Here is a 55,628-nt window from a genome sequence, read left to right on the forward strand (position 1 = left end):
CCCCGCGAGATAGGCCGTGAGCGGCGCGAAGACCGTGCTCGCGAGCCCGCCCGCGAGCGTGAGCACCGTGAGCGCCCGCACCCGCCGCAGCCCGTACCAGGCCGTGATGGCGGCGAACGCCCGGCCCGCAGGAGGCCGAGCCGGTGCCGTTGAGGGCCGCGTCGAGGTTGACGAAGAGGCGGTCGCGCTCGACGAGCTCGTGCGGGTGCTGCGCGGCATCCAAGTCCTCGCTCGTCCACGGCCGCACGGTGAACGCGAAGTGCGGGGCGCCGTGGAAGGCGAGCGCGGTGCCGTCGGCGCTCGCGAGGCGGGCCCAGCGGACGTCGATGCGGGAGCCGTTCTCCTGCGGCATCGCGTACGGCGTCTGCATCCCGGCCGCGGTGGCTTCGTAGCGGCCGATCCGGGCGGCGGTGCGGGTGTCCGCATAGGCTTCGCCGGGGCCGCCGCCGAACCAGGTGACGGCGTCGAACGCCTTCGGCACGGCCATACGCAGGCCGAGGCGCGGGAGCACGAAGTCCTCCCACTCCCCCAGCGGGTTCGCGGACACGGTGAGCCACAGGATCCCGGCCGCGGGGTCGTACGCCCACTCGTAGCCGGCGTCCATAGTGCGCGCGGCCCCGGCGGCGCCGACCCTGGTGGCGACCTTGAGGGTCGCCCCGGCGTCGACGTCGAGGACCTTGTGCTCCAAGCGGTCGAGTGCCGCGTTGCGGTCGCGCCAGCGGTCCGCCTGCGATGGGCCGCCCCAGGCGATGCGGTCGTTGTCGAACGGCGCGCGCCACAGGTCCAATTGCGGCCCTTCGACTTCGACGCCGCCGATGGCGCGCAGGCGGCCGAGCGCGTCGAATTCCGCGCTGCCGAGGCGGTGGCCGCCGTCGGCCGCGACAGGGCCTTCGAAGGCAGCGCCTTCGAGCGGGCCGGTCGCGGTTGCGGGGCCGTCGACGGTCTGGCCCCAGGCGATCTCGTGGCCGGCCGGGGCCCAGGGCTGGTCCTCGGCGAGGAGAGCGTGCACGCTGATCGAACGCTCGCCGTCCACTGTGGCCTCTGCGAGCTTGTCCGGCCAGGTGATCCGCACGGCTTCGCCGGCCGCGATCACAGGCACGTCCAGGTCGCCGTCCGCGACGGGCAGGCCGTCGTCCTCGAGCCGCCAGGTGAAGCGCAGGTGCGCGGTGTCCGCGAAGTCGTAGCCGTTGGCAACGGTGACGGTGCGCCGGTCCGGCTGGATCGCGATTCTGACCGGCTCGATCACCTTCTTGTACTCGATCAGGCCAGGGGACGGGGTGCGGTCGGAGAAGACCAGGCCGTCGGTGATGAAGTTCGAGTCGTGGAGCGTCTCGCCGAAGTCGCCGCCGTACGCGAACCATTCGCGGCCGTCGTCGGTGCGGCGCCTGACGCCCTGGTCGATCCACTCCCAGATGAAGCCGCCCGCGATGCGCTCGTGGCGTTCAAAGATCATTTGGTAGTCGGCGAGGCCGCCGGGGCCGTTGCCCATGGCGTGCGCGTATTCGCAGAGGATGAAGGGGAGGCCGCGGCGGTGCTCGTCGTTCGCGGGGTCCTTGGTCTGCTCCTCCTTGCGCTGCCCGATGAGCTCGAGGTCGTCGTGCGACACGTACATCATGCTGTAGATGTCGGTGTACGGCGAGTCGTAGTCGCCTTCGTAGTGGACAAGGCGGTCGGGGTCGCGGTGCCGCGCCCACTCGGCCATGGCCCGCAGGTTCTCGCCGACGCCGCACTCGTTGCCGAGGGACCACATGAGGATCGAGGCGTGGTTCTTGTCGCGCTCGACCATGCGGGCGATGCGGTCGAGGCAGGCCTCGCGCCACTGCGGGTCGTCGGTCGGGTTGCCCTTCCAGCCGTACGGGCCGAAGCCGTGCGTCTCGAGGTCGCACTCGTCGATGACCCACATGCCGAGTTCGTCGCAGAGGTCGAGGAAGCGGCGGTCGGGCGCGTAGTGGCTGGTGCGCACCGCGTTCACGTTGTGCTGCTTCATGAGTTCGAGGTCGCGGCGCATGGTCTCGACAGTGAGGGTGCGGCCGGTGTCGGGGTCCCATTCGTGGCGGTTGACGCCGCGCAGCAGGATCGGTCGGCCGTTGACCTTGAGGACGCCGTCTTCGACGGTCACGGTGCGGAACCCGACGCGGAGGCTCACGCGCTCGGTGTCGGTGGCGACGACCGCGTCGTACAGGCGCGGGGTCTCGGCGGTCCACGGCTCGACCGGGACGCGCACGGTCTCGCCGACGGCGATGTCGATGCCGAGTTCGGGGATGCTCACGCGGCCCGCCGTACCGGCCTCGATGCGCAAGGCGCCCATGCCGGTCGCGTGGTCGTAGCCGGCGTGGGCGAACACGTCGTCGAGTCCGCCCTCGGGGCGGTGCACGAGGGCCACGGGCCGGAAGATCCCGGAGATCCGCCAGGTGTCCTGGTCCTCCAGATAGGACCCGGCGGACCACTGGTGGACGCGCACGGCCACGGTGTTCTCGCCCGGGACGAGGTGGGCGGTGGCGTCGAACTCGGTCGGGAGGCGCGAGCCCTTGCCGTCGCCGAGGCGGACCCCGTTGACCCACACCGCGAACGCGGAGTCGACACCTTCAAAGCGCAGCAGGGTGCGCCCGGTCTCGGGCCACTCGGCGGGGAGGGTGAAGGTGCGGCGGTACTCGCCGGTGGGGTTCGCGTCGGGGACCCGGGGCGGGTCGACGGGGAACGGGTAGTGGATGTTCGTGTACTGCGGCTTGCCGTAAGGCGCCGCACCGTCCAGGTCATGCATCTGCCAGATCGACGGGACGGCGAGCAGGTCCCAGGCGTCCGCGTCGAAATCGGGGGCCTCGAAGCCCTCAGTGGTGTCGCGGAGGCCGGCGGCCAGGTTGAAGCGCCACTCGCCGTCGAGGCCGAGCGCGGCGGCGTCGGAGGCGAGCGCCGCGCGGGGGCCGCAGCGGCCGCTCCCGGGGCTCAGGTCCTCGACGTAGGTGTGCTGGGTGCGGCTCATGGCCAGGGTTTCCTCTCTCTGTTTCCTTGGTGCGACCGGCGTCCGGGTTTCCTAAGCGATTGGCGCAGCGGCCGCAAGGCGGTGGGCCGCCTCCGTTGTCTCGACCCTGGAGGCGGCCCACCGGTTGGGGGAATGAAGGTCTACTTCGAGGCGTCCCACGCCTCCTGATAGATCTCGACGTAGCGTTCGGCGCCGAGGTCGGTCAGGTTCTGCTGGAACTCGGCCCAGTCCTCGTCGCTCTCGACGTCCCGCACGCCGGTGGCGAACTCGGCCGCCGCCTGGACGACGAAGTTCTCCACGTTGGTCTGGACGGTCGCGAGCTCCGTCGCGGTCTCGCCGGTCACGCCGACCTCCCAGTACGGGAACAGCTCGTCGGACTCGTGGCCCTCATAGTTCTTGGTGGCCTCGAACAGACGACGCTCGTAGCCTTCCGGCGTGTAGACGTCCGTCGCGGTGACCTGGCCGTTGCGGAACTCCGCGTCGCTGAAGAACTGCGCGATCGGGCCCCAGGAGTTGTTCAGGCCTTCGCCTTCGGGAAGCGTGAGGACCTTGAAGTTCGGCTCCATGGTCTCGTCGAGGGCCACGTCGCCCGCCTCGGGGCGGGACCAGTTGACGCCCTCGACCCCGAACTCGCCCTGCAGGTGTCCGTCGTAGGAGACCATGAAGTCCAGGATCTCCATGAGCTTCTTCTGCTTGGCCTCGCTGGAACGGTTGGTGATGACGAAGGTCGCGCCCGGCGCGGCCCCGGCGCCGCCGCCGCTGTACGTCGCGTCGCTGCCGTTCGGGCCGGTCAGCGGCGGGACCGCGTCGTACTGGCCGTAGCGCCCGTCCTCGTGGTCGTTCGTGACGAACCAGGGGTGCATGACGGCGACCGATCCGAGGATCACGCCTTCAGCGCTGTTGCCCTTGGCGTTGAGCGCCTCGCCGTTCTGCGTGAAGGCGCCTTCGTCGATCAGGCCGTCCTCGTAGAGGGAGGCGACGTAGGCGATAGCGTCGCGCCACTGGTCCTTGGTGGGCTGCAGGACGACTTTGTCGCCGTCGACGCCGAGCGTCGCCGGTGTGGTGCCCTCCGCGTTCGCGTACATCTCCGCGGTGTACACGTACGGGTTCATGAGGTACGAGAGCAGGCTGCTGCCACCGGCCGCGGAGAGGGGGATCTCGTCGGCCTTGCCGTTTCCGTTGGGGTCCTGCGTCTTGAACGCCTCGAGGACCGTGCGCAGCTCCTCGGGCGTGGTCGGCTGCTCGAGTCCGAGGATGTCAAGCCACGCGGAGTTCATCCACAGTTTCGAGGGGTACGAGCAGTGGTAGCAGTCGTTCCAGGCGGGGATGCCCCAGATCTTGCCGTCCGGGGAGGTCGCCAGCTCCTTGAAGCCGGGCTCCTTCTCGAACGCGGCGGTCAGGTTCGGGGTGTCCTCGCCGATCAGGTCGTCGAGCGGGAGGATCACACCCTGGCCGCCGAGCTTCACGAGCTCGTCGCTGGAGAACTGGTCGACCCAGGGAATGAGCATGTACGCGTCGGGGTAGTCGCCGCTGGCGAGGGAGATCTGCCGCTTCTCCCCGGCCGCGGTGCCGTCCCAGGTCGTGGTCTCGAACTGGAGGTCGACGTCGAACTTCTCCTCGATCACCTTCGTGAAGGCGTTCGTGTCCAGGTCGGCGTCTTCGCCTTGCGGGGCGAAGATGGTGATCACGTCGTCCGGGGTGGTCTTCGGATCCGAGGAGCACGCGGCGAATGCACTGGCCGCAACGGCCAGTGCCGCTCCGGCCGCGGCCGCTCGGGCGAATCGGTTGGTGGTCATCGTTGACTGCCTTTCGATGAGGAGTTGATGGGCGGTGCGAGGGGTTCGCCGACGGCCGGATACGGCGAAGTCTGTGATCGGACGGTCGGTCAGCCCTTGACGGAGCCGAGCATCACGCCCTTGGTGAAGTGCCGCGCAACGAACGGGTATACGAGCAGCACGGGCACTGTGGACACGACGATGAGGGAGAACTTCATGAGGTCGGCCATCTGCTCGGCCGCCATCTGGTCGGCGAGGTTGGTGCCGCCGGTGTTGTTGACGATCAGGATGTTCCGCAGCACGAGCTGCAAGGGGTACAGCTCCTCGCTGCGCAGGTAGATCAGCGCAGAGAAATAGGAGTTCCACTGTCCGATGCCGTACATCAGGGCGATGACCGCGAGCAGCGGCTTCGACAGCGGCAGCACGACCGACCACAGGAAGCGAAGGTCCGAGGCGCCGTCGAGCTGCGCCGCCTCATAGAGCTCCCCCGGGATCGAGGAGCGGAAGAAGGTCATCGCGATGAGCACCTGCCACGCCGCGATCGCAGTCGGCAGGATCAGCGCCCACCTCGTGTCGAGCAGGCCGAGTGACCGCACCACCATGTAGGTCGGGATGAGGCCGCCGGAGAACAGCATCGTGAAGAGGACCCCACCGATGAGGACCTTGCGGCCCACCAACTCTGAACGCGAGAGCGGGTAGGCGATCATCACCGTCAGCGTGACGCTGACGATCGTGCCGACCACGGCGTAGAACACCGAGTTGCCGAAGCCGGTGAGGATCGCGTCGCTGGTCAGCACCGCCTGGTAGCCGATGAGCGTGAAGTCGACCGGCCACAGGAACACCCGCCCGCCCGACACCGCCGCGGGGCTGGAGAACGAGCTGGCCACGATGTTGATCAGCGGCACGAGCACGATGAGCAGGAACGTCGAGAGCAGGATGTAGACGCCGACCATGAAGATCCGGTCCACAGGAGTGTCCTGCACCTGGGTCGAGCGGCGGCGCACGGGCTTGCGGCGCTCGCCTCCCGGGGTGGTGTCGAGTGCGAGCGGGGTCGCGGTCTTGAGGGTCATTGCATGCGCTCCTTTCACCAGAGCCCGTTGCCGGTCACCCGTTTGGACACGGTGTTGACCAGCAGGAGGAGGACGAGGTTGATGACGGAGTTGAACAGCCCCACCGCCGTCGCGAGACTGAAGTCCGCATTGAGCAGACCCATCTTGTACGTGTACGTCGCGATGATCTCCGACGTGGAAAGATTCAGCGGATTCTGCAGCAGGAACGCCTTCTCGAACCCGATCGCCATCACACTGCCGACACTGAGGACCATCACCACGACCACGGTGGGGGCGATGCCCGGCAGGTCGACGTGCCAGATCTTCCGCAACCGGCTCGCACCGTCAAGACGTGCCGCCTCATACAGGCTCGGGTCGATGCCGGCCAGCGCGGCCATGTAGATGATCGCGGAGTAGCCGGCGGTCTGCCAGATGTCGGACCACACGTACACGCTGCGGAACGCGTCGGGGTCGGCGAGCAGGTTCGAGTCCATGCCGAAGAAGCCGAGGGCGTCGGACATGAACCCGATCCGGGGCGAGAAGATCAGGATGAGCATCGAGACGACGATGACCGTCGAGATGAAATGCGGTGCGTACGTGACCATCTGGACGGTGCGCTTGAAGAACCGCGCGCGGACCTCGTTGAGCGCCAAGGCGAGGATGATCGGGATCGGGAACCCGGCCAGGAAGCCGTAGAGGCTCAGCATCAGCGTGTTGCGGATGAGATCGAGCGCGACCGGGTTGGCGAAGAACCGCTCGAAGTGGTCGAACCCGGCCCAGGGACTGCCCCAGATCCCGTCGACCACGTTGTAGTCCTTGAACGCGATCACGTTGTTCGCCATCGGGATGTACTGGAAGACGACGAAGTAGGCCACCGGCAGCACCAGCAGCAGATAGAGCTGCCAGTGCCGGCGGAGGTTCCGCTTGCGGGTCCTGCGGCGGCGTTCGCGGTCGGTCACCGCGACCGGCGCCTGCACCGCCGCGCTCACCGCTCGGCCCCTGTCGATCCGTGCGCCATATGGCGGCGTTCCCCGTAGGTGTTGCTCACGCCCGCTCCTTTGCGATCCGCCGTTGTGAATGTTCACGGTAAATTGGAGCGCTCGATCGAGTCAACACTTGACGCGAGAAAAGATCAGATCTTTATGTCGATCGCGAGAGGCGACGGTGAATTCTCGTCGATCTTCATCCGCTTTTGCCCGATAGGTTTCACTATCACCCGGTGATTAGTCGGATCTCTACGCGACCTGCGGTTTCATCGTTCAGTCCGGTCGCGCCTGTTCCCTACGGCGCGTGAGGAACGCGATCTCGGCGGTGTTCTCGGCGAGGCGGATCGCCTCGTCGTAGGCCTCGCAGGCGCCTGTGGCCCAACCGAGTCGCTGCAGCAGCGCCGCCCGGGCGGCGTGGAACGCGTGGTAGCCCGCGAGGTCGGGCTCGAGCGCGTCGACGAGGGCGAGCCCGGCCTCCGCGCCGTCGCGCTCCCCCACCGCGATCGCGCGGTTGAGCCGCGTGATCGGCGAGGCGTCGAGCCGCAGGAGCTGGTCGTAGAGGGCCACGACCTGGGTCCAGTCGCTCGCGTCGCCGTCGGTGTGCACGGCGTTGATCGCGGCGAGCAGCTGGTAGCGGCCGGGGGCCTCGCCCGAGGCCAGGCGTTCGCGAACGAGCGCGTGCCCTTCGGCGATCAAGGCGGTGTTCCAGAGGCCGCGGTCCTGTTCGGGGAGTGGGACGAGTTCGCCGGCGGACGAGACGCGGGCGGCGCGGCGGGCATCGGTGAGCAGCATGAGGGCGAGCATCCCCGCGACCTCGCCGTCGTCGGGCAGGAGTTCGCGGAGCAGCCGCGCGAGCCGGATCGCCTCGCCCGTCAGCTCCTCGCGCACGGGCGCCGTGTCGGGCCCGGACGCGAAGTATCCCTCGTTGAAGATCAGGTAGAGGACCGCGAGCACGCCTGAGACGCGGCGCGGCAGGTCCTCTGCGGCGGGCACGCGGTAGGGGATGCGGGCGGCGGCGATCTTCGCTTTGGCGCGGGTGATGCGGGCGCCCATCGTGGTGTCCTGCACCAGGAACGCGCGGGCGATCTCGGGGACGGCGAGGCCGCCGACCATCCGCAGGGTGAGCGCGACACGGGCCTCGACCGAGAGCGCGGGGTGGCAGCAGGTGAAGACGAGGCGCAGCCGGTCGTCGTCGATCGGGCCGCGGGGTTCGGGTTCGGCGGCGTACACGCGCTGGGCCTCCTGGTGCTTGCCGTCGCGTTTGCCCTCGCGCCGGATCTGGTCGATCGCCTTGCGGTTCGCCGTCGTGGTGAGCCAGGCGCCGGGGTTGGGCGGGACGCCCTCGGCGGGCCAGTGCTCGGCGGCGGCCGCGAAGGCCTCCGCGGCTGCGTCCTCGGCGGTCCCGAGGTTCCCGAACCGCTTGGCGAGCACCGCCACCACCCGCGCCCACTCCTCGCGGTGGGCGCGGGTCAGGGCCTCCTGCGCGTCGGTCATGCCTCGGTGTGGACCGGTCGCACCTCGAGCCTGCGGTTGCAGGCCTTGGAGCCTTCGGCCATGAGCGCGAGGGCCACGTCGAGGTCGGTGGCCTCGATGATCCAGAAGCCGGCGGCGAACTCCTTGGTCTCGACGAAGGGGCCGTCGGTGAGGACGGGCTCGTCGCCCCGGCCGTCGATCACGGTGGAGGCGGACGGGTGGGCGAGGCCCGCGGCGAAGACCCAGTGGCCGCCTTCGCGGAGCTTGTCGTTGAACTCGTCGATCGCGGCGGCCTCTTCGGCGGTGCCGGAGTCGGCGCGGCTGTCGATGACGTTGACCAGGTACTGCATGATCGGATTCTCCCTCTTCAGACGTCGTCGCGGCGGCGGGGCCCGACACCGTCGGGGATCTCGCCGTGCACTTGCGGACGGTAGACGAGCTTGTGGGTGCGGCCGTCGAGCACCGTGGACTCGAGGAGTTCGAGGTCGAGCTCCACGCCGCCGTGGAACAGGCCCGCCTGTCCGGCGCGGCCGGAGACGGCCGGGAACATCATGACCTCGATCCGGTCGACGAGCCCGGCGGCGAGCAGGGCGCGGTTGAGCGCGATGCTGCCGTGCGACCGCATCGGCACGTCCGTGGTGCGCTTCAGCCGCTCGATCGCGGTCACGGCGTCCTCGTCGATGAGCGTGGAGTTCTCCCAGCCCAGCGGTTCCTCGAGCGTGCTGGAGAAGACGATCTTCGGCAGCGCGTCGAGACTGCGGTAGTAGGGCTCGTCGAAGACCTTCACGAACTCCCGGAACTGCCGGAAGGTCGTGGCTCCGAAGACGAGCACCTGCTCCTGCTCGAACGTCCGCACCCGGTCCGCGATGAGCTCGGGCCCCTCCTTGCCCCAGTAGCCCGGCCAGCCCTCGGCCATCCCGTAGCCGTCGATGCTGCAGAAGAAGTCGACGGTCAGCGTGGTGCTCATGATCCTGCTCTTTTCCTTCACGCCGCCCCCGTCGGGCGGCCTCACTCCCTCTACGAACCGCCCCGCCCCGTTTCGACAACCCGCCCGGAACTTTTTCCGGCGCCCTGGTAGGGGTCTTCGGCACACTCGCGGCTTCGGGCCGTTTTTGCGGCAGTTGTCCTGTGGCCGTGCTGGTAGCCGCCCACCCCGGTCCTCCAAAGTGGGCTGCTCGCCTCTACAGTCTTGCTACCCACCACGCAGAGAGAGCGCACATGACAGACACCACCCAACCCGCGGTGAACCGCCGGCGGTTCATGCACCTCGCCGGCGGCGCCGCCGCCCTCGCCGCGACCGGGAGCGCCGTCGCGTTCGCCGGCTCCCCGGCGGGCACTGCGGGCGAGTCGCTGGAGACGATCCCCCTCGCCTCGCACCAGCCGGCCAAGCCCGCGTTCGAGCCGCTCCCGCCCCTCCCCGACCAGCTCGCCGGGGGCAGCGTCGAGCCGCCGACCGGGACGATCCCCGCGCCGCGCAGCGCGCCGGAGCTGTTCGCCCTCGAGGACGCGCCGACCACCCTGCCGTTCGAGTTCAACCGGAACGGCTACGTCGCCTCCGCGGACCTGCCCGAGGAACTGAAGCCCTGGCGGGACCGGCCTATGAAGTGGGAGAACGTCACTCCCGACAACGAGCACACCTACCTCGACGACGCGGGCGTCATCCAGTACCGGCCGTCGATCGACGAGCCGGGCTACGACCAGCCCGTCACCCAGATCCAGTTCGGCCTCAGCTGCGTCACCAGCTACCGGACCGAGACGGACCCCGCCCGCAAGGAGCTGTACCTGACGCGGGCGAAGGCGCAGGCCGGGCGGTTGATCGAGACGCACGTGGAGACCCGCGGCGCCTGGTACTTCCCGTACCCGTTCGACTTCACCCACACCACGCACAGCGGCGTCTCCTACCAGGCGCCCTGGTACTCCGGGATGGCCCAGGGCGAGGCGATCAGCCTCTTCATCCAGCTCTCGGAGCTCGACGGGATCACCGACGAGGAGCGCACGCTGTACCTCGCGGCGGCCGACGGCGCGTTCGCGTCCCTGCTGCTCGGCGACGACGGCACGCCCTGGGTGGTCAACCGCAACAGCGCCGGCTACCTGTGGATCCAGGAGTACCCGGGCGCGACCCCGGGCACGGGCGACTACACGTACAACGGCATGGTCTTCGCCATGTTCGGCCTGTGGGACTACATCCAGGCCACCGGGAACGAGCTGGCGGCGGCCCTCTACGACGGCGCGTGCACGACCATCGACCGGTACTTCCCGCTGCTGCGCAACCTGCGCTGGATCTCGTTCTACTGCCAGACGCACCGCATCCCGACCTCGTCGTACCACCAGCACCACATCAACCTGCTGCGCCAGCTGCACTGGCAGACGGCCGGACCGCGCTTCTCCCACATGGCCGACCAGCTCACGGACGACTTCCCTTACCCGTCCGTGCCGACCGGGTCGAACATCGCGTTCGCCGCCGGCACCCACACCCTGTACCGGTTCGACACCGACGCGGACGGGGACTTCGTGGAGTCCAAGGGCGACGCGGAGCTCGAGAGCAAGAGCGTGACGTTCTCCCGCGCCACCCAGGCCCCCGCGAACAAGCGCCGCCGCATCAAGGACCGCGGGATCTACTACCGGATCAACGCGGGCGCCTACACGGGCTGGTGGGTCGGCGAGTACTACCCGAAGGCCTACCTCGTGGGCGAGTACCTGCCGAACATCTGCTATCCGGGCCGCACGCTGACGTTCCCGGCGGCCACCCAGGTCACCTGCTGGCTGCTCGGCACCGACGGGCGCTTCAGCGGCAGTCGCGACGTGAGCTTCACGAACGCGTCGAACGCCCCGTTCGACCGGCGCTCGGTCGTCAACGGCCGCCCGATGTACCGCATCTCGGGCGGCTTCCTGACCGGATACTGGGTCTGGGCCGGCGACATCACCGTCGACGGCCGCTGAGCCGGGGCCGCGATGGAGGGGTACGCCTCCGTCGCGGCCTCACCGGTTGACGTTCCGGTGATGACGCGCGATAATTGATGTGTCATCTATTCGTGGAACGGGGCGGTCATGGCGGAGCGGAAGGGCGGGAGCGCGCTCTCGCGCGAGGAGTACGACAGCTGGCGGGTGTTCATCGAGACCACCGAGGAGCTGCGCGGCGCGCTCGCGGGGCGGTTCCAGGCGGACAGCGGGATCTCGGCCGGGGACTACCAGGTGCTGCTCGCGTTGAGCGAGGCCGAGGGGCGGCGGATGCGGTCTTCCGAACTGGCCGAAGGGATCGGGTGGGAACGCAGCCGGCTCTCGCACCACCTCGGGCGCATGGAGCAGCGCGGGCTGATCCGGCGCGAGACGGCGCCCACGGACAGCCGGGGATCGGAGGCCGTGCTCACCGATGACGGCCGCGACGCGTTGCGGCACGCGAGCGTGCCGCACTTCCACGCCATCCGGGAACTGTTCCTCGATGCCCTGACGCCGGCCCAGCTCGCGGCGGCGCGGGACCTCGCCGAGACCCTGCGGGACCACTTGGCGGCCAAGAGGAAGCCGAGGCGCGGGTAGCGTCGGTCACCATCTAGTTGACATGTCAACCATGTGGCACTATACATGACGTATCAACAATGCTTCGGCGGAACGCCGCGGCGGTGAAAGGAGCGCATCGTGAGCGCCATCGAGTTCGGCATCGACAGCTTCGGCGACCTGCCGCGCGACGACCAGGGGAACGTCACCTCCTACGCGCAGGCCATCCGCGCCACGGTCGAAGAGGCCGTCGTCGCCGACCAGACCGGGATCGACGTGATCGCCCTCGGCGAGCACCACCGGCCCGAGTTCGCGATCTCCTCCCCCGAGACCGTGCTCGCGGGCATCGCCGCGCGCACCGAGCGCATCCGCCTGTCCTCGGGCGTGACCGTCCTCAGCTCCGACGATCCGGTCCGGGTCTTCCAGCGCTTCGCCACCGTCGACGCGCTCTCGAACGGGCGGGCCGAGATCATCCTCGGCCGCGGCTCGTTCACCGAGTCGTTCCCGCTGTTCGGCTACGACCTCACCGACTACGACGTGCTGTTCGAGGAGAAGATCGACCTCTTCCACAAGCTCCTCGACGAGAAGCCCGTGACCTGGCGGGGCACCAAGCGCGCCGCCCTGATCGACCAGGACGTGTTCCCCAAGACCGAGTCCGGGCGGCTGCGCACCTGGGTCGGCGTCGGCGGCAGCCCGCAGTCGGTCGTGCGCACCGCCCAGTACGGCTTCCGGCTCATGCTCGCCGTCATCGGCGGCGCACCCGAGCGGTTCGGGCCGTACGTGGACCTGTACCGCAGGGCCGCAAAGGAACTGGGCACCACCGCGTACCCGGTCGGGCTGCACTCGCCGGGCTTCATCGCGGCCACGGACGAGGAGGCCAAGGAGCTGTTCTACCCGGGGTACAAGGAGGTGCGCGACCGGATCGGGGCGCTGCGCGGCTGGCAGCCGCTGCGCCGCGAGGAGTTCGAGCGCGAGATCGAGCACGGCTCGCTCTACATCGGCTCCCCCGAGACGGTGGCCCGCCGGATCGCCCGCGCCGTCGGCGCACTCGACGTCGGCCGCTTCGACCTCATCTACTCCGCCGGCGGCGCGCTCGCCGCCAGCGCGCGGCTCAAGGCCGTGGAGCTGTACGGCACCGAGGTCGTGCCGCGCGTGCGTGAGCTGCTCGCCGAGGCAGAGGAGTCCTGATGGACGCCAAGACGATCGGCATCCTCGGCGCGGGCAAGGTCGGCACCGTGCTGGCCCGGCTCGCGGTCGCCGCCGGGTACCGGGTCCTGGTCGCCGGTTCGGGCGACCCGGCCAAGATCGCGCTCACGATCGAGGTGCTGACGCCGGGGGCCGAGGCCGTCACGGCCGCCGAGGCGGCCGAGCGGGCGGACGTGGTGGTCCTGGCGCTGCCGCTGGGCAAGCACGGTTCGATCCCGGCGGAAGCCTTGCGCGGCAAGCTGGTCGTGGACGCGATGAACCACTGGTGGGAGGTCGACGGCCCGCGCGAGCGCGTCCTCGACCCGGACGCGACGTCGAGCGAGTTCGTGCGCAAGGCGCTCGGCGCGGGCCGGCTCGTGAAGGCGTTCAACCACATGGGCTACCACGACCTGGAAGACGGCGCCCGTCCTGCGGGTGCCTTGGGCCGCAAGGCGATCGCGATCGCCGGGGACGATGAGGACGACCTCGCCGCCGTCGCGCGGATCGTCGACGACCTGGGTTTCGACCCGGTCGTCGCCGGGCCGCTCGCCGAGGGCGCCCGGATGGAGCCGGGCACCCCGGTCTTCGGCGCGAACGTGGAGGCGGGCCCGCTGCGGGACCTGCTCGGCTGACCTACTCGGCGGGGGTGGTGAGCCGGGCCAGGACCACCCCGCAGCAGATCAGGGCGATGGCCGCGACCCGCCCCGCGGTGAGCGGGTCGCGGTTGAGCAAGGCGCTCAAGGTGACCGCGCCGATCGCGCCGATGCCGGTGAACACGGCGTAGGCGGTGCCGGTCGGCAGGTCGCGGATGGCGAGGGACAGCAGGAACGCCGCGAGCGCCATCAACGCGATCGAGAGGACGGTGGGCCACAGGCGGGTGAAGCCGTCCGTGGGCTTGATGCTCAGCGCCCACGCGACCTCGACGACCCCGGCGGCGATCAGGATCCACCAGCTCACAGCTCGGCCCCGATCCGGCGCGCGGCCTCCAGGGCGGCGGCGCGCGAGCGCTCGTGCTCGTCGCGCCTCGCGGCCAAAACGGGATCGATCAGGGCGTTGCACATCTCCGTGCCCACGAACACGGCGTCGTCGACGGCGAAGTGGCCGGAGAAGAAGTCGCGCAGGTAGCGCTCGTGGTGGTCGAACGGCTCGCGCGGCTTGCCCGGCCCGTACGCGCCGCCGCGCGCGTAGGCGACGGCGATGCGGGTGCCGGCCAGGGACATCTTGGGGAAGGTGACCTGGTCGATCCAGGCTTTGAGGGCGGCGGGGATCGAGAAGTTGTACATCGGCGTCGCGATCAGGAGCGCGTCCGCGGCGACGAGTTCGGCCAGCAGCGGCTCGACGACGGCCCACGCCTCGGCCTGGGCGGCGGTGCGGACGGCCTCCTTGTAGCGGGCGGGGTCGGTGATCTGGTGCTCCAGCACGTAGTCGCAGAGTTCGGTCCAGGCCTCGCCGATGAACGGCGGCGGCGTCGCGGCGAGGTCGCGGCGCACGTAGTCCTGGCCGGGGTGGGCCTGCTTCCAGGCGTCGGCCACGGCGTCGCCGATCTCGCGGCTGAAGGAGCTGCGGCGGGCGCTGGCGTCGAGGTGCAGTAGCACGGGGTTCCTCCTCGGAAGTGAAGTGGACACGGCGTCCACTTACTCGGCAAGCATAACCGGTCACGCCGTCCACTTCCCTGTTAAGCTCGCCACCCATGAGGCCCGAACGCGCCGACGCCGCCCGCAACCGCGCCAAGATCCTGACCGCCGCCGCCGCGGTCTTCGCCGAGAAGGACCCGCGGACGGTGACGATGGACGACGTCGCCAAGGCCGCCGGCGTCGGCCGCGGCACTCTCTACCGCCGCTACCCGGACATCGGATCGATCGCGGTCGCCCTGCTCGACGAGCACGAGACGGGGCTCCAGCGCGAGCTGATGGAGGGCCCGCCGCCGCTCGGCCCGGGCGCGCCGCCCGCCGACCGCCTCGCGGCGTTCTACGCGGCGATGGTCGACCTGCTCGAGGCGCACGGCGACCTCGCGCTGGCCACCGAGGTCGGCGGGAAGCGCTTCGCGGTGGGCGCCTACGGGTTCTGGCGGGCGCACGTCCTGTCGCTCCTCCGGGAGGCCGGGGTGCCCTCGCCTGAGGCGCTCGCGGACCAGCTCCTCGCCCCCCTCGCCCCGGACGTGTTCGTTCACCAACGCGCGCAAGGACTCTCGCCGTCGCAAGTCAAGGCCGCGCTCGCCCGGCTCGCAACGGTGCTCTCCCACTCAGCGTGAACGGGACCGGGCCGGTCCCGCCGGCCCGAATGGACGGAACCCGGCGGAAGCCGCCTCACGGCCCGTCGGGCTCGCGGCCTTCGAGTCCGGCGCGCATCTCGCGGTAGGTCGCGGAGTCGATCTGCCCTGCGGCGTAGCGGCGGTCGAGCACGTCTCGCGGCGACTCGGGAGCGCGGGCGCCCTCGGCGGGCCGCGACTCGATCGCGCGGCTGATCCTGAGCACCGCCCAGACGAGCAGCACGATGACGGCCGCCCAGAAGAGCACCATGAGGCCCATCATCCACCAGCCGGCGCCCGACATGTACTGGTCGCCCCATCGGTTCATCATCGGACCCACCTCCAGGCCTTCGGTCCTGACTCCAGCGTCGCGCGGGCCGGGCGGGAGCGCCGGAGCCCGAGGTCACCGGTCCTGGGGACCAAGGGCCCGGCTCACTGCTCCATGGTGAGCCGCAGGCCCGAGACCGCTTGCGGGGTGATGGCGATGACCGTGTCGAGCGGCCGGGCGAGCCACGACTGCACGCGCGGGCCGAGCCGCTCGGTCCGGCGGCTGTCCGTCACGTCCGCCGCGGTGCCGTTGACCAGGACGCTCCAGCCGAGGCGCGAATGCCGGTCGATCTCGTCCGCCTGGTAGGCCACCGGCAGGCCCGGATGCGCCAGGACCGCTTGCGCGAAGGCCGTCGTGTGTCGTGTGTGGACGAGGATGAGGCCTTCGTACACGACGTGGTTGAGGGGGCGGATGGTCGGCAGGCCGTCGGCGACGAAGGCCACGCGCCCGAACTCCTCGTGTCCGAGCAGGCCGAGCGCGAGCTTCGGGGTCAACTCGGCCGGGACTCGCTTGTCGTCCACTGCGCACCTCGTTTCGGTTCGCGGGGCGGACGCGCAGGTCGCGGCGCGGCACGGAGCGACGCCCCTCGATTCCGACCGTAGCAGCACACGCCCGCCCCAGCCGCCGAACGGACGCCCGCACCGCGATCGGTGCCCGAGGTCCGACACGGGTGGGACCTTGGGCCCTATCGGCCGCGCGCGCTCCGCGCGAGGCTGGAGGTCGAAGCGAAGGAGGCAGGCCATGACCGAAGCAGCACAGGACCGGGTGATCGTCGTCGGGATCGACGGGTCGAAGTCGTCGCGGAGGGCCCTCGACTGGGCGCTCGGGCAGGCCGAGGCCACCGGCGCGACCGTGACCGCCGTGCAGGCCTGGCAGGTGCCCGTCAACTACGGCACCGTGACGATGGTGATGCCCGGCAGCATGTTCGAGAAGGACGCCGAGGCCGCGCTGGCCGCCACGGTCGATGCCGCGACCGCCGCGCACCCAGGCGTGCAAGTGCGGCAGTTCGCCGCCGAAGGCCACCCCGCCAAGACCCTCATCAACTGGGCGAAGCGAGCGGAACTGCTGGTCGTGGGCAGCCGCGGGCACGGCGGATTCGTCGGCTCGCTCATCGGCTCCGTCAGCCAGTACTGCGTGCAGCACGCGTCCTGCCCGGTCGTGGTCGTCCGCGACTGAACCGGCGGCCCGCGCCGGGCCCCGCGACCCCGCCGTTTCGCTACGATCAGGGCATGGCCACCACGCCGCCGCCCCCTCACGGCCAGCCCGAACGGCTGCCGATCGACCGCCTCCTCGGCGAGCTGGCCTCGCGCGTGGACGAGATCGTCCTCGACCGCGAACGGCTGCGGGCGCTCCTCGACGCGGTGATCGGCATCGGCTCCGACCTCGAACTCGCGGCGATCCTCGACCGGATCGTGGCCGCCGCCTGCAAACTGGTCGACGCCCGGTACGGGGCCCTGGGCGTCCTCGACGACTCCGGCGGCCTCGCCGACTTCCGCACCCACGGCCTCAGCGAGGCCGAACGGGCCGCACTCGGCGACCCGCCGACCGGCCGGGGCATCCTCGGCCACATCATCGAGCACCCCGAGCCGCTGCGCCTCACCGACCTCTCCGCGCACCCCGACTCGGTCGGGTTCCCGCCCGGCCACCCGCCCATGAAGACCTTCCTCGGCGTCCCGGTCACCGTGCGCGACAAGGCCTGGGGCAACCTGTACCTCACCGACAAGCGCGGCGGCGGCCGGTTCACCGAGGACGACGAGGCGATCATCGAGGCGCTGGCCGCGGCGGCCGGGGTCGCGATCGACAACGCCCGCCTCTACGCGGAGCTGGCGGCCTCCCAGGCCGAGCACGAGCGCCTGGTCGTCTACCGCGACCGCGACCGCATCGGGCGCGACCTGCACGACCTCGTCATCCAGCGGCTCTTCGCGACCGGGCTCCAGCTGCAGAGCGTCCTCCACCTCGTCGACGCCCCTGAGGCGACCGAGCGGATCAACACCGCGGTCGACGAGATCGACGGCGCCATCTCCGATCTGCGCGCGGCGATCTTCAGCCTCCACTCCGGCGCCGAGCAGCCGCTCTCCGCGACCGTGCGCGGCCTCGCCGGCGTCGTCCGCCACCAGCTCGGGTTCACACCGAAGACCCGCTTCGAGGGCCCGGTCGACAGCGACGTGCCCGAGCAGGTGCGCATCGAAGTCCTCGCGATGCTGCGCGAAGCGCTCAGCAACGCCGCCCGCCACGCCCGCGCGCACCGCGTCGAAGTCGTCCTCGCGGTCGCGGACGAGCACCTGGTGATGACCGTGACCGACGACGGCCGCGGCGTCCCGCCCGGTGCCTCGCGCCGGGGCCTGGCGAACCTGGCCTCCCGCGCCGAAGCGCTCGGCGGGACCTTCACGCTCACCGGCGTCGAGCCCTCCGGAACCGAGCTGCGCTGGCACCTGCCGCTCTAGGCGCTCAATCGAAGAGGCGCGAGGCGAGCACCGCCGCCTGGGTGCGCCGCTGCAGGCCGAGCTTGGCGAGCACGCGGGTCACGTAGTTCTTGACGGTCTTCTCCGCCAAGTGCATCCGCTCCGCGATCTCGCGGTTGGTCAAGCCCTCGCCGATGAGGGCGAGGAGGCGCCGCTCCTGCTCGGAGAGCCCGTCGAGTTCGGGCGCCCGGGGCGGGCCGGAGCGCAGGCGCTCCAGGACCGCGCCGGTGACGCGGGCGTCCAGCAGCGACTGGCCGTCGGCGACCTTCCGCACCGCTTCGACGAGGTCGTTGCCGCGCACCTGCTTGAGCAGGAACCCCGCCGCACCGGCCTCGATCGCCGCGAACAGCGTCTCATCGTCCTCATAGGAGGTGAGTACGAGGACGGCGATGGACGGATCGGCCTCGCGCACCCGGCGGCACACCTCGACGCCGCTGCCGTCGGGCAGCCGGGCGTCCACGACCACCACGTCGGGATGCGAGGCGGGCACCCGCCGGATCGCCTCGGCGACGCTGGCGGCCTCGCCCACGATCTCGATGTCGCCGTCGCGTTCGAGCAGCTCGCACAGGCCCCGCCTGACCACCTCGTGATCGTCCAGCAGGAACACCCTGATCAATGCCGTGTCCATGCTTCGAGTATGAGCGGCCCCGACCCCGACGGCACGCTTCCGAGGTCCGCGATGCCGAGGACTTTCGTCCCGCGCAGAGTTGCGCGACCCGCGCGGAAGGGCCGCGACCTTCGCGGTCGCGGCCCTTCCCGTATCGGCCTACTTGAGCCAGGCGTGGCGCCTGACCAGGCTCAGCCTGCCCCAAGCGGCGCCGAGGCCGAGCGTGTCCCCGGCGCGGGCCAGCGCCAGGCCGATGAGCAGGCCCGCGTAGACGAGGTGGTCGTCCATGAACGGGTTGTTCTCGGGAGGCAGCGCGGCCGTCCACATCAGCACGAGGAGCAGCACGCCCGCGGCGGCCGCGATCCGCATGCCGATGCCGAGGATCAGCGCGAGGCCGATGCCGAGCAGCCCGGCCATGAACAGCCAGTCGACGAACGCCGAGCCGGCGAGCCCTTGGTAGAAGTCCGCGAAGGGGCCTTTCGTGCCGAAGGACAGGAAGCCCTCGGTCGGGCTGCCGCCGTCGATCCACGCGTCCTTCGCCTCGGTGGCGAAGCCGAGTCCGAAGGTCTTGTCGAGGAAGGCCCACAGGAAGATCCAGCCCAGGGCGAGGCGCAGGGCGGCCCACACGTAGTCGACGGCGGTGCGCCGGGCCGCCGCGCTCGTCGGGACGGGCCGGAGGTGAGGAGCGGTGGTCATGGCGATGCCTTTCCAAGCGGGGACGGGAAGTCCGGTACTACTCCAGACAACCGCCGATCCCGCTCCGGGAAGAGAGGCCAGAGGCCGCATCGCGAGGGACTTAGGTCCCGGGGTCACCGGGCCGGGACGATCGCCGACCGGCCTTCCCACGAGCCGTGTTCGGACAGCGGCCGGAACCGCATGGTGGTGAACTCGTGGTGGAAGTCCCGCCGTTCGCGTTCGGCCATCGCCTCGTGGTGGCGGCGGGCGGCGTCGCCGCCGTCGCGGCCGAAGACCATGCCGGTCATGGCGCGGGCGCTGGTCCAGACCGAGAAGGTGCCGACGGTGCGCGGCGGGCGCATCGCGGCCAGCGCGAGCGTGGTCTCGGGGTGGTCGCGGACCTGGCGTTCGACCGGCCTTCCCCAGTGGACGAACCGGGGCACCTCGGGAAGGCGCATGCGGGCGAGGGTCACGGCGACGACGGGCTCGGCGGGATCGGTGCGTCCGGTGTCCGCGGGGAGGTGCGCGAGTTCGCGGACCGAGCCCCAGCGGCGCAGGAACTCCAGTCGCACCTGCCATCCGGCGTCGAGGACCCGGCCGAGCGGGCGTTCGGCGAGGAATGCTTCGAGGGCCGCTTCGTCCTCCCATTCGGCGAACACGGCGAGCCGCCGCAGCCGCATCCGGCGCGGGGAGACGGCGGGCGCGCCGAGTTCCATGGCGGCGAGGACTTCGAGGTGCCGCAGCCCGGGGGCGGCGGGCGGGCGCGCGAGCGCGGCGGCGGCGCGGCCGAGGGGCGCCCGCGCGAGGTGGAACGAGTGGAGGGCCATGGGTGCCATCCAACCCGAGAACGCGCCGGGCCGCCACCAGATGTCACCCGTCGAAACGGTTCGCAAGGCGCAAAGCGATGGACGGGCGCGGGCCGCTCTGGTTGTATCGACGGAGCGCAACCGGACCGGAGGACGACCTTGATCCCGATCGCCGATTTCCGCATCGACATCCCCCAGGCCGCGCTCGACGACCTGCACGAGCGGCTCCGGCTGACCCGCTGGCCCGCAGCGGGTCCCGAACCGGGCTGGGCGGACGGCGTGCCCGTGCTCTACCTGCGCCGCCTCGCCGACTACTGGCTGCACGAGTACGACTGGCGGGCCCACGAGGCCGCGCTCAACGCCTTTCCCCAGGGCCTCACCGAGATCGAGGGGCAGCGCCTCCACTTCCTCCACGTGCGCTCCCCCGAACCGGAGGCCCTGCCGCTGGTCGTGACGCACGGCTGGCCGGGGTCGGTCGTCGAGTTCATGAAGATCCTCGGCCCGCTCACCGATCCCCGGAGCCACGGGGGCGATCCGGCGGACGCCTTCCATGTGGTCGCGCCGTCCCTGCCCGGGTTCGGGTTCTCGACGCCGCTGTCCGCGCACTGGGACCATGCCCGCATCGCCGCCGCGTTCCTGGCCTTGATGGACGGGCTCGGCTATGAGCGCTTCGGCGCGCACGGCGGCGACACCGGCTCGAAGGTCTCTCCCGCGCTCGGCCGCCTGGCCCCCGACCGGGTGGTGGGCGTCCACATCAACGGCGGGCTCGAGCTGCCGAGCGCCGACGCCGACCTGCCCGCGCTCACCCCCGAGGAGCATGTGCGCCTGGCGAGCGTCCGGGAGCTGGTGCGGCACGGCACCGGATACGCGGACCTCCAGTCGACGAAGCCGCAGACCCTCGCCTACGCGCTCAACGACTCCCCCGTGGGTCAGCTCGCGTGGATCGCGGACAAGTTCAAGGACTGGACCGACCCGGCCCGCGAACTCCCCGAGCGGGCCGTGGACCTCGACCAGTTGCTCACCAACGTGACTCTCTACTGGCTCACCGGGACCGGCGCCTCCTCGGCGCACCTCTACCGGGCCGTGCGCGACGAGTCCGCGCCGGAGCCTTCGGACGTGCCCACGGGCGTGGCCGTCTTCCCGAACGACCCGGCGGTGCGTCCGCTCCTCGAACGCGCGCACCGGATCGTGCACTGGTCCGAGTTCGACCGCGGCGGGCACTTCGCCGCGATGGAGGCCCCGGACCTGCTCGTACAGGACCTCCGGGAGTTCTTCCGCCCCCTGCGGGGCCTTGAGAGTTGAACGGTCGCAAGCGAATCGGAGACACCGAGGCGGTGACCTCCAGCGGCTCGGCCTCCGACGCGGGCGCGGGGGCGGTGCCGCGCCGCGTGCTCATCGCCCTGTGCGCCACCCAGATCACCGGCTGGGGCGTGCTCTTCTACGCCCTCCCCGTGCTCCTCGGCGACCTGACCGCCGACACGGGCTGGTCGACGGCGGAGGTGATGGGCGCCTTCTCGATCGGCCTCGCCGCGTCCGCGCTCGCGGGCATCGCCGTCGGGCACCTCATCGACCACCGGGGCCCGCGCCTGGTCATGACGACGGGCTCGGTCCTCGCGGTGCTGTCGGTCGTGGGGATCGCGACGGCGCCGAACCTGTGGTGGTTCACCGCCGCGTGGGTCCTCTCGGGGGTCGCCCAGGCCGCGGTCCTCTACAAGCCCGCGTTCGCCGCCATCACGGCCTGGTACGGGCTGCGGCGGGTGCGGGCGCTCACGGTGCTCACGCTCGCGGGCGGGCTCGCGAGCACGGTCTTCGCGCCGCTCACGGCCTATCTCGCGGGGCACTTCGACTGGCGCGGCGTCTATCTCATCCTGGCGGTGGTCCTCGCGGTGGTCACCGTCCCGGCGCACGCGATCGCGCTGAACCCGCCGTGGCCGGGTGTCCGGCCCAAGGGCGAGACGTCCGGCGTGGACCGGAGGTCGATCATCTCGTCCCCGGCGTTCATCGCGCTCGCCGCCGCGATCGCCTTGACCGCGTTCACGATGGGGACCTCGAACCTGTACCTCGTGCCGCTCCTGACCGGCCGCGGCATGGACACCGCGACCGCCGCGTGGGCCCTCGGGCTGTGCGGGGCGGGCCAGTTGCTCGGACGCATCGCCTACGCGCCCATAGCACTCCGCACCGGGCCGACCGTGCGCGCGGCCGCGATCCTCGGCGTGGGGGCGGTGACCATGCTCGCCACGGCGCTCGTCGCCGGGCCGCTCGCCCTGGTCTTCGCCGCCGTCATCCTCCTCGGCGCGGCCCGCGGCGCGTTCACGCTGCTCGACGCCACGGTCATCACCGACCGGTGGGGGCCGAACGGGTACGGCACGCTCCACGGCATCCTCACCGCGCCCGCCACCGTCGCGATGGCCCTCAGCCCCTGGGCCGGGGCGCAGCTCGCGGCCCGGACCGGCGGGAACCCGCAGATGTTCGCGCTCCTCGCCGGGCTCACACTCCTTGCGGCCGTGATCGTCTCGGCCGAAGCCCTCGCGCGCCGCCCGGCCCGGCGGTGAGTTTCGCGCTGGTCTCACCTTGCGTTGCGAAGTTCATATGCAGTCCTTCGGATGCCGCGGGGAAGCGCTCCCAGGCGATGGCCTCCTTCGAGAGTCATCGGTGAGCATCAGTTCGGCCGCGCCCGTCCCTACCAGACTCCTCAAAGATCCGATTAATCGACTCCATCACCACCGCTTTCAAGGTCGATACGCACGGTTCATCCACGATGGCACCGCTCCCTTGACGTCATACATCACATGAAAGTACCCTGAGGACACCCTCGCATCGACATACTTCGATTGAAGGTTTCGACCTTCGTGGCCCGCAAGGAGATACAGCAGTGAGACCTTTCTCGAGCCGGGACCGGTCCGGGCGAAGACGCCCGGGCGCCCCTCTGCGGCTGCTGGCGACGGCCGGCTTCCTCGCCGCCGCCGTCATCGGATCGCTCGGCACCGCGCCGGCCCAGGCCGCGCCGCCCGCCGCCTCGCCGGACGTCACCACCCTCGCGGCGAGCGCCGGCTGCGGCGCCGCCCCGACCCTGTCGAGCGGCACGCACACGATCCAGAGCGGCGGCGTCAACCGCTCGTTCATCCTGCGGGTCCCCGACAACTACGACAGCAGCCGCGCCTATCCGCTGATCTTCGGGTTCCACTGGAACGGCGGCACGGCCGGCGACGTCTCCTCCGGCGGCACCGACGGCGCGCTGTGGTCCTACTACGGCCTGCAGCGGCTCTCCAACAACAGCGCGATCTTCGTCGCGCCGCAGGGCCTCAACAACGGCTGGGCCAACTCCGGGGGCCAGGACGTCACGTTCGTGGACAACATGATCGCGCGCATCGAGTCCGGCCTCTGCGTCGAGACCACGCAGCGCTTCGCCCTCGGGTTCAGCTACGGCGGCGGCATGAGCTACTCCCTCGCCTGCTCCCGGCCGACGGTCTTCCGAGCGGTCGCGGTCTATTCGGGCGGGCAGCTCAGCGGGTGCAGCGGCGGCACGCAGCCCGTCGCCTACCTCGGCATCCACGGCATCTCGGACTCGGTCCTCAACATCTCCGCGGGGCGTTCGCTGCGCGACCGGTTCGTGGCCAACAACGGCTGCACCCAGCAGAACCCGCCCGAGCCGGGCTCCGGGAGCCGCACGCACATCGTCACCGCCTACTCGGGCTGCCGGGCCGGATACCCGGTCGTGTGGGCCGCGTTCGACGGCGGGCACACCCCCGGTCCGATCGACGGGACCTATGAGGACGGGTGGGAGACCTGGACCTCCGGGGTCACCTGGAACTTCTTCTCCCAGTTCATGTCCGGCAACCCGGGCGGCGGGGACGACGCGGGCACGATCGTCGGCGCCCAGTCGAACCGGTGCCTGGACGTGACCGGCCAGTCCCAGAGCAACGGCGCGCAGGCGCAGCTGTGGGACTGCACCGGCAGCGCCAATCAGCAGTGGACCCACACCGCCGCAAGCGAACTGCGCGTCTACGGCAGCAAATGCCTCGATGCCGAGGGCGGCGCCACCGCCCCGGGCACCAGGGTGATCATCTGGGACTGCCACGGCGGCGCGAACCAGAAGTGGAACGTCAACGCGAACGGCACCGTCACCAACGCCCAGTCGGGACTGTGCCTCGACGCCTCGGGGAACGCGACCGCCAACGGCACCAAGGTCGTCCTCTGGACCTGCAACGGCGGCGCCAACCAGCGCTGGACCCTCAACTGAACGATTGAGTGACCGACCGGGCGGCCTTCGTGCCGCCCGGTCGGCCCGTGTCTTCGAGGTGGGACACCGGCGCAGAGCCGGCAGCGGCTGAGATGGGACTCGAAGTCTCCTACGACGACGGATTCACTTGGACCGCAGTCGCACTCGACGTCGACCACGAGCACGGCACCGCCACCGCCGTGCTCCATCACCCGGAGGACGCGGCGTACGTCTCGACCCGCATGACCGCCACCGACGCCGCCGGGGCGGAAGTCGAGCAGACCACCATCTGGGCCTACGGCCTGAGCTGATCCCCACGGCCGTGCGCGCTCCGAGCCAACTCCGGATCGGAGCGCGCGCGGTCGGTCGTGCCGCCGCGGACGCTGAGGGCGACGCCGGCCAGAGTCACGGCCAGGCCGAGCCAGGCGAGAAGCGGGACGGCCGTGCCGAACATCGCCCACGCCCACAGCATGGTCGTGCCCGGGGTCAGGTAGAGCAGGGTCGCGGCGGTCGTGGCGCCGTTGCGGCGGACCACCGCCCAGTACGAGCCGTATCCGCCGATCCCGGCCAGGACGGTCACGCCCGCGACCGCGCTCCAGAACCCCAGTGAAGCGGGCGGCGCGAACGCGCCGAGCGGCGCGGAGACCGACGCGAACACCACCGCGGTCGTCAGGAACTGCACCGCGAGCGCGTCGATCGGGCCGAGGCTCGTCGGGCCGGTCCGCCGCTCGAAGACCGTGGCCGCCACCAGGCTCAGCATCGCGCCGAGCGGCAGGGCGTACGCCCACAGCGGCGCCTCGCCGCCGGAGAAGTCCGCCGAGACGACCAGTGCGACGCCGCCGAAACCGATCGTCATCCCGCCGATCCGCTTGGCCCTCACCGGTTCCCCGAGCAGGGCGAACGCCGCTGCCGCGGTCACGACCGGCTGGAGCGCGGCGATGAGCGCCGTCGTCCCCGGATCGACACCGAGCCCGCTGGCGGCGACCACGCCGTATAGGTAGCCGGCCTGCGCGAGCAGGCCGATCACCACGTGCGCGCCGATGTCGCGGGCCCGCCAGCGCCGGCGCCTCACGAGCAGCCACACCAGTGCGGGCGGCGCCAGGAGCAGGAATCGCCAGTTCAGGACGGTCAGCGCCGGGGCGTGGCGGGTCGCGAGTTCGGCGCCGATGAAGCCGGAGCTCCACAGCACCACGAAGGCCGCGGCCCAGGCCCGGTCGAGCGGTTTCACAGGCGCCTCCACGCGGGTAGACAGATCGGTATACCTACCCTAGTTATACAGGTCGGTATACTTCCAGTGGAATCCGAGGAGCAACGCCATGACGACCGACACCGCAGTCCTCACCCCCGCCGCCCGCCGCATCCTGGCGACCGCGAGCGAGCTGTTCTACCACCGCGGCATCGGCGCGGTCGGCGTCGACCTCATCGCCGCCGAATCGGGGGTCACCAAGAAGACCATCTACGACCGGTTCGGGTCCAAGGAGAACCTGATCGTCGCCTACCTGCGCGAGCGGGACACGCGCTGGCGCGCGGTGGTCGAGCGGCACGTCGCCGCCGCGGGCGGGCCCCGAGAGGCGGTCGTCGCGGTCTTCGACGCACTCGAGGAGTGGACGCGCACGGCCGGGGAGCGCGGGTGCGCGCTCATCAACGCCCGTGCGGAACTGGCGACGCCGGAGCATCCGGTGCGGGCGCTGGCCGCCGAGGAGAAGCAGTGGCTGCTCGCGCGTTTCACCGCGCTGCTGGAGGCGGCCGGGGCCGCCGATCCGGAGGGCGACGCGGTCGAGCTCCTGCTGCTGCACGAGGGCGCGATCGTCATGCACGACGTCGGCGAGGTGCCTTCGGCGATCACCCGTGCCCGCGAGGCGGCGCGCCGCTTGATCGACCGGGCCTGAACGCTACAGCTTCGGGGCCTCGCGCGGGAGGAGCACGAGCTTGGCCAGCCTGGTCAGGACCGCGACGAGCAGGAAGGCCGGCAGGAGACTCAGGAGTCCGAAGAGGACGATGAGCGGGAGGTACACGCCCCAGTCGTCCGATCCGGCGGCCCAGGCCCGGGGCTCGTCGTAGCCGGTGAACATGGAGGCGCGGCCCTCCATCAGGCGCACGTCGGCGGTCTGGCCCGCTTCGCAGCCGCCCGGGACCTCGATGATGACGTCAGCCGTGGCGGTGCCGTCGTCCCCGGTGACCGTGCCGCGGCACACCTGACCGCCCCTGCCGTCGGTCACGCTCACCACCGTGGCGGTGCCCGGGGTTCCGGCCTCGCCGTGCGAGGCGCGGTAGCCGTCGGTCAAGGCCATCACGTTGGCGTACAACGCGAGTGGGAACAGGGAGAGGATGCCGCCGAGCACCAGGAGGATCACGGCGGTGACGGCGGGGTGCGGGCGTTTGGGGGTCTCACCGCGGGCTGCGGCCATGTCCTGCTCCGGGGTTCGTCGTTTGACAGAGCTCATCGATTGACGATGCTCACCGTTTTACCAGGAGGTAGCGGACCTCGGGGCGGCCGACACTGCCGTAGTGCGGGCGGCGCTGGGCGATGCCGTTGTCCGCCAGGTATTCGAGGTAGCGGCGAGCGGTGACGCGGGCGATGCCGACGGCGGTCGCGATGGCGGCGGCGGACATGCCCTCGGCTGCCTCGTCGAGCGCGCGGTTGATGGCGTCCAGGGTGGAAGCGCTGAGGCCCTTGGGAAGTGGGCCCTGGCCGGGCGTGCGCAGTTCGGAGAGCATCCGGTCGACGTGGTTCTGGCCGCCGACCTCGCCGGGCCCGACGACCTGCTCGCGCCACGCCGCGTAGCTCTCGAGCTTGCCGCGGAACGTCGCGAACGTGAAGGGCTTCAACAGGTACTGCATGACGCCGGAGGAGACCGCCGCGCGGACGACCGAGAGGTCCCGCGCGGAGGTCACGGCGATGACGTCGACCGAGGCCCCGGCGGACCGCAGCGCCGCGCACACCGCCAGGCCGTGCGTGTCCGGCAGGTTGAAGTCGAGCAGCAGCAGGTCGACGGGGTGCCGGGAGCAGAACCGGATCGCCTCGTTGCCCGAGTGCACGACCCCGGCCACGGTGAACCCGGCGACGCGCTCGACATAGGCCCGGTGGGCTTCGGCGGCCACCGGATCGTCTTCCACCACGAGTACGCGGATCATCGGCTTGACGATATCGGTAGCCGGACGGTGAACACGGCGCCGCCGTCGGAAGGGCCGCCGTCTTCGGGGGCGATGCCGTTGGCGACCTCGATGCCGCCGCCGTAGCGGCGCACGGCCTGCCCGACGAGGGCGAGGCCCAGGCCCCGCCCGTTCTCGGAGGGCTTGGTCGACCAACCGCGGCGGAAGATGTCCGCGCCGTCCGCGACGCCGGGGCCGGAGTCGGCGACGCGCACGAACAGCTCCCCCGCGTCCGACCGGACGGTGACGGTGACCGTGGGGGCGCGTTCGGCGGCGTGCTCGACGGCGGCGTCCATCGCGTTGTCGATGAGGTTGCCCAGGATCGTGATCAGGTCGCGCGGGTCGACGCCCTCCCCCGAGTCCTGCATGGCCGTGTCGGCCGTCAGCACCAGGTCGACGCCGCGTTCGCTGGCCTCGCTCAGCTTCCCGAGGAGCAGCGCGGCGAGCACCGGTTCGGCGACGGCGCCCACGACGCGGTCGGTGAGCTCCTGCGCGGTCTCGAGCTCGTCGGTCGCCAGCGCGACGGCCCGGTCCACATGGCCGAGTTCGATGAGGGAGATGACGGCGTGCAAACGGTTCGCGGACTCGTGGGCCTGGGCGTGCAGGGTGTCCGCGAAGCCGCGGACCGTGTCGAGTTCGCCGGTGAGGTTCTGCAGCTCAGTGTGGTCGCGGAGGGTGACGGCGTTGCCCATGCGGCGGTCGCGGGAGCGCACCGGCATGGAGTTCACGAGCAGCAGTCGGGTCTCGGTCAGGTGCAGCTCGTCGCTGCGCGCGTCGGGTGAGGTGAAGGCCGCGGCGAGTTCGTCGGTGAGGCCGAGGTCGGCGACGGGGGTGTCGTGGACGTCGGCGGGCAGGCCGAGCAGGTCGCGGGCGGCGTCGTTGCAGAGGACGACGCGGCCGTCGCCGCCCACGAGCACGAGCCCTTCCTTGACGGAGTGGAGGATCGCCTCGTAGTACTCGAACATGCTGCGCAGTTCGGCGGGGGCGACGCCGCGGGTCTGGCGGCCGAGGCGGGCGCTCACCAGGTAGCTGCCCGCGACGCCCACGACGAGCACGGCGGCCGCGACCGCGGCGAGCGGCAGGAGGCGCTCGTTGAACTCGGCGGCGATCGCCTCCACGGTGATTCCCGCGGCCACGAGCGCCACGACGTCCCCGTCCTCGTCGAAGACGGGCACGACCGCCCGCACGGACGGCCCGAGAGTGCCGGTGTAGGTCTCGGTGAAGGCGTGGCCGGCCAGGGCTTGATCGATGTTGCCGATGAACGGCTCGCCGATCCGCTCGGGGTCGGGATGGGTGTAGCGGATGCCGTGGGTGTCCATGATCGTGATGAAGTCGACCGCGGTGTCCGCGCGCACCTGCTCGGCGTAGGGCTGCAGGTCGCGGCTGGGGTCGGGCGTGGCCAGCGCGGCGGTGACGCTCGGGGAGTCGGCGACGGTCTCGGCGACGGCGACGACCGCCTGGCGGGCCTTGTCGTCGGTCGCGCTTCCCGCATAGTGGTACGCGACGGCCGCGCCCGCGCCGACGAGGAGGCTGACCAGGACGAGTTGCAGCACGAGGAACTGCCTGGCCAGGGTCCACGGTTTGGTCACACACCATGTGTACACGTGCCGATCACGAGACCGAAATGAACAGAATCGTGACTGGCTTCACAGGGGGATGGACACTTTTGGAATCCCATCCATCCCTGAGGAGACGAAGATGTCTACGCCACCGCCCCCGAAACGCCGTGATCGCACCCATTACCTGTACCTGGCGGTCATCGTCGCCGTGGTGCTCGGCATCCTCGTGGGCTTCGCGGTCCCCGAGTTCGCCGTGCAGCTCAAGCCGCTCGGGACGGGCTTCGTCGCCCTCATCAAGATGATGATCATCCCGATCATCTTCTGCACGATCGTGCTCGGGATCGGATCGGTCGCGAAGGCGGCGAGCGTCGGGAAGGTCGGGCTCATCGCCTTGGGCTACTTCCTGCTGATGTCGACGTTCGCGCTGGCGATCGGCCTGGTCGTGGGCAACCTGCTGCACCCGGGCGAGGGCATGCACCTCGACCCGGCGGCGGCCTCCACGGCGCAGGAGACGGCGGCCGAGGCCGGCGGCCACACCACCGTGGACTTCCTGCTCGGGATCATCCCGGAGAGCCTGGTCTCGGCGTTCACCGAGGGCTCGGTGCTGCAGGCGCTGCTGGTGGCGCTGCTCGCCGGGTTCGCGCTGCAGCGGATGGGTCCGGCCGGCGAGCCGATCCTGCGCGGCATCGGGCACCTGCAGAAGCTGGTCTTCCGGGTCCTCGCGATGATCATGTGGGCGGCGCCGATCGGCGCGTTCGGCGCGATCGCGGCCGTGGTCGGCGAGACCGGCTGGGACGCGCTCAAGAGCCTCGCGGTGATCATGTTCGGCTTCTACGCGACCTGCCTCCTGTTCGTCGTGTGCGTGCTGGGCACGGTGCTGTGGCTCGCGGCCCGCGTCAACCTGTTCAAGCTGCTGCGCTACCTCGGCCGGGAGTTCCTGCTGATCGTGTCCACCTCGTCTTCGGAGTCGGCGCTGCCGCGGCTCATCGCCAAGATGGAGCACCTGGGCGTGAGCAAGCCGGTCGTCGGCATCACCGTGCCGACCGGCTACTCCTTCAACCTGGACGGCACGGCGATCTACCTGACGATGGCGACGCTGTTCATCGCCACCGCGCAGGGCGAGCCGCTCGGCCTCGCCGAGCAGATCTCGCTGCTGGTCTTCATGATCATCGCGTCGAAGGGCGCAGCGGGCGTCAGCGGCGCGGGCATCGCGACCCTCGCCGGGGGCCTGCAGTCCCACCGGCCGGAACTGGTGGACGGCGTGGGCTTCATCCTCGGCATCGACCGGTTCATGTCCGAGGCGCGGGCGCTGACCAACTTCGCCGGGAACGCCGTCGCGACGGTCCTCATCGGCACGTGGACGCGGCAGTTCGACCGCGAGCAGGCCATGCGGGTCTTCGCCGGCGACCGACCGTTCAACGAGGCCACCTTGGTCGACGACCACGCCGCGGCCCCTGAGGTGCCGCGCCAGGCGCCTGAGAAGGAGACGGTCCCGGTCTGATCGAGAGGACGGCGGCATCGGGGGAACCCGGTGCCGCCGTTCGCGTTCCGTCCGCGCGTGCTTCTGGGGAGGTACGGCGCGGCTGCGCCTTACCTCCTGCGGGGTAGGGCGATTGCCATCCCGGGGCCGATGCCCCATCGCCACGACGGCGGCAGACTCCACGGCGTGCGGCGGCGGGCCGCACTGAGTCGTGAGGGGTGTGCTCGGTGAAGGTGTTCTTCCTGGGGTGGACGCGGTTCGTCGTCGTCCTCCTCGTGCTCCAGGTCGGCCTGGCCGGCTGGGGAGCGGTCTCGGGCGGCGGGGAGCGCGTCATGCGGTTCATCGCCCACGCCGGCAACGGCGGCATGCTCATATTCTGGCTCATGCTGTCCGTGGTCTTCGCGCTCATCGCCCGGCCCGGCTGGCAGACCGTGCTGCTGACCGCCTTGTCCGCGTTCATGATCCTGATGCAGGGCGCGTTCGCCTACGGCTTCGGCACCTCGGGGACGCTCGGCGGCGTCGGCATCGCGCTGCACGCGCTCAACGGCCTCGGCATCCTCACCCTGCAGTTGATCGTGGCCCGGCGGGCCAAGCGGGCGGTCGACGCGAAGCGCGCCCTGCGAGCGGAAGGAGTCCCGGCATGAACCGCGTCTTCACGATGATTCTGCGGGTCTGGATGGTCCTGCTGCTGGCGCTGCTGGTCGTCCAGTTCGGACTGGCGGGGTTCGGCGTCGGCTACGGCGGGGCGCTGGACGACGGCTTCGAGGGGCACTTCCGCCTCGGCAACCTGCTGCTGTACCTCTACGCGGCCGCGATCCTGCTCGCCCTCGCGGCGCGGGTCGGCGCGCGTATCACGTGGCTGACCGCGTTGGGCGCCTTCATGATCGCGTTCCAGCATCTGCTGGCGATCCTCAACGTGCCCGCGACGCTGTGGGGCCAGTCCCTGTTCCTGGTCCACGCCCTCAACGGGCTGGCGCTCATCTTCCTGACCTATCGGATCGGCAGGCTGGTGCGGGCGCGGCGACCTCAGCCGGTACCGGCCGCATAGCCGCCCTGCGAAGCGCGGTGCGCGCTTCGCAGGGGAGTCCGCTAGCGGTGCCAGCCGTAGTAGCAGTTGGCGGGCCCGCCGTCGTAGTAGGCGTACGTGGTGCGCCAGGTGTTGTACGGCGAGTCGCCGGCGTTGAGGTTGTTCATGCCGGGCCGGACGCAGAAGTGGTCGTCGTCGCCGAAGACGTGCTCGACCGTGAGCATCACGGTGGTGTCGCCGCAGTGGTGGTAGTCCTGCGTGCCGTCGCCCTGCCAGCCGCAGTCCGCGGCGGAGGCGGGGGCCGCGAGGGCCAGGCTCCCCGCGACCGCCAGCGCGGCGGCGAGCAGGGAGCCCGAGGTTCGGATCATCCGCATGGATTCCGTCCGTTCGTGTCTAGTGTGGAATGTCGCCGTGCAAGCTAGCACATTCCGCGCTTTTCACTACTAAAGGGACGGTTCCAGGAGGTCGGTCGTGAGCGACGGCTCCAGCGTGCCGTCGTCGAGCTTGTCGTCGGCCGGGCAGCGGCCGGCCTCGACGTAGCGTTCGCGGAACTCGGCCAGCGCGGTCTGCAGGCGCGGCGGCGCCTCCATGCGCTGCACGGCCTTCTCGGCGATGGCGAAGCACTCGCGGGCGACCTCGGCGAGCTCGGCGTCGGCGAGGGCCGAGCGGGCGGCGCGCTCCCAGACCGGCGGCAGCGGCTGCGTGCCGTCGCCGCACAGGACCGAGGTGGCGTCGTACGCGGCCTCGGCGGCGGCCGGGTCGTCCGCGAGGACGGTGGCGAGCACGGCGGGCACGATCCAGCCGTCGCCGTCCTGCTGGTCGATCATGCGCAGTTCGAGCCAGCCGCGCGGGCGCACGGGCGGGAACAGCGTGGTCATGTGGTACTTGAGGTCGTCGAGCGTGGGCCGGCCGCCGTCGAGGCCGTCGCGGATCCACGCGCGCATCGTGAGGCCGGGCGGGACCGCCCAGGACTTCGGCGGTTCGCAGCGGCGGCACATGACCTCGGAATCCAGGACGTACCGGGCGTAGTCGGCGCGCAGGTCCCCCCGGTCGGAGATCGGCTCGCCCCAGTCGGGGACGATCTTGTACCAGAGGGCCAGTCGGGTGGACTTCCAGCCGCTGGCGCGCCCGTCGAGGACCGGCGAGTTCGCGAAGGCGCTCGCGAAGACCGGGCCGAGGCGGTGGAGGAGGTCCCAGCGGCGCCGCAGCCCGTTCGGGCCCTCCTCGCCGGCGTCGAGGTTGACCTGGACGGAGGCGGTGCCGCACATGACCATGCGGCCCCAGGGCCCGGTGCGGTCGTAGAAGGCCTCCATGGTGCGGTACCGCTCTTCGTCGATCTGACGCTGGGGATGGCGGTTGCCGTCGAACCCGCCGCCGAGGACGGCCTGGCCGCGTTCGGCGAGGGCCCCCGCGAGGGCGGCCTGGTCGGCCTCGACGGCTGTGACGCAGGAGGCGAGGTCGTCGGCGGGCAGGGAGCTGAGCTCCACCTGGCCGCCGGCCTCGCGGGTGACCTTGCCGCCGTAAGGCAGGTCCCAGGCGGTCTCGGCGTCGTCGCGCGGGTCGACCAGCCATTCGAGTTCGAGGCCGACGCGCCGTGCGGGGCCGGTGGTGAAGCCGGTGCGGCCGATGTGGGCCGCCGCCTCGCGTTCGGTGATTGCCGTGGTCATGTCGCCTCATCCTCCGTGCTCGTGTGCGGTGGCAGAAGGGCAGCGGCCGGTTCCGGCCGGTGGTCAAGAGTGTTCCCCGCCGCGCGGCGCGGTATGCGCACGGGCGTTCGCCATCACGTGCCGTTACGAGGATACGGTTCAGCGGAGCGGGTCGCGGGCGAACGCCGCCATGCCCTCGGCGAAGCGGGTCTCGGCGCGGAAGCCCAGCGCTTCGGCGGCGAGGTCGGGCGAGGCGACGACATGGCGCACGTCGCCGAGGCGGTACTCGCCGGTGACGACCGGGGCGGGGGCGTCCTCGAATCCGGCGGCGAGGGCGGCGGCCATGTCGCCGACGGTGTGCGGTTCGCCGCTGGCGATGTTGCAGGCGCCTGCCCAGTCGCCGTCGAGGGCGGCGAGGTTGGCGCGGGCGACGTCGTCGACGTGCACGAAGTCGCGGGTCTGGGCGCCGTCCTCGAACACGCGGGGGGCTTTGCCGGCTTCGAGGGCGCTGCGGAAGATCGCGGCGACGCCCGCGTAGGGCGTGTCGCGGGGCATGTGGGGGCCGTACACGTTGTGGTAGCGCAGGGCGCAGACCCGGGCGCCGGACTCGCGGCCGTAGAGGGTCGAGAGGTGCTCGGTGTGGACCTTGGTGGCGGCGTACACGTTCCGGGGGTCGAGCGGGGCGTCCTCGGGGACGGGGGCCCAGGCGAGGGCGGCGCCGCAGCGCGGGCAGCGGGGCTCGAACCGGCCCGCGTCGAGGTCGGCGGTCCGGCGGGGTTCCGCGCGCGCGTCGCCGTGCTCGGGGCAGCGGTAGCGGCCTTCGCCGTAGACGACCATGGAGGAGGCGACGACGAGGCGGCCGGTGAAGGAGCGCCGCCACAGGGCGCGCAGCAGGTTCGCGGTGCCGGCGTCGTTGTCGGCCACGTAGGCGGTGACGTCGTCGAAGTCGACGCCGAGGCCGACGCGCGCGGCCTGGTGGCAGACGGCGTCGACGCCCGCGACCGCGTCCCGGAGGGCGTCATCGTCGGCGAGGTCGCCGACGATGAGCTCCACGGAGTCGGGCAGGTGCGCGGGCGGTTCCTTGTGGGCGGCGAGCGAGTCGAGGACGACCACCTGGTCGCCTCGGGCCGTCAGGTGGCGGCAGATCGCGCCGCCGATGAAACCGGCGCCGCCGGTGACGAGTACGCGCATGAACTGGCCTTTCTCTCGGTCACCACTGCACGCGGAGCGCGGCGGCGAGGACGACGGCGACGGCGAGCTGGAGCGCCAGCCACGCCCGGGGTCGGGTCAGGGCGGCCCCGGCCAGGAGCAGGAGCGGCATGAACGGCTGCCAGATTCGTTCCACTTCGGACGATGACATGCCCGAGAGGTCGGCGGCCGCGACCGCCGCGAGGCAGGAGCCGACGACGATCCACATGCGGCGGTCCCGCAAGCGGGTGAAGGCGACCGCGGTCGCCGGGCCGAGCGCCAGCGCGAGCACCGCGAGGTTCGCGAGCAGGAAGTACCAGTAGCCGCGGAGCGCGGCCACGCCCCCGTAGTAGCGGACGCGTGTCGCCTGCAGGCCCTCGAGCCACCAGTAGCCGAAGGCCAAGGGGGCGAGGACGACGGCGGCCGCGATCGCCCCGCCGCCGAGGAGCACCTTCCAGCGGCGGCGCCAGATCGCCACTGCCGCAATGGGTACCGCGAGCAGCGCGGCGGAGAACGAGAGCATGAGCGCCGCCCCCGCGATCAGCCCGCCCAGGATGGTGAGGAGTATGGCCCGGGTCCCGGTGCGGTTCGTGGCGAGGACCAGGCAGGCGACGGCGGTGAGCGTGACGCCGGCGAAGATGAGGTCCGCGTTGTTCTGCCAGTACGCGGCGGGCGCGATCGCCAGGAACGGTGCGGCCCTTCGGGTCAGCCGCTCCCCCGCCACGTCCCGGCCGATCATGAGCGCGGCCGCGATCGCCGCCGCCACCGCGAGCTTGATGACGGTGTTCTGGAACAGCAGGCCTTCGAGGCCGATCTTCGCCGCGGCCCAGAAGAACAGGACGAGGCCGGGCGGGTGTGATTGGAGGTGCACCGGGTAGGTGCCGTCGAGCTGCAGTTCGGTGTAGTGCGAGAGGAACTGGGCCACGCCGCCCGCGTCGTCGATGAAGTGGGCGTTGCTCGCGTAGTGGTGGTCGAGGTCGGTCCAGGTCCGCGGGTGGAGGTGGGCGAACCCGAGCGCGATGCTGAACGCGACACCGGCGGCCACGGTGGCCGCGAACGCGTACCGCCAGCGCAGGCGCGCGCACGCGGCGGGCAGCAGCGCGATCGTCAACGCGCCCACAATGATCGGAGGGAGCAAGGTGGCGTCGACATGCGATTCCCAACTGCCGAAGAGGGGCATCGCGCCGAGTTGGAGGCTCCCGGCGGCGTTCGCGAGCTTGAGCTGGCCGAGCCGCCAGACGCCCGCGAGGAGCAGCGCCCACGCGGCGAGGACGAGGGCGGCCGAGAGCGCCGCGCGGCGCGTCGTCACCGGCCGTCCCCGGCGGGCAGCCGGACCGTGAAGCGGCAGCCGCCCTCGGTGTTGGCGACGGAGACGGTGCCGCCGTGGGCCTCGATGAGGCCGCGGCTGATGGCCAGTCCGAGGCCCCCGCCGCGCTCGTCGCGGCGCCGGGCGCCGTCGCCGCGGAACGCGATGTCGAACACGCGCGGCAGGTCCGCCTCGGGGATGCCGCCGCACGCGTCGGTGATGTGGAGGACCGCGGCGTCGCGGGCGGGCGCGGCCTCGACGTGGACGGTGCCCCCGGCGGGCGTGTGGCGGATGGCGTTGTCGAGCAGGTTGTCGAGGGCGCGGCAGCATTCGCGGGCGGCGACCTCGGCGGGCGGGAGCCCGGCCAGGCGCTCGCGCACGGCGACCCCTTTGAGGCCGGCGGCGGCGCTGGCTCCGGCGAGGGCGTCGGCCACCGCGTCGCACAGGTCGACGCGCTCGCGGCCCAGGCGCAGCACGCCCGAGTTGATCCGCGAGAGCTCGAACAGGTCGTCCACGAGCGCGGTCAGCCGTTCGGCGTCGCCGCGGATCTGGGCCTGGTAGCGCTTGACCGTCGCGTCGTCGTCCACGACGCCGTCGTCCAGGGCCTCGGCCATCGCGCGGATGGTCGCGAGCGGGGCGCGCAGGTCGTGTGAGACCCAGGCGACGAGTTCGCGCCGGGAGGATTCGAGGGCGCGCTCGCGCCGCTGGGACTCCTCGAGGCGGCGGGAGGCGTCGGCGAGTTCGCGGGCGAGCGCGGCGAGTTCGCCGGGGCCGGTGACGGCGGGCGCCCGGTCGGCGCTCACGCTGCCGTCGACGCCGATCATCGTGCGGGCGTACGCGCCCACCTGCTCGGCGCCCGCGCCGATGTCGTCGCCGAGCTGCCAGGCCGCGCCGAAGGCCACACCGGACGCGACGATGAGGACCACGAAGAGCACCACGAGGTCGTGGAAGGAGATGAACATCGCGAGCGCGGCCGTGACGACCCCGGTCGCGGCGACCAGCACCGACGACAAGGCGACGGTCATCGTCTGGACGCGGGCGGGGCGGCTGCGCAGGCGCCGGAGCGCGACACCGCCGATCCCGCCGGCCACGGCGGAGGCGACGCCCGCGACCGCGACCAGGACGGCGATGTCCGCGGGCGGGAAGTCGAAGGCCACGGCGAGGGCCGTCGCGACGGCGAGGGCGACCGCGAGGATGAGCAGCGAGCCGGCCCGGCGGCGGGCCCGGCGCGCGGTCACGGCTCCCACCGGTAGCCGACGCCGCGGACCGTCGCGAGATGGCGCGGCGCGGAGGCGTCGTCCTCGATCTTCTCGCGCAGCCGTCGCACGTGGACGGTGACGGTGGAGGTGTCGCCGATGCTCCAGCCCCACACGGTCTCCAGCAGCTCCTCGCGGCGGAAGGCCCGGCCGGGGTTGGTCAGGAAGCACACGAGCAGGTCGTACTCCTTGGTGGTGAGCTCGACCGGGACGCCGTGGCGGCGGACCCGGTGGCCCGCGGTGTCGATCTCGATGCCGTCCCGGGCGAGGACCGCCGGGGGCGCGGCCGCCGGGGCGGCGCGGCGCAGCACGGCGCGGACGCGGGCGGCGAGCTCGCCCGGGGAGAAGGGCTTGGTCACGTAGTCGTCCGCGCCGAGGTCGAGCCCGGTGATGCGGTCGGTCTCCTCGCCTCGCGCCGTGAGCATCACGACCGGGATCGCGGTGGCCCGGCGCAGGCGGCGGCACACCTCGAAGCCGTCCATGCCGGGCATCATCAGGTCGAGGACGACCAGGTCAGGCAAGGTGGCAAGGGCCCGTTCGAGGCCCGTCGCGCCGTCGGCCGCGTAGTCGACCTCGTACCCGTCGCGGCGCAGGTAGCGGGCGACGACCTCCGCCAGCGCGGGGTCGTCGTCCACCACCAGCACACGCGGGTCGGCCTCGGAGTCCATGGCACTACGATGCCCGATCGCGCCTGTCCGCGCCACGCGACCGGCCGAGACTTTCGCGAACCGTAAGGATCGACGGGGCCTCGGGAGGCTTCGCGATCAGTAGCATCGGCCGCATGCGGACCCATCTCCTCGTCGTGGCCAAGGCCCCGTTCCCGGGCCGGTCCAAGACCCGGCTCTCACCGCCGCTGACCGATGTGGAGGCCGCGGCGGTCGCCGAGGCGGCGCTCGCGGACACGTTGGCGGCCGTCGCAGCATGCGGCGCCGACCGGCTCGTGCTCGCTTTGGAAGGAGAGCCCGGGCCGTGGCTGCCTCCCGGATTCGAGGTCGTGCCGCAGGTGGAGGGCGGCTTCAACGAGCGGCTCGCCGCGGCCTGGTCGCACCTGGACGGGCCGGGGCTGCAGATCGGCATGGACACGCCGCAGGTGACCCCGGGCCTGCTCGACGCGGCGCTCGCGGTCGTCGCGGACGGGGCCGATGCGGCGCTGGGTTTGGCCGAGGACGGCGGATGGTGGGCGCTCGGCCTGCGCCGGCCGCATCCGGGCGCGTTCGACGGCGTGCCGATGAGCCACGTCGACACCGGTGCGCGGCAACATGAACGGCTGCGCGCGCTCGGACTCGCCGTCGCGGATCTGCCGGTGCTCCGCGACCTCGACGACGCCGAGGACGCGAAGGCGATCGCCGCGCTCGTCCCCGGTTCGCAGACCGCCTCGCAAGTGGACGCTCTCTTTGGCAAGGCCGTCCGGGTCGACGTGATCCTGCCGGTCTTGAACGAGCGGGACGCGATCCCGTGGGTGCTCGAGCGGATGCCCGAGGGGTACCGGCCGATCGTGGTGGACAACGGCTCCGACGACGGCTCCGCTCAGGTCGCCGCCGAACTCGGTGCCGAGGTCGTGGCCGAGTCGCGGCGCGGCTTCGGCGCGGCCTGCTACGCCGGGCTCGCCGCGGCGACAGCGCCGGTGGTGGCCTTCATGGACTGCGACGCGTCCCTCGACCCCGGCGACCTCCCCGCCGTCTGCGCGCCGGTCCTCGACGGAGACGCCGATCTCGTGCTCGGCGCGAGGGACGCGGCGGCGGGCGCGCAGCCGCTCCACGGCCGCATCGCGAACCGCTACCTGGCCGGGCGGGTCCGCCGGTACTGCGGCGCGGACGTGAGCGACATCGGGCCCATGCGCGCCGCCCGGCGCGAAGACCTGCTCGGACTCGGCATCGCCGACCGCCGCTCCGGCTGGCCCCTCGAGATGGTCCTGCGGGCCGGCCAGAGCGGCTGGCGGATCACCGAGCTCCCGGTCCCCTACCGCGCCCGGGTCGGCAAGAGCAAAGTGACCGGTACGCTCGGCGGCACCCTCAAGGCCGTCAAGGACATGCGCGCGCAACTCGCGCTCGCCCGGGCGGCCGCGCGAACCACAAGGAGCGGGCAGTGAACGACAGGCAGCGGCCCACGGCCGACATCGGGGTCTTCGGCGGCTCCGGCTTCTACTCCCTCGCGGACGGCGCCGAGACCTGGGAGGAGACGACCCCGTGGGGGCCGCCGTCCGCGCCGGTCACGATCGCCGAGTTCGGGACCGGAACCCCGGTGCGCGTGGCGTTCCTGCCCCGGCACGGCACCGACCACCGGTTCCCGCCGCACCGCGTCAACTACCGCGCCAATGTGGACGCCATGCGGCGGCTGGGGGTGCGAGCGCTCATCGCGCCGTTCGCGGCCGGATCGCTGCGGCCCGAGATCAAACCCGGCGAGTTCGTCGTGTGCGACCAACTCGTGGACCGCACCTGGGGGCGGCCGTCCACGTTCTACGACGAGTTCGCGGACGGGCCCGTGCACGCGCCCTTCGCCGACCCGTACGACCCGGAACTGCGGCACGTCCTGCTCGAAGCGGCCGCCGAGACCGGCGTGACCGCGCACGACGGCGGCACCGTCGTGGTCGTGAACGGGCCCCGCTTCTCGAGCCGGGCCGAGTCGCGCTGGCACCGCGAGGCCGGCTGGCACGTCGTGAACATGACCCAGGCGCCCGAGGCGGCGCTCGCGATGGAGGCCGGCATCCCGTTCGCGGGCATCGCCCTGGTCACCGATTACGACGCCGGACTCGAATCGGACCCTGGCGTCGAACCGGTCAGCCAGGAGGCGGTCTTCGCGGTGTTCGAGGCGAACCTCCACAAGGTGCGGGCGCTGCTCCAGGCGGCGTTTCCCAAGCTGGCCGCGCTCAGCGACACCGACGTAAGCGAAACGTAAGGTCAAACCGTGGATCCGGGGGCGCTCGCGGCCGTAGCCTCAGCGAGATGACCGACGAGCGCACCAGGTTCGAGACACTGGCCGTGCACGGCGGCGAGCCGCGGCCCGCCGCCGGCGGCTCGGTCGTGTACCCGCTCTTCCAGAGCACGGTCTTCGAGGCCGACCCGGGCAGCACGGTCGAAGAGGTCCCTTATAGCCGCTTCGGCACCAATCCTTCGCAGCGCCACCTCCACCGGCGCCTCGCCGCGCTCGAAGGGGCGGAGGCCGCCGTCGCGACCGCCTCAGGGATGGGCGCGCTCACGACCGCACTCCACAGCGTCCTGTCCACGGGCGACCACCTCATCGCGGCGGGCGACTTCTACGGCGGGACGGGCCAGTTCCTCGCCGAGCACGCCGCACGGCTCGGCTGGGGCTGCGACCTGGTCGACCCGTGCAACCCCGCGACTTGGCGAGAAGCCCTGCGCCCCAACACGAAGGCGATCCTGACCGAGACGATCACCAACCCGCTCATCCGGGTCGGCGACCTCGCGGGCGTCGCCCGCTTCGCGCGCGAGCACGGCCTGACGTCCCTCATCGACAACACGCTGGCCACGCCGGTCGTGTTCCGGCCGCACCGCGTCGGATTCGACCTGGTGTGCCACTCGGCGACGAAGGCGCTCAACGGTCATTCGGACATCACCGCCGGGGCGGTGACCGGCTCGCGGGAGCGGATCGCGCAGGTCGCGGCGGTGCTCGCCGCGTACGGGGCCGCGCTCGACCCGCACGCGGCGTTCCTGCTCTCGCGCGGCCTCAAGACCCTCGCGCTGCGCGTGCGCCAGCAGAACGCGAACGCGCAGGCCGTGGCCGAACTCCTCGCCGGGCACGCCGCGGTCGCGCACGTGAGCTACCCGGGCCTGCCGGGGCATCCGGACCACGAACGGGCGGCCGCGCTGCTCGACGGGTTCGGATCGGTGCTCACCTTCCAGCCGTGCGGCGGTTCGCAGGCGGTCGAGGTCCTGCTGAAGTCGCTGCGGCTGCCGTACTCGGCGCAGAGCCTGGGCGGCGCCGAATCGCTCGTCACCCGCCTGCGCCTGCCCGAGGCCGCGCAGGGCCTCTCGGGCGACGTCGTGCGCTTCTCGGCGGGCATCGAGGCCGCCGAGGACCTCGTGGAGGATTTCGCCCGCGCGCTGGGCGAATGACCGGGTTCTTAAGCGGATCGTAAGCATCGCTTCGGGACGCGGAGCACCCCGAAGCGCGATGATGGAGGGGTGAACACCACGCCAACCGCTACACCGCGCGCCTGGGCCGCGGCCGGGCTCCTCGCCGCCCTCGCCGGACTGGCCGTCGGCCAGCTCGCCGCCGCGTTGACCGAGCCGCGCTCGGCGCCGCTCTCGGCGTTGAGCGACACCATCGTGGCCATCGTGCCGCTCGAGGTCTCGCACTGGTTCATCGACCTGGTCGGCACCCTCGACAAGCCGCTGCTCATCCTCGGCGTGGCCGGCGCGGTCGCCGTCGCCGGGGCGGGCGCGGGCCTGCTGTGGCGGAGGCGGCCGTGGGCCGCGCGGGCCGCCGTCGTCGTGCTCGCGCTCGTCGGCGCGACCGCCGCCGTCACCCGGCCCGGACTGAGCGCGTGGGCCGCCGTGCCCTCGCTCCTGGCGGGGGCCGTGACACTCGGCGTGCTCCAGTGGTGGGCGGGCCGCTACAGCCGCAGCGAGAGCCCGAGCCGCCGCGGGTTCCTCACCGCCGTGGGCGGCGCCGCCGTCGCGGCGGTCGCGGCCTCGTGGTGGGCCGGGCGCGTCGGCCCGGCTGGGATCGAGTCGGACCGCGAGGCGCTGGTCCTGCCCGAACCGGACGTGCCCGCGGCCGAACCGGGCCCCATGGCCGACTTCGACGAGCAGGGCCTGTCCTCGTACCTGACGCCGAACGCCGACTTCTACCGCATCGACACGGCCATCACCGTCCCCCGCGTCGACGTCGACACGTGGACGCTCCGCGTGCACGGCATGGTCGACCGCGAACGCACCTACACGATGGACGACCTCCTCGGCCGCGAGCTCATCGAACGCGACATCACGCTGTGCTGCGTCTCGAACCAGGTGGGCGGCGACCTCGTCGGCAACGCCCGCTGGCTCGGCGTCTCGCTCGCCGACCTCCTCGCCGAGGCCGGCGTCGACCCGGCCGCCGACCAGCTCGTCTCCCGCTCCTCGGACGGCTGGACCGCCGGCTCCCCCACCGAGCTCGTGTTCGACGGCCGCGACGCCATGGTCGCCGTCGGCATGAACGGCAAGCCGCTGCCCGTCGACCACGGCTGGCCCGCGCGCCTCGTCATCCCCGGCCTGTACGGGTACGTCTCGGCCACCAAATGGGTCACCGAGCTCGAGCTGACGACCTTCGACGAGTACGACGCGTACTGGATCACCCGCGGCTGGTCGACCCCGCGCCCGATCAAGACCCAGTCGCGGATCGACACGCCCCGTTCGAAGGCGGGCGCGGGCAGCGTCGTCGTCGCCGGGGTCGCGTGGGCCCAGCACCGCGGGATCTCCGCGGTCGAGCTGCGCGTCGACGACGAGGACTGGCGCCCGTGCTCGCTGTCCGATGTGGCCACCGGCGACACCTGGCGGCAGTGGCTCCTCGAATGGGACGCCGAGCCGGGCGACCACACGCTCACCGTGCGCGCCACGGACGGCGACGGCGAGGTGCAGACCAGCGACGTCCACGGCGTCGTCCCGGACGGGGCCACCGGCCTCCACAGCGTCACCGTCACGGTGTCGTGAAGATGCACCATGTCGTGAACAAGCACCGTGTCGTGAGCGGACGGCCTACTTGAGCTTCGCGAAGATCGGGTTCGTGTAGAACCAGAGGTCTTCCCAGGGGTTGACCGAGCCGGGGACGTCGATCGCGGGGCCGGCCGGGTCGACTTCGGCACCAAGGTATCCGGGCTGGCTCCGCTTGCCGTCGGTGCCACGCACGCGCACGTACACGCCCTCTTCGACGGTGAACGTGTACACGAGCTCGACGGTGCCGGACTCGCCGGTGACGTCCCAGGACTCGACCACCTTCGTCTCCGGCGCGTACAGGGTGTCCGGGTCCTCGGCCGGTCCGGTGACCTTCCCGGCGATCACGTCGACGCGGGCGAGGCGCGGCAGCAGCCCGGCGTGGTTGACGCGGTCGGCGAGGTCGATCGCGACGACCAGCTCGACCTCGGTGCCCGCCTTGACGTCGAGCGTGCCGCCGAGCACGGCCTGGTGCCGCGAGCCGCCGCGGCCCTTGACGCGCAGGCGCATGTCGAGCCCGGCGATGAGGTCGCCGAAGCACACCCACATGCGCCCGGCCCGCATGGCCTTCATGACGGAGCGGTGGCTGAAGTCCGCGGCCCCGACCCAGGTCTTGTTGTAGGCGCCGGGCGGGAACGAGGAGTACTCGGCGACCGGGCGGCCGGCGCCGACCGGCGGCGGGTAGACGCCGGTGGAGTCGAAGGTGTCGCCCGCCTCGTTGTACGGCACGGTGTCGTAGCCGGTCTGGTCGAGCGGGTCGACCGGGTTCTTCACCCAGTCGCCGCAGCTCTGGTGGCCGTCCGAAGTGGTGGTGATCCACCACTTGCGGCCCTCGGCGAGGAGGCTGTCCCACACCCCGCCGACCGTGGCGGTCATCCAGTCGAACCCGCCCCAGGTGCGGTAGCTCTCGGCCGGGTAACCGGGGAACGAGTGCCCGCCGGGGTTCGAGTCGTAGAGGCCGCGCCCGCGCGCCATGCCGGGCGCGGGCAGGCCGGCGGCCTGGTGGCCGGGCGCGCCCTCGAAGCCGACGACGATGCCGGGCGCGGCGTCCTGCCAGGCGCGCAGCTCGGCCGGGGAGTCGATCCCCTTGCGGGCCGGGTGGTTCGGGAGGACGAGCGCGTCCGCGAGGCGGCCGTCCTCGACGACGGACCCGAGGTGGGTCAGGGCCTCGATCGCCAGCGCCTCGTTCTCGGGTGTGCCGTCGCGGGCGCCGACCACGTTGGCGTCGTAGGCGTTCACGAACTCCTGCAGGACCTCGGCCTCGCCGTCGCCGGGCGCCATCATGAGGGTGGTGTGCTCGCCGGCGGGGATGTTCCACTCCAGGCCGCTGAAGATGAGCAGGTCGTCGCCGTGGCGGTCGCGGGCGGCGGCCAGGTCCTCGTGCTGCGGGGCGATGCTGTGGGCCGCGAACGGCTGGTTGCAGTGGTCGGTGATCGCGATCCAGTCGAGGCCGCCCGCGATCGCGCGCACGGCCTGGTCGTCGATGCGGTACATGGCGTCGTTGCTGTACTGGGAGTGCAGGTGATGGTCGCCGGCGAGCCAGAGGTAGCCCCCGCGCTTCTCGCGGTCGCCCGCGGCGGCGGGCTGGGCCGCGGCGGTCGCGGCGGCGGTGCCGACGAGCCCGGCGGCGCCGACCAGGCCGGCGCCGCGCAGGAAGCCCCGGCGGTCGGTGCCGGCGGGTCGGGGATCGGGATGGGTCATGGGGAGTCCTCCGGTGGGGTCGCGTCCTGGACGGGCCGCCAGGACGGGTCGATCCTGGTGGCTCCTTCGGGCCTGGGATCGAACCGCCGCTGTCCGGCAGGTGAATTCCCCATGCGCGGACGGTGCCCGTCAGTCGGCGTGCTTGCGGTGGTGCTGGTAGTAGCGGGCGACGCGGACGCGGTTGCCGCAGCGTTCGGCGGAGCACCAGCGCCGCTTCGGGTGAGTCAGCAGGAACACGAGGCGGCAGTCGTCGGCCTCGCACCGCTTGAGTTTGCCGATCGAGCCGGAGGCGAACAGTTCGGTCGCGGCCTCGGCAAGGCGTGCCGCGAGGCGTGCTTCGCTTTCGCCGGTGTATTCCTTGACGGCGGCGAACCTATCGTCCTTCATGGACAGTCTGGTGAAGGAGGGCGCGGCGCGCTGGGCCGCGTTCAGGGCTTCGACGGCCGCGGACGGCGCCGGTCGTCCGGCAAGCAGCGCGTCGACCACCGCGGTGACGGCGGTGCGGACGGCGACGATCCGCGCCAGGGCCGCATCGGACTCCGCCTCGAACTCGGCGAGTTCGGGGAAGCGCACGGCCTCCAGTGCGAGCCAGGCGTTCAGCGACTCGACACTCTCCAGGTGGTCGGCGTCGGCGGGGCGCGTGTTGACGAGATCGAGGGCCAGGGGCTCCCCGACCAGCGCGTCGTGCTGCTTCATGACACTAATGCTACCTCCCCTGTTTCATGCATTAGAATCCTGCTACGGTTCAACTAACGGAAATAACAGCGAAGAAAGCATGTGAATCATGAGCGCCACGTTCCCTCGAGTGCACCACCGCCACATCGACATCGACGGCGTCCAGGTCTTCTACCGCGAGACGAACCCCGGCCCCGACGCCCCCGTCCTGGTGCTCCTCCACGGCTTCCCCTCGGCTTCGCACCAGTTCGCGCGGCTGATCGACGCCATCGGCGACCGCTACCGGATCATCGCCCCCGACTACCCCGGCTTCGGCCGCACCGAGGCCCCCGCCGGCTTCACCTACACGTTCGACGCCCTCGCCGACGTCACCGAGCGACTGCTGCTGGAGCTGGAGATCGAGCGGTTCGCGTTGTACCTCTTCGACTTCGGCGGCCCCGTCGGCTTCCGCATCGCCGAACGCCACCCCGACCGCGTCACCGCGCTCGTCATCCAGAACGCGAACGCCTACGAAGCCGGGCTCTCGCCCATGGCGCGCGACTTCATCGCACTGCGCCCCGAGGACCCGGGCGCCGAGGCGACCGTGCGCGGCCTCTTCACGCTCGAATCCACCCGCGGCCAGTACGAGGGCGGGACCGCCGACCCCTCGCTCGTCGCCCCCGACGGCTGGACCCTCGACCAGCACTACCTGGACCTCCCTGGGCGCGCGGACGCCCAGGCGGCGCTGGCCTTCGACTACAAGTCCAATGTCGAGCGCTACCCCGCGTGGCAGGCCTGGCTGCGCCGCCACGAGCCGCCGGCGCTGATCCTCTGGGGCGAGAACGACATGTTCTTCCCCGCCCCGGGCGCCCACGCGTACCTCGCCGACCTGCCTGACGCCGAGCTCCACCTGCTGCCGACCGGCCATTTCGCGCTGGAAGACCAACTGCACCGCATCGTCCCGCTGATGACCGAATTCCTCGACCGCACGCTGCAGGGACACGCGCCCGGCCGCTGACCGGCCGCGCCGCGGCCGCCGCAACAAGGCCCGCCGCCTGGCGATCCGGGCGGCGGGCCTCACCGTTCGCCTACTTCGCGCGGACGACGTCGATGTTGAAGTCGAAGGTGCCGAGGGCCCGTTGGAGGGCGAAGTAGAGCTGCATGTACCCCTCGGTGCCGCGTGCGCCCCGGATGCCGCCGAGGTCGATGACGGACTCGGCGGGCCAGCCGAACTGGTGCAGCAGCTCGCCGACGGTCGCCTTGGCGTCGTCGTCCTCGCCCGCGACGAAGACCACGTGATCGCCGGGCACGCGGGTCGGGTGGATCATGACATGGAAGAACATGGTGTTCAGGGTCTTCACGACGCGCGCGTCGGGGAAGGCGCGCTGGATCCGCTCACCGAGGCTGTCGTCGGCGGCGACGAGGACCTTCGGCGGCATGCCGCTCGACAGGTCGAGCGGGATCGCCAGATCGGCCAGGACCTTCCCGGCCAGGTTGCCGGCGCCGACCGCGTCGAGCGCCTCCAACGCGAGGGCGCCGCGAGTCGCGTTGAGGACGACCTCTGCGTGCTCCCCCGCCTCCGGGAACGCCAGGAGCCGAATCTCCTGATGGGACTCCTGCCAGACGGCGTACGGCGGGTTCCCGAGCGCGTCGGATTCGGTGCGGGCCAAGGTCTGCGCGGGGTCGCGCGTGCCGACGACGACATCGTGCCCGAGCCCGGCGAGTCGGGCCGCGAGGCCCCGCCCCACCATGCCCGTTCCCAGAACTGCGATCTTCATCGGTCCTCCTCCTCATCGGTCGGCCGGCTTCGGGCCGACCCGTTGAGCACCAATCAGAGCGCGGCACGGCGGGCGTTGATACGCGCCGTTCACAGGTGTACTGTCAGCCCACGCTTCCGCCGCGCGGCGTGACGTACCTTCGAGGGCATGAACCACCGGGACGAAGTGCGCGAATTCCTGACCTCGCGCCGCGCCAAGATCACTCCCGAGCAGGCGGGCCTTCCCGCCGGGACGCGCCGCCGCGTCCCCGGACTGCGCCGCGCCGAAGTGGCGATCCTCGCGAGCGTCAGTGCCGAGTACTACGCGCAGCTCGAACGCGGCGACCTCGCCGGTGCCTCGGACGCGGTCCTCGACGCCCTCGCGCGGGCGCTCCGGCTCGACGAGGCCGAACGTTCCCACCTGTTCGACCTCGCCCGCGCCGCGAACCGGGCCCCGGCCGCCCGGCCTCGCCACGCGGCCTCACGCCAGTGGACGCCGCGACCGGGCCTCCAGCAGGCCCTTGATGCGATCGGCACACCCGCGTACGTGCAGAACGGCCGGCTCGACGTGGTGGCCTCCAACCGGCTCGGCCGCGCCTTCCACCTCGACCTGCACGCCGGTCAGGAGCCTCCGGCGAACCTCGCCCGCTTCTGCTTCCTCGACACCGAACGCTCCCAGCGCTTCTACGCCGACTGGGAGGCCGCCGCCGACCTCACCGTCGCGATCCTCCGCACCGAGGCCGGCCGCGACCTGCGCGACCAGGAACTCCTGGACCTCGTCTGCGAGCTCTCGGGCCGCTCGGAGGCGTTCCGCACCCGCTGGGCCGCCCACGATGTCCGCTTCCACGCCAGCGGCGTGAAGACCGTGAACCATCCGGTCGTCGGTGAGATCGAAATCGGGTTCGAGTCGCTGAACCTGGACGCCGAACCGGGCCTGGCGATGCTGATCTACAGCGCCGCACCGGGTTCGGACTCCGACGAACGCCTGCGGCTCCTGGCGAGCTGGGCCGCGTCCACCGATCTCCCCGGTCACCCGGCCCTGCGCCCGAGCAGCGGCGAACGCGCTCCCTGACGCCCCGGCTGCGACGGTTCGTCTTCCTCGACCGCGAACGCTTCCGGAGCGCAGCCCTCCGCGGATCCGGTCCCGGTCCGACCCGGGACCGGATCCGCGGATCCGGTCCCGGTCCGACCCGGGACCGGATCACGCTTCCTACCGGTACTCGTTGAACCGCAAGGTGTTCCCGAACGGGTCGACGACCGTGATCATCCGGGCGCCCCACGGCACGTCCTCGATGCCCGGGTTCATCTTGGGGTAGTCCCGGGCCGCGAGTTCGCGGTGGAACGCGTCGAGGCCGGTCATCGGCACGAACACGACCGAGCCGGGGGTGCCGTCGCCGTGGTGCTCGCTCAGGTGGAGCACGGTGCGGCCGCGCTCGATCTGGAGGTACACGGGCATGCCGTCCTCGAAGCGGTGCTCCCAGTCCAGGTCGAAGCCGAGGTAGTCGAGGTAGAACTCGCGGGCCTGCTCGAGCGAGAAGATCCGCAGGACCGGCACGGGCGCGCCCAGGGCGATCGCCTCGTGGCCGGCTTTCTCGGCGTTGAGCTTGGCGGCCAGGACGTTCCAGTCCGTGCATCCGAACTGGCGGGCCACGATCTCGAGGCTCTGGCTGTGGGTCGGCCCGGCCAGTCCGTGCCGTTCGAGTTCGGCGCGCAGGGTCTTGGCCATGGTCTTGGCGTCGCGGAAATCGCGCATGAGGTCGTCCTTCTCTCGGCGAATGCCATGTTCAGCGCCTGCGTTGCTGCCATGTTCGCCGCTGGGAAGGAGGAAGACCGGAGCGAATCGAGATGCGTTCACCATGCCCCGGAGGGCGCAGGCGGCCGGCCGCATCGGCCGCTCTCAGCATATCGGCCTGACCGTGAAACGGCGTTCGGGGCCGCCGCTGCTGCGGCGGCCCCGAACGTTCAGGTCGATCGTCAGGCGGGGACCCAGACGCTCAGCGGTTCGAAGCTGCCGAGGTCGGCGATGGAGCTGGAGCCGGGCACCTGGTACGGGCCGCCGACGCAGTCGTCGTTGGCGAAGAGGGCGGCGCCGGAGGTGTTGGTGTTGATCGCGGAGTTGACGCGGCCGCCCCAGCCGTGGTCCACGAGGCTGACGCAGGTGCCGGGTTCGACGAGCGAGCTGACGGTGAACCGCTCGCCGGTGAAGTTCGCGCCTTCGTAGAGGCACAGGGTGTCGGTGAAGCTGCAGTCGTCGGCGCTCGCGGCGTCGGCGGGAGCGGCCGCGGCGGGGCTCGCGGCGGCGAGCAGAGCGGTCGCGGTGAGGGCTAGGAGGACGGCCGGGGTTCGCTTGCGGCGGTAGGGGTTCGCGTCGGTGGCTTGGGGGTGCTTGCGCATGCGCTGATGCTCCTTCGTACCGAGTTGCATTGGCAGTCAAGCATATCGATATCTGGGAGCGTTGTCACCGCCAGGGTCATCTGATCTTTATTTTGTTTACTCGGCCGATCAAACATTGACAGTTCGCCCGAAATATTAGAACATGTCCATGTATCAGGCCAGTTTTCACAACCGGCCGCAGTTCGAAACGACAAGTGCGCGCCGGCACGGTGGCCTCCACCGGCGGCACGCAAGAAGGAAAGGTCAGATGAAATACACCAAGAGCAAGTCGGTCGTCGTCGCCCGACTGGCCCTGGCAGTCATCGTCATCGCCGGGCTCCTGGGGCTCGCGTCCCCGGCGCAGGCCCAGGTCTACTCCACCTGCGACCGGTGGGGCTCGCACCAGCAGAACGACTGGACGGTCTACAACAACATCTGGGGCGAGAACTACGGCACCCAGTGCCTCACCGTCAACAGCGCCAACTCCTGGTACGTCGACGCCAACCACAACGGCGGCGGCATCAAGTCGTACCCGAACACCTCGGTGAGCCCCAACACCCCGCTGTCGCAGATGGCCAACGCGGGCTTCACGTACGACACCTCCTCCGCCCCCGCCTCCAGCGGCGACTGGTGGAACTGGACGGCCGATCTCTGGTCCGCGAACAACCAGGACGAGATCATGATCTTCACGAGCTGGTACCCGCAGGGGCCGGCCGGCGGCTGGGGACAGCAGATCGCGAGCAACGTGACCGTGGGCGGCATCCTCTACGCGTCGGTCTGGCAGGCCGACCCGGGCTGGAACGTCCTGCAGTTCATCCCCGCCAACCAGAACGACAAGGGTCACGTGGACGCCCTGGCGACCTGGCAGTGGGCCACCCAGCAGGGCCTCCTGCGCAACACCGACTTCAGCACCATGCAGTTCGGCCTCGAGATCACCTCGACCAGCGGCCAGCAGAAGCGGTACTCGCTCAACGAATACCACGCCTGGTGGACCAACACCTCCGGCGGCGGATCCGGCATCTGAGCCTCTTCGGGCCGGTCGATCCGAGCATTGCGGATCGACCGGCCCGTCCGTGCCTTATTCGGACGCGTCCCTCAGTCCCATGAGCCGGGCGAGGAGTTCCGCGGCGGTCACGGGGTCGAGGTCGCGGCCGGGGAGCGGCCGGGCGAAATCGGGGTGGCGGTTGCGGTTCGCCTGAAGCCGCAGGTTGGTGACGGTGTGCACGGCCTCGCGATCGGGCGAGTACGGCTCGGGAACAGGGTCGACGTCGCCGAGGAGGCAGCCGCCCAGGACGGTCCGCTGGAGGTGCCAGCCCCAGCGGTCCTCCTCCGGGGAGCCGTTGAGCTCCATCCACCCGATCCGGGCGCCGAGGGTGCCGAAGTCGCCCTGGAAGCCGTCGAAGCGGGTGAGGCGGCCGGTCTCGAGCTCCTCCTCGGTGAGCGCCGGGACCGGGCGCGAGAGCTGGTCGAACGGCTGAATGAGCATGTAGTCGTCGAAGATCCGGACCCAGGCGGCGGTGTCGTCGCCGAGCAGCGCCGGATGGGCGAGGCGGATCGCGTCGCCGGGATCGCACTCGCGGTCGTCGACGTCGGCGAAACCGCCGTCCTCGGCGATGCGGCAGCCCCCGCCCGCGCCGAACCACACGACGCGGCGGGTGAAGGCCCCGAGGATGGGATGCGCGTCGAGGAGGCGGAGGTCCTCGCGGGTGAAGACGCGACCGCTGAGCATCTGCGCCTCGAGAAGCCGCACATGCTCTTCGGCGGTGTCCTCGACCGCTTTCACGAGGGACTTCCAGCGCCGGAACGAGGGTTTCGCGACCTCCTCGTCGTCGCGCAGGCCGGGCTTCGGCAGACGCGGGCGGAGCTTCCCTGCGTCGTCGGTCAGATGCGGCGTGAGCAGCGAGTCGAAGCGGAGCTTGAACTGCCGCTTGCCGTAGTCGAAGACCAGGTTCGCCGGGTCGGTGATGCCGTGGTCGAGCGCGAGCCGGTCGGTGAGCTGCTCGAAGCCGAGGCCGCGCGAGGCGGCGAGGCGACGCGCGAGGACCCCGGCGCGGGCGGTGACCGACGGGAACTTGTCGAGCAGATGGACGGCCCGCAGCTCCCGGAACGCGGCGTCGGTCCCGATGCGGGCCAGGACTTCGACAGCCAGGAGGGCGCGCTCGGTCTGGCTGTCCCCGGGCCATTTCCGGATGTGCGGGGCGAGGGCCGCGACGGCCTCGTCCCCGCCGAAGACGCCGAGCTGATCGATGACCCAGGAGTCCTTGCTCGGGGAGTCGGAGCGGATCCACAGTTCGAACAGGGCCACCGAGAACCGCTGCAGCGCATCGGGATCGCACACGGCCGCGAAGTCCTCGACGCCGGGGAACGGCAGCCGCGGCGACCAGAGCGCGAGAGCCGAGACGAGGTGCCTCGCGGTCTCGGACGGCAGGGCGTACTCGTTGCCGCGCATCATGATCGGCGGCAGCAGCAGGAGATCGATCCACTCGCCGACCTTCGGTGCGGACGCGAGCGGGACGCGGGGATCGGTGGCGAGCAGGTCTCGCAGGCGCGCAAGGACTTCGGGGCCGAAGGGCGCGGCGGCGTCGATCACGGCGTCGTCGCCCACGCGGCGGGCGAGGTAGCGGAGCGCCGCCTCGCCACCGTCGCGCTGGCGCTTGTCCGCGCCGAAAGCACTGGGCAGGAGCAGCGGGACGGCGTGCTCGCCATGGCGATCGAGCCAGTCCGCGGCGTGGGTGCGGGCCGATTTGAGGCGCGCGAACCAGTCGGCGGCGAGCGCGGCGGCCTCGCGGCTGCGGATCGGGACGAGCGCGCTCGCGTACTTCGGGGCGCTGCCGAGCTTGGCGAGCACGGCCCGGACGGCGGCGGTGCCGCCGCGGGCGAGACGGCCGCGCAGGTGTTCGGCGAGGCCGAAGCCGTGGTCGCTCTCGGAGGTCCAGAAAGCGTGCTCGTCCCAGGAGGCGAAACCGGGTTCCCTCGTGAGGAGTTCTTCGCGTTCGCCTGGGGCCCAGACGAGTTCAGTGCCCGCGGGGGCTTCGAGGCCGTCGACGGGTGCGGGGGCGCGGCGGCGCCTGCGTTCGGCCCAGGCGGGTGAGCGAAGGGCGGCGGGCAGGTCGTCCATGCTCACCGTGGGCGGCGTGGACTCGGCGAGGATGCCTTCGACCGCGGCGCGTTCAAGGTCTTGGAGTCCTTTCAGGACTTCACCGAGGTCGTGGCCGGAGTGCTGCAGCACGCCTGCGATGCGGACGCGCACGGTCGCCGGGGCGGCCGGTCCTTCGGCGGCCACGCCGCGGGCGAAGTGCCGCGGACGGCACTCCGCCGCGCGCTTGAGACCGGCGAGCGCTTCGTGCCGGTCGGCGTGGCGGACCAGGTACGAGGCGGCCGCGCCGGTGGGGACGAGCGCGATCGCCTCGTACAGCAGGGACCGGAGCGGGGTGTTGAGCCTCTCGCTGTCGAGCACCCCCGCGAACAGGTCGAAGGCGGCGGGCCCCAGGTTCGCGACGATCGCGGCGACCGTGTCGGGGTAGATGTACCGGTAGCTGAAGCTCGAGATCCAGTTACTGAGCTGGTCGGTCGTGGAGACCACGGACCAGATCGCGAGTTCGATCCGGGCGTCGCCGGCGAAGGCGAAGCGGGCGCGGCAGGCGTCGACGACCCAGTCGTGCTCGTCCGGGAGGAGGATGGCGGCAGCGGCTTGATGCAGGGGCGTTTCGCGGTGCGCCGCAACGGAGGCGACGACCCTGCGGTACTCGTCTTCCGAGGCTTCGGCGAGGAGGCTGCGGGCGAGCAGCAGAGCGCCGTCGCGGTCGGTCCACAGGCGCCAGGTGAACGCGTTTGTGGTGCCTTCGACGACGGCCGGCAGCGCGTAGGTCGCGCCGTTCCGCCGCGCCGGCTCCCAGTCGGTCTCGGCGCACATGTCCTCGACGGCGGCGGCGACCGCGAACGGGAGGCCGTGCTCAATCACCCAGGCGGCGAACAGCTCCTGGCCTTTGAGGGCGCTCTCCTTGCCGGAGGCGAAGATCGCGCTGTACCCGTCGGTGTAGCGCATGAGCGCGGCCACGGCCGCGGCGCCGACGGGGTTCGGGTCCCCGTTGAGGTGGGCGAGCCCGGCGGCGGAGCGGACCGGATCGGCGCCGTCGAGGCTGAGGGCGATTTCAAGGTCGGCCCTGGACGCCTCGGTCTGGGCGGCCATGCGCGCGGGCGCCTCCGGGTCCAGCGCGACGGGACGGCGGATCGCGTTGCCGCGCCGCGGCAGGACCCGGGCGGCCCAATCACGCGGCAGGATCAGTGGATCTTCTTGCGCTGCAACAGGTTCGGTCATCTCGGTCCTTCACGGGGCGTGGTTCCCAAAGATCATAGGACCAGGCTGCGACAACGCCGCCCCGGCGGCCCCGACCTGCGCTAACCGCGGATGAAGTACTCGAGTTCCCCGATCGCCACGGCCTTGCCGGGCTCGTGCCCGTAGGCGCCGAGGACGGTGAGCCGCACGGCGGTCACGTCGCTGACGCCGAGTTCGAACGTCTGCGGCTCGGCGGAGTCGGCGAGCGTGACCTGTTCGGTCTCGACGTCACCGTCCTCAGTGAACATCCGCAGCTCGATCTCCTCGGGCCGGGCCTGGGCGAGGAACGCCTCCTGGTCGCGGGAGACGCCGGGCGAGACGATCAGGTAGACCAGGCGCACCGGCTCGGCGAAGTCGGCCTGGATCCACTCGTCCACACCGTCGCCTTCCAGGTCCGGGGCCCAGTACTCGTTGGAGATTCCGTCGAACGCGAACTCGGCGCCGGTCGCCTCGCTCGAGGCGCTGATCGCGCTGGGCGACACCGGCTCCGCGTCGGCGATGCGGTCGCGCAGGTTTTCGAGCCACGGGGTGGAGACCGGGAGCGCGGGAAGGAAGACGATGAGCAGGAGCACGGCCGAGACGATGAGCGAGACGAGCACGAACCGTCTGATGTGGAATTTGCGACGCGGCTTCTTGCGGTACCCGGCGGCGTGCTCCTTGCGGCGGCGACGCCAGCGCCGCCACCACGGTTCCTTTGCGGGAGGGGCGGTCTGGCGGAGTGCGGTGCCGCATGATCGGCAGAAGTGCCGGGAGGGGTCGTTGCCGATGCCGCAGGCGGGACAGGCGAGGCCGGCGGGTGCCGGGGTCGGCTCGGGCTGCGGCGGTGCGGCTTCCGGGACTGCTTCGGGCGCGTCGGGCTGCTCAACGGCGGGCGCTTGCGGCGGCGCGTCCGTTTCAGGCTGGGCCGCAGGGGGATCCGCGGCCGCGCCGTTGTCGTCTTCCCAGTTCAGGTACTCGCCGCAGGTGCCGCAGAACCGGTCCTGGGGGTTCGCGGTCGTGCCGCAGGCTTCGCAAACGATCACCGGTCCGCTCCGTCATTCCTCTTCTTCGGGCAGTTCGATCGTGAGTCCGTTGAGGACGGCCGCCGGCCGGCAGGCGTCCGAGCTGGCGCCGGGCAGGCGCGGTCCCGGCGTCTCGCAGACCACGCGGAGGGTGATCTCCTTCCCTTCGGGCACTTCGACGGGGGTCACGAAGTGGTAGTCGAGGTCCCGGAAGTTGGCGAGGGAGAGCCGGTACTGCACGTCGCCGTCGATGAGGACCTCGAGGAGTCCCGTGTCGCCCTGCGGGTTCTCCAGGATGAGATCGGTCATCGCGAACATCGTGCCCTCGGCGGGCTCGTGGTCGTCGGTCGCCGTCGCGCCGGCATTGGCGGTGACGTCGAGGCGGATCGTCGCGGCGGTCTCGACAGGTGCGGGCGGGGCCGGTTCGAGGGTGGTGCCCTCGAGCTCCTCGAGCACTTCCTCGGCGAGTTCCTCGGCCGATTCTCCTTGGGCCGCAGCCTCCTCAGCGTCCTCTTCGGCAGCGGAGGCCTGCTCTCCCAGGGCTTCCAGGTCGTCGGACACGGCCTCGGTCGCGGCGGTCTCGACGGCGGGTTTGAGCAGGAACATCCAGGCCGCGATGAGCAGCGCGATGAGGGCGAGGATCGCGGCGAGCCAGCGCCCGGTCGACTTGGGGAAGAACGGCCGCTGGACGAGGCTGCCGTCCATCACGTGCGGTTCGGTGCCGTCGCCTTGGGCCACGGCCTGGAACGGGTGGGTGACCGGGCCGCCGCGCCAGCGGCGCTTGCGGGCGCGGACCTTGAGCTTGCTGAACATCGCCTGGCCGGGCGGGACGACGAGCCGTTCCGGTTCGGGGGTGACGGCGAGGTTGCCGTCGGGATCGGCGCCGCTGAGCCCCACCTCGATCGGGACGTTGCCGCGGTTGTCGACCGCGACCTCGTGCCTGCCGCGGCGGCGGCCGGTGGAGGTGCGCGGGATGAGCTCGGCGGTCGTCTCGTAGAAGGGTTCGACGCGCAGTTCGCCTTCGACGACGACGGCGGTGCCGGGCTGCTCGGTCGGGAGCACGCGGACCGCGTACGGGACCGGGCCGGCGGGCACGCTCGGGAGGCGCGGCGGCGCGAACACGATCTGGACGGCCTGGTCGCGGCCGGGGTAGATCGAGAGCTCCTGCGGTTCGACGACGGCCCAGGCGGCGGGCGCGCCCAGGACCTCGAACCGGTAGGACTCGACGATCTTGCCCGTGTTGTGGACCGAGAGCTGAG

Annotated in this window: 54 protein-coding genes (1 of these 54 running past the window's edge); 22 read left to right on the forward strand and 32 right to left on the reverse strand. The window is 71.5% G+C overall.

The window, feature by feature from the left end:
* The 7 genes from O2L01_RS22750 to O2L01_RS22780 all read right to left on the reverse strand — a co-directional run.
* The coding region (locus O2L01_RS22750; protein ID WP_270124326.1) for a glycoside hydrolase family 2 TIM barrel-domain containing protein at window positions 1-2,980 on the reverse strand (2,980 nt) is incomplete at its 3' end.
* Window positions 2,981-3,120: 140 nt separating this feature from the next.
* Window positions 3,121-4,776: a type 2 periplasmic-binding domain-containing protein gene (locus O2L01_RS22755; RefSeq protein WP_270124327.1), complete on the reverse strand. Its 1,656-nt coding sequence runs from the start codon at window positions 4,774-4,776 to the stop codon at window positions 3,121-3,123.
* Between the two features lie 89 nt (window positions 4,777-4,865).
* Complete coding sequence (locus O2L01_RS22760) at window positions 4,866-5,825, reverse strand: carbohydrate ABC transporter permease (RefSeq protein WP_270124328.1); 960 nt, start codon at window positions 5,823-5,825, stop codon at window positions 4,866-4,868.
* A 14-nt stretch (window positions 5,826-5,839) separates the two neighbouring features.
* On the reverse strand, window positions 5,840-6,793 hold the full coding sequence (locus O2L01_RS22765) for an ABC transporter permease (RefSeq protein WP_270124329.1): 954 nt from the start codon (window positions 6,791-6,793) through the stop codon (window positions 5,840-5,842).
* A gap of 270 nt (window positions 6,794-7,063) precedes the next feature.
* The gene (locus O2L01_RS22770) at window positions 7,064-8,284 is read right to left on the reverse strand and encodes an RNA polymerase sigma factor (protein ID WP_270124330.1); all 1,221 of its coding nucleotides are present in this window, start codon (window positions 8,282-8,284) and stop codon (window positions 7,064-7,066) included.
* Window positions 8,281-8,613, reverse strand: a complete 333-nt coding sequence (locus tag O2L01_RS22775; protein ID WP_270124331.1) for a YciI family protein — start codon at window positions 8,611-8,613, stop codon at window positions 8,281-8,283. Before O2L01_RS22775 ends, O2L01_RS22770 begins: the two co-directional genes overlap by 4 nt.
* Before the next feature lie 17 nt (window positions 8,614-8,630).
* Window positions 8,631-9,230, reverse strand: a complete 600-nt coding sequence (locus O2L01_RS22780) for a dihydrofolate reductase family protein (protein ID WP_270124333.1) — start codon at window positions 9,228-9,230, stop codon at window positions 8,631-8,633.
* A 251-nt stretch (window positions 9,231-9,481) separates the two neighbouring features.
* Between O2L01_RS22780 and O2L01_RS22785 the strand changes: the two genes are divergently transcribed.
* The 4 genes from O2L01_RS22785 (at window position 9,482) to O2L01_RS22800 (ending at window position 13,572) form a co-directional block, all read left to right on the forward strand.
* A complete protein-coding gene (locus O2L01_RS22785) occupies window positions 9,482-11,203 on the forward strand; it encodes a D-glucuronyl C5-epimerase family protein (protein ID WP_270124334.1) in 1,722 nt (573 codons plus the stop codon).
* A 108-nt stretch (window positions 11,204-11,311) separates the two neighbouring features.
* Complete coding sequence (locus tag O2L01_RS22790; RefSeq protein ID WP_270124335.1) at window positions 11,312-11,797, forward strand: MarR family winged helix-turn-helix transcriptional regulator; 486 nt, start codon at window positions 11,312-11,314, stop codon at window positions 11,795-11,797.
* 99 nt (window positions 11,798-11,896) lie between these two features.
* Complete coding sequence (locus O2L01_RS22795; protein ID WP_270124336.1) at window positions 11,897-12,943, forward strand: LLM class flavin-dependent oxidoreductase; 1,047 nt, start codon at window positions 11,897-11,899, stop codon at window positions 12,941-12,943.
* Window positions 12,943-13,572 (forward strand): NADPH-dependent F420 reductase, encoded by a 630-nt coding sequence (locus O2L01_RS22800; RefSeq protein WP_270124337.1) that lies wholly within the window; start codon window positions 12,943-12,945, stop codon window positions 13,570-13,572. The genes O2L01_RS22795 and O2L01_RS22800 overlap by 1 nt, the downstream gene beginning before the upstream one ends.
* A gap of 1 nt (window position 13,573) precedes the next feature.
* Here O2L01_RS22800 and O2L01_RS22805 read toward each other — a convergent pair whose 3' ends face one another.
* Window positions 13,574-13,897 carry a DMT family transporter gene (locus O2L01_RS22805; RefSeq protein ID WP_270124338.1) on the reverse strand — a complete coding sequence of 108 codons (324 nt, stop codon included), beginning with the start codon at window positions 13,895-13,897 and terminating at the stop codon, window positions 13,574-13,576.
* Entirely contained in the window at window positions 13,894-14,535 is a 642-nt protein-coding gene (locus O2L01_RS22810) for an FMN-dependent NADH-azoreductase (RefSeq protein ID WP_270124339.1), read from the reverse strand. The genes O2L01_RS22805 and O2L01_RS22810 overlap by 4 nt, the downstream gene beginning before the upstream one ends.
* Before the next feature lie 95 nt (window positions 14,536-14,630).
* Here O2L01_RS22810 and O2L01_RS22815 point away from each other — a divergent pair, with 95 nt between their 5' ends.
* Complete coding sequence (locus O2L01_RS22815; protein ID WP_270124340.1) at window positions 14,631-15,191, forward strand: TetR/AcrR family transcriptional regulator; 561 nt, start codon at window positions 14,631-14,633, stop codon at window positions 15,189-15,191.
* A gap of 55 nt (window positions 15,192-15,246) precedes the next feature.
* Here O2L01_RS22815 and O2L01_RS22820 read toward each other — a convergent pair whose 3' ends face one another.
* The gene (locus O2L01_RS22820; RefSeq protein ID WP_270124341.1) at window positions 15,247-15,519 is read right to left on the reverse strand and encodes a hypothetical protein; all 273 of its coding nucleotides are present in this window, start codon (window positions 15,517-15,519) and stop codon (window positions 15,247-15,249) included.
* Between the two features lie 101 nt (window positions 15,520-15,620).
* A complete protein-coding gene (locus tag O2L01_RS22825; RefSeq protein ID WP_270124342.1) occupies window positions 15,621-16,037 on the reverse strand; it encodes a pyridoxamine 5'-phosphate oxidase family protein in 417 nt (138 codons plus the stop codon).
* Window positions 16,038-16,257: 220 nt separating this feature from the next.
* Here O2L01_RS22825 and O2L01_RS22830 point away from each other — a divergent pair, with 220 nt between their 5' ends.
* Window positions 16,258-16,692 (forward strand): universal stress protein, encoded by a 435-nt coding sequence (locus O2L01_RS22830; protein WP_270124343.1) that lies wholly within the window; start codon window positions 16,258-16,260, stop codon window positions 16,690-16,692.
* Between the two features lie 53 nt (window positions 16,693-16,745).
* A complete protein-coding gene (locus O2L01_RS22835; protein ID WP_270124344.1) occupies window positions 16,746-17,960 on the forward strand; it encodes a GAF domain-containing sensor histidine kinase in 1,215 nt (404 codons plus the stop codon).
* A gap of 4 nt (window positions 17,961-17,964) precedes the next feature.
* Here O2L01_RS22835 and O2L01_RS22840 read toward each other — a convergent pair whose 3' ends face one another.
* From O2L01_RS22840 to O2L01_RS22850, 3 genes are all read right to left on the reverse strand, one after another.
* Window positions 17,965-18,594 (reverse strand): response regulator transcription factor, encoded by a 630-nt coding sequence (locus O2L01_RS22840; RefSeq protein ID WP_344469083.1) that lies wholly within the window; start codon window positions 18,592-18,594, stop codon window positions 17,965-17,967.
* 150 nt (window positions 18,595-18,744) lie between these two features.
* The gene (locus tag O2L01_RS22845; RefSeq protein WP_270124346.1) at window positions 18,745-19,281 is read right to left on the reverse strand and encodes a DoxX family membrane protein; all 537 of its coding nucleotides are present in this window, start codon (window positions 19,279-19,281) and stop codon (window positions 18,745-18,747) included.
* A 113-nt stretch (window positions 19,282-19,394) separates the two neighbouring features.
* On the reverse strand, window positions 19,395-20,087 hold the full coding sequence (locus tag O2L01_RS22850; protein WP_270124347.1) for a hypothetical protein: 693 nt from the start codon (window positions 20,085-20,087) through the stop codon (window positions 19,395-19,397).
* A gap of 138 nt (window positions 20,088-20,225) precedes the next feature.
* On the opposite strand from O2L01_RS22850, the gene O2L01_RS22855 reads away from it, so the two are divergent.
* The 4 genes from O2L01_RS22855 to O2L01_RS22870 all read left to right on the forward strand — a co-directional run bounded on the left by O2L01_RS22855 (window position 20,226) and on the right by O2L01_RS22870 (window position 24,596).
* On the forward strand, window positions 20,226-21,368 hold the full coding sequence (locus O2L01_RS22855) for an epoxide hydrolase family protein (RefSeq protein WP_270124348.1): 1,143 nt from the start codon (window positions 20,226-20,228) through the stop codon (window positions 21,366-21,368).
* A 32-nt stretch (window positions 21,369-21,400) separates the two neighbouring features.
* Entirely contained in the window at window positions 21,401-22,618 is a 1,218-nt protein-coding gene (locus O2L01_RS22860; RefSeq protein WP_270124349.1) for an MFS transporter, read from the forward strand.
* 374 nt (window positions 22,619-22,992) lie between these two features.
* Window positions 22,993-24,306 carry a lectin gene (locus tag O2L01_RS22865; RefSeq protein WP_374727657.1) on the forward strand — a complete coding sequence of 438 codons (1,314 nt, stop codon included), beginning with the start codon at window positions 22,993-22,995 and terminating at the stop codon, window positions 24,304-24,306.
* Window positions 24,307-24,398: 92 nt separating this feature from the next.
* A complete protein-coding gene (locus tag O2L01_RS22870; protein ID WP_270124351.1) occupies window positions 24,399-24,596 on the forward strand; it encodes a hypothetical protein in 198 nt (65 codons plus the stop codon).
* Here the strand turns inward: O2L01_RS22870 and O2L01_RS22875 are convergent.
* Window positions 24,581-25,513 (reverse strand): DMT family transporter, encoded by a 933-nt coding sequence (locus O2L01_RS22875; protein ID WP_270124353.1) that lies wholly within the window; start codon window positions 25,511-25,513, stop codon window positions 24,581-24,583. The two genes, O2L01_RS22870 and O2L01_RS22875, sit on opposite strands and share 16 nt — an antisense overlap.
* Before the next feature lie 88 nt (window positions 25,514-25,601).
* Between O2L01_RS22875 and O2L01_RS22880 the strand changes: the two genes are divergently transcribed.
* Window positions 25,602-26,174, forward strand: coding sequence for a TetR/AcrR family transcriptional regulator (locus O2L01_RS22880; protein ID WP_270124354.1), 573 nt, complete (start codon window positions 25,602-25,604; stop codon window positions 26,172-26,174).
* A gap of 3 nt (window positions 26,175-26,177) precedes the next feature.
* Here O2L01_RS22880 and O2L01_RS22885 read toward each other — a convergent pair whose 3' ends face one another.
* From O2L01_RS22885 to O2L01_RS22895, 3 genes are read right to left on the reverse strand one after another with little or no spacing between them, the layout of a single operon-like run.
* Window positions 26,178-26,729, reverse strand: coding sequence for a hypothetical protein (locus tag O2L01_RS22885; RefSeq protein WP_270124355.1), 552 nt, complete (start codon window positions 26,727-26,729; stop codon window positions 26,178-26,180).
* Window positions 26,730-26,742: 13 nt separating this feature from the next.
* On the reverse strand, window positions 26,743-27,420 hold the full coding sequence (locus O2L01_RS22890) for a response regulator (RefSeq protein WP_270124356.1): 678 nt from the start codon (window positions 27,418-27,420) through the stop codon (window positions 26,743-26,745).
* Entirely contained in the window at window positions 27,417-29,027 is a 1,611-nt protein-coding gene (locus O2L01_RS22895) for a sensor histidine kinase (protein ID WP_270124357.1), read from the reverse strand. Before O2L01_RS22895 ends, O2L01_RS22890 begins: the two co-directional genes overlap by 4 nt.
* A gap of 109 nt (window positions 29,028-29,136) precedes the next feature.
* Between O2L01_RS22895 and O2L01_RS22900 the strand changes: the two genes are divergently transcribed.
* From O2L01_RS22900 to O2L01_RS22910, 3 genes are all read left to right on the forward strand, one after another.
* Window positions 29,137-30,498, forward strand: a complete 1,362-nt coding sequence (locus O2L01_RS22900) for a cation:dicarboxylate symporter family transporter (protein WP_270124358.1) — start codon at window positions 29,137-29,139, stop codon at window positions 30,496-30,498.
* Between the two features lie 206 nt (window positions 30,499-30,704).
* The gene (locus O2L01_RS22905; protein ID WP_270124359.1) at window positions 30,705-31,121 is read left to right on the forward strand and encodes a hypothetical protein; all 417 of its coding nucleotides are present in this window, start codon (window positions 30,705-30,707) and stop codon (window positions 31,119-31,121) included.
* Window positions 31,118-31,525 (forward strand): hypothetical protein, encoded by a 408-nt coding sequence (locus O2L01_RS22910; protein WP_270124360.1) that lies wholly within the window; start codon window positions 31,118-31,120, stop codon window positions 31,523-31,525. The genes O2L01_RS22905 and O2L01_RS22910 overlap by 4 nt, the downstream gene beginning before the upstream one ends.
* A gap of 41 nt (window positions 31,526-31,566) precedes the next feature.
* On the opposite strand, the gene O2L01_RS22915 is transcribed toward O2L01_RS22910, so the two are convergent.
* From O2L01_RS22915 to O2L01_RS22940, 6 genes are all read right to left on the reverse strand, one after another.
* The gene (locus tag O2L01_RS22915; protein WP_270124361.1) at window positions 31,567-31,872 is read right to left on the reverse strand and encodes a DUF6355 family natural product biosynthesis protein; all 306 of its coding nucleotides are present in this window, start codon (window positions 31,870-31,872) and stop codon (window positions 31,567-31,569) included.
* Window positions 31,873-31,947: 75 nt separating this feature from the next.
* A complete protein-coding gene (locus tag O2L01_RS22920) occupies window positions 31,948-33,171 on the reverse strand; it encodes a glutamate-cysteine ligase family protein (RefSeq protein ID WP_270124362.1) in 1,224 nt (407 codons plus the stop codon).
* A gap of 138 nt (window positions 33,172-33,309) precedes the next feature.
* Complete coding sequence (locus tag O2L01_RS22925) at window positions 33,310-34,341, reverse strand: SDR family NAD(P)-dependent oxidoreductase (protein WP_270124363.1); 1,032 nt, start codon at window positions 34,339-34,341, stop codon at window positions 33,310-33,312.
* A gap of 19 nt (window positions 34,342-34,360) precedes the next feature.
* Window positions 34,361-35,647, reverse strand: coding sequence for a hypothetical protein (locus tag O2L01_RS22930; RefSeq protein ID WP_270124364.1), 1,287 nt, complete (start codon window positions 35,645-35,647; stop codon window positions 34,361-34,363).
* Window positions 35,644-36,882, reverse strand: coding sequence for a sensor histidine kinase (locus tag O2L01_RS22935; RefSeq protein WP_270124365.1), 1,239 nt, complete (start codon window positions 36,880-36,882; stop codon window positions 35,644-35,646). The genes O2L01_RS22930 and O2L01_RS22935 overlap by 4 nt, the downstream gene beginning before the upstream one ends.
* Window positions 36,879-37,568, reverse strand: a complete 690-nt coding sequence (locus O2L01_RS22940) for a response regulator transcription factor (protein WP_270124366.1) — start codon at window positions 37,566-37,568, stop codon at window positions 36,879-36,881. The genes O2L01_RS22935 and O2L01_RS22940 overlap by 4 nt, the downstream gene beginning before the upstream one ends.
* 113 nt (window positions 37,569-37,681) lie before the next feature.
* Between O2L01_RS22940 and O2L01_RS22945 the strand changes: the two genes are divergently transcribed.
* The 4 genes from O2L01_RS22945 to O2L01_RS22960 all read left to right on the forward strand — a co-directional run bounded on the left by O2L01_RS22945 (window position 37,682) and on the right by O2L01_RS22960 (window position 42,548).
* Window positions 37,682-38,989 carry a glycosyltransferase family 2 protein gene (locus tag O2L01_RS22945; RefSeq protein WP_270124367.1) on the forward strand — a complete coding sequence of 436 codons (1,308 nt, stop codon included), beginning with the start codon at window positions 37,682-37,684 and terminating at the stop codon, window positions 38,987-38,989.
* Window positions 38,986-39,795, forward strand: coding sequence for an S-methyl-5'-thioadenosine phosphorylase (locus tag O2L01_RS22950; RefSeq protein ID WP_270124368.1), 810 nt, complete (start codon window positions 38,986-38,988; stop codon window positions 39,793-39,795). The genes O2L01_RS22945 and O2L01_RS22950 overlap by 4 nt, the downstream gene beginning before the upstream one ends.
* A 47-nt stretch (window positions 39,796-39,842) precedes the next feature.
* Window positions 39,843-40,973: a trans-sulfuration enzyme family protein gene (locus O2L01_RS22955; protein WP_270124369.1), complete on the forward strand. Its 1,131-nt coding sequence runs from the start codon at window positions 39,843-39,845 to the stop codon at window positions 40,971-40,973.
* Between the two features lie 69 nt (window positions 40,974-41,042).
* Window positions 41,043-42,548 (forward strand): molybdopterin-dependent oxidoreductase, encoded by a 1,506-nt coding sequence (locus O2L01_RS22960; protein ID WP_270124370.1) that lies wholly within the window; start codon window positions 41,043-41,045, stop codon window positions 42,546-42,548.
* A 45-nt stretch (window positions 42,549-42,593) separates the two neighbouring features.
* Here O2L01_RS22960 and O2L01_RS22965 read toward each other — a convergent pair whose 3' ends face one another.
* Window positions 42,594-44,249, reverse strand: coding sequence for a PHP domain-containing protein (locus O2L01_RS22965; protein ID WP_270124371.1), 1,656 nt, complete (start codon window positions 44,247-44,249; stop codon window positions 42,594-42,596).
* A gap of 129 nt (window positions 44,250-44,378) precedes the next feature.
* Window positions 44,379-44,945 (reverse strand): CGNR zinc finger domain-containing protein, encoded by a 567-nt coding sequence (locus O2L01_RS22970; RefSeq protein WP_270124373.1) that lies wholly within the window; start codon window positions 44,943-44,945, stop codon window positions 44,379-44,381.
* Window positions 44,946-45,033: 88 nt separating this feature from the next.
* On the opposite strand from O2L01_RS22970, the gene O2L01_RS22975 reads away from it, so the two are divergent.
* A complete protein-coding gene (locus O2L01_RS22975) occupies window positions 45,034-45,921 on the forward strand; it encodes an alpha/beta fold hydrolase (protein WP_270124374.1) in 888 nt (295 codons plus the stop codon).
* A 70-nt stretch (window positions 45,922-45,991) separates the two neighbouring features.
* On the opposite strand, the gene O2L01_RS22980 is transcribed toward O2L01_RS22975, so the two are convergent.
* A complete protein-coding gene (locus O2L01_RS22980; protein WP_270124375.1) occupies window positions 45,992-46,681 on the reverse strand; it encodes an NADPH-dependent F420 reductase in 690 nt (229 codons plus the stop codon).
* A 147-nt stretch (window positions 46,682-46,828) separates the two neighbouring features.
* On the opposite strand from O2L01_RS22980, the gene O2L01_RS22985 reads away from it, so the two are divergent.
* Complete coding sequence (locus O2L01_RS22985; protein WP_270124376.1) at window positions 46,829-47,731, forward strand: helix-turn-helix transcriptional regulator; 903 nt, start codon at window positions 46,829-46,831, stop codon at window positions 47,729-47,731.
* A 138-nt stretch (window positions 47,732-47,869) separates the two neighbouring features.
* Here O2L01_RS22985 and O2L01_RS22990 read toward each other — a convergent pair whose 3' ends face one another.
* Both O2L01_RS22990 and O2L01_RS22995 read right to left on the reverse strand, forming a co-directional pair.
* Complete coding sequence (locus O2L01_RS22990; protein WP_270124377.1) at window positions 47,870-48,412, reverse strand: glyoxalase superfamily protein; 543 nt, start codon at window positions 48,410-48,412, stop codon at window positions 47,870-47,872.
* Between the two features lie 221 nt (window positions 48,413-48,633).
* Window positions 48,634-49,053, reverse strand: coding sequence for a peptidase inhibitor family I36 protein (locus tag O2L01_RS22995; protein WP_270124378.1), 420 nt, complete (start codon window positions 49,051-49,053; stop codon window positions 48,634-48,636).
* A 247-nt stretch (window positions 49,054-49,300) separates the two neighbouring features.
* Here O2L01_RS22995 and O2L01_RS23000 point away from each other — a divergent pair, with 247 nt between their 5' ends.
* Complete coding sequence (locus O2L01_RS23000; RefSeq protein ID WP_270124379.1) at window positions 49,301-50,056, forward strand: glycoside hydrolase family 12 protein; 756 nt, start codon at window positions 49,301-49,303, stop codon at window positions 50,054-50,056.
* A 54-nt stretch (window positions 50,057-50,110) separates the two neighbouring features.
* Here the strand turns inward: O2L01_RS23000 and O2L01_RS23005 are convergent, their stop codons facing one another.
* The 3 genes from O2L01_RS23005 to O2L01_RS23015 form a co-directional block, all read right to left on the reverse strand.
* Window positions 50,111-53,350 (reverse strand): DUF4132 domain-containing protein, encoded by a 3,240-nt coding sequence (locus O2L01_RS23005; protein WP_270124380.1) that lies wholly within the window; start codon window positions 53,348-53,350, stop codon window positions 50,111-50,113.
* An 80-nt stretch (window positions 53,351-53,430) separates the two neighbouring features.
* A complete protein-coding gene (locus tag O2L01_RS23010) occupies window positions 53,431-54,390 on the reverse strand; it encodes a discoidin domain-containing protein (RefSeq protein ID WP_270124381.1) in 960 nt (319 codons plus the stop codon).
* Between the two features lie 12 nt (window positions 54,391-54,402).
* On the reverse strand, window positions 54,403-55,628 hold the 3' portion of the coding sequence (locus O2L01_RS23015; protein WP_270124382.1) for a COG1470 family protein. The gene runs 64 nt beyond the window's last position; the window shows 1,226 of its 1,290 coding nt (coding positions 65-1,290); the start codon falls outside the window, past its right edge; it ends in the stop codon at window positions 54,403-54,405.

The sequence above is a fragment of the Glycomyces lechevalierae genome (assembly GCF_027622945.1).
Lineage (GTDB): Bacteria > Actinomycetota > Actinomycetes > Mycobacteriales > Micromonosporaceae > Glycomyces > Glycomyces rutgersensis.

Coding starts and splice junctions, on each gene's coding strand:
- O2L01_RS23000 (WP_270124379.1), top strand. CDS start 49,301: ATGAAATACACCAAGAGCAAGTCGGTCGTCGTCGCCCGACTGGCCCTG.
- O2L01_RS23005 (WP_270124380.1), bottom strand. CDS start 53,350: ATGACCGAACCTGTTGCAGCGCAAGAAGATCCACTGATCCTGCCGCGT.
- O2L01_RS22835 (WP_270124344.1), top strand. CDS start 16,746: ATGGCCACCACGCCGCCGCCCCCTCACGGCCAGCCCGAACGGCTGCCG.
- O2L01_RS22940 (WP_270124366.1), bottom strand. CDS start 37,568: ATGGACTCCGAGGCCGACCCGCGTGTGCTGGTGGTGGACGACGACCCC.
- O2L01_RS22800 (WP_270124337.1), top strand. CDS start 12,943: ATGGACGCCAAGACGATCGGCATCCTCGGCGCGGGCAAGGTCGGCACC.
- O2L01_RS22850 (WP_270124347.1), bottom strand. CDS start 20,087: ATGGCCCTCCACTCGTTCCACCTCGCGCGGGCGCCCCTCGGCCGCGCC.
- O2L01_RS22945 (WP_270124367.1), top strand. CDS start 37,682: ATGCGGACCCATCTCCTCGTCGTGGCCAAGGCCCCGTTCCCGGGCCGG.
- O2L01_RS22915 (WP_270124361.1), bottom strand. CDS start 31,872: ATGATCCGAACCTCGGGCTCCCTGCTCGCCGCCGCGCTGGCGGTCGCG.
- O2L01_RS22775 (WP_270124331.1), bottom strand. CDS start 8,613: ATGCAGTACCTGGTCAACGTCATCGACAGCCGCGCCGACTCCGGCACC.
- O2L01_RS22925 (WP_270124363.1), bottom strand. CDS start 34,341: ATGCGCGTACTCGTCACCGGCGGCGCCGGTTTCATCGGCGGCGCGATC.
- O2L01_RS22770 (WP_270124330.1), bottom strand. CDS start 8,284: ATGACCGACGCGCAGGAGGCCCTGACCCGCGCCCACCGCGAGGAGTGG.
- O2L01_RS22815 (WP_270124340.1), top strand. CDS start 14,631: ATGAGGCCCGAACGCGCCGACGCCGCCCGCAACCGCGCCAAGATCCTG.
- O2L01_RS22900 (WP_270124358.1), top strand. CDS start 29,137: ATGTCTACGCCACCGCCCCCGAAACGCCGTGATCGCACCCATTACCTG.
- O2L01_RS22820 (WP_270124341.1), bottom strand. CDS start 15,519: ATGATGAACCGATGGGGCGACCAGTACATGTCGGGCGCCGGCTGGTGG.
- O2L01_RS22870 (WP_270124351.1), top strand. CDS start 24,399: ATGGGACTCGAAGTCTCCTACGACGACGGATTCACTTGGACCGCAGTC.
- O2L01_RS22780 (WP_270124333.1), bottom strand. CDS start 9,230: ATGAGCACCACGCTGACCGTCGACTTCTTCTGCAGCATCGACGGCTAC.
- O2L01_RS22755 (WP_270124327.1), bottom strand. CDS start 4,776: ATGACCACCAACCGATTCGCCCGAGCGGCCGCGGCCGGAGCGGCACTG.
- O2L01_RS22920 (WP_270124362.1), bottom strand. CDS start 33,171: ATGACCACGGCAATCACCGAACGCGAGGCGGCGGCCCACATCGGCCGC.
- O2L01_RS22990 (WP_270124377.1), bottom strand. CDS start 48,412: ATGCGCGATTTCCGCGACGCCAAGACCATGGCCAAGACCCTGCGCGCC.
- O2L01_RS22760 (WP_270124328.1), bottom strand. CDS start 5,825: ATGACCCTCAAGACCGCGACCCCGCTCGCACTCGACACCACCCCGGGA.
- O2L01_RS22790 (WP_270124335.1), top strand. CDS start 11,312: ATGGCGGAGCGGAAGGGCGGGAGCGCGCTCTCGCGCGAGGAGTACGAC.
- O2L01_RS22880 (WP_270124354.1), top strand. CDS start 25,602: ATGACGACCGACACCGCAGTCCTCACCCCCGCCGCCCGCCGCATCCTG.
- O2L01_RS22845 (WP_270124346.1), bottom strand. CDS start 19,281: ATGACCACCGCTCCTCACCTCCGGCCCGTCCCGACGAGCGCGGCGGCC.
- O2L01_RS22975 (WP_270124374.1), top strand. CDS start 45,034: ATGAGCGCCACGTTCCCTCGAGTGCACCACCGCCACATCGACATCGAC.
- O2L01_RS22985 (WP_270124376.1), top strand. CDS start 46,829: ATGAACCACCGGGACGAAGTGCGCGAATTCCTGACCTCGCGCCGCGCC.
- O2L01_RS22955 (WP_270124369.1), top strand. CDS start 39,843: ATGACCGACGAGCGCACCAGGTTCGAGACACTGGCCGTGCACGGCGGC.
- O2L01_RS22965 (WP_270124371.1), bottom strand. CDS start 44,249: ATGACCCATCCCGATCCCCGACCCGCCGGCACCGACCGCCGGGGCTTC.
- O2L01_RS22890 (WP_270124356.1), bottom strand. CDS start 27,420: ATGATCCGCGTACTCGTGGTGGAAGACGATCCGGTGGCCGCCGAAGCC.
- O2L01_RS22785 (WP_270124334.1), top strand. CDS start 9,482: ATGACAGACACCACCCAACCCGCGGTGAACCGCCGGCGGTTCATGCAC.
- O2L01_RS22885 (WP_270124355.1), bottom strand. CDS start 26,729: ATGAGCTCTGTCAAACGACGAACCCCGGAGCAGGACATGGCCGCAGCC.
- O2L01_RS22910 (WP_270124360.1), top strand. CDS start 31,118: ATGAACCGCGTCTTCACGATGATTCTGCGGGTCTGGATGGTCCTGCTG.
- O2L01_RS22980 (WP_270124375.1), bottom strand. CDS start 46,681: ATGAAGATCGCAGTTCTGGGAACGGGCATGGTGGGGCGGGGCCTCGCG.
- O2L01_RS22970 (WP_270124373.1), bottom strand. CDS start 44,945: ATGAAGCAGCACGACGCGCTGGTCGGGGAGCCCCTGGCCCTCGATCTC.
- O2L01_RS22995 (WP_270124378.1), bottom strand. CDS start 49,053: ATGCGCAAGCACCCCCAAGCCACCGACGCGAACCCCTACCGCCGCAAG.
- O2L01_RS22830 (WP_270124343.1), top strand. CDS start 16,258: ATGACCGAAGCAGCACAGGACCGGGTGATCGTCGTCGGGATCGACGGG.